The organism is Streptomyces sp. NPDC052910, assembly GCF_055585605.1.
The window spans coordinates 433614-491284 of the sequence record NZ_JBVJJR010000004.1; the positions used below are offsets into that span (position 1 = coordinate 433614).

Consider the following 57671-nt stretch of genomic DNA (forward strand, 5'->3'; position numbering starts at 1 on the left):
TGCGGTTGCTGCCGGTCCTGTCCTTGCCCTCGTCGTAGAGGATGCCGAGGTCGGCCTTGCCGTCGCCGTTGAAGTCACCCGCGACCGGCTTGCTGCGCTCCCAGTTCCAGCTTCCGGTGGTGGTGTCGTTGTTGTCCCAGACCCGCTTGGGCCGGGTGATCGCGTCGGCGGTGCCGTAGCCGATGTGGAAGGCGGTGCGGAAGTTGCCGGTGTCGTCCTGGCCCTCGTCGTAGAGGATGCCGAGGTCGGCCTTGCCGTCGCCGTTGAAGTCACCCGCGACCGGCTTGCTGTGCCCCCAGTTCCAGCTTCCGGTGGTGCGGTCGTTGTTGTCCCAGACCCGCTTCGGGCCGCGGATGCCGCCGTCGTACGAGTAGAGGATGTGGAAGGCGGTGTGGTTCATGTTGTCGTCGCCCTGGCCCTCGTTGTAGAGGATGCCGACGTCCGCCTTGCCGTCGCCGTTGAAGTCCCCCGCGACCGGCTTGCTGCGCTCCCACGTCCAGCTTCCCGTGGTGTGGTCGTTGTTGTCCCAGACCTTGGCCGGCGCCTTGAACGTCTTGCCGTCGCTGAGGAACTCGTACAGCGAGGTGCGGAAGTCGCCGGTCTCGTCCCGGCCGTCGTTGTACAGGACCGCGACGTCCGTCTTGCCGTCGCCGTTGAAGTCCCCGACGGTCATCTTGCTGCGGTCGGCGTTCCAGCTCTGGGCGGAGGCGGCCGCGTTGTCCCACACCTTGACGGGGGCGTCGAAGCCGTGGCCGTTGCCGGTGAACTTGTACAGCGTGGTCATGTTCTTGCCGGCGTCGGTCCGGCCGTTGTTGTAGAGGACGGCGATGTCGGCCTTGCCGTCGCCGTCGAAGTCGCCGGTGGTGGTGCTGGGAACGGCCTTGTTGGCGACGAAGAAGCCGGTGGCGGCGGACATCGGGCCGTCCTTGCCCGCGGCGTTCTTGGCGCGGACGGTCAGCGTGTGCGGGCCGTCGGACAGCTCGGTGGTGTCGAGCGACGCCGAGTACTCGGTACCGCGGCTGGCGACGGAGTCCACCAGCCGGCCGTCGATGTAGAACTCCGCGCCCGTGGGGGTGCCGACGCTCTCGGACACCGTGGCGGTGAGGGGGACCTGCCCGCTCAGGATCGCCTGGTCGGCCGGGCCGGTCGCCTTGGCCACGGCCGGGCTTGCGCTGGTGTCCTCGGCGCCCGGCTCCGGCGTGACCGGCCCGTCGACTATGTTGTCGTAACGGAAGGCGTGGTATCCGTCGGTGGGGTGGCCCGAGAGCCAGGAGTCGTTGAGGTTCCCGACGTAGCGCTGGGTGTCGACTCTGCGGCCGCTCTCGGAGTAGTAGTAGAACGTCCGGGCCGACTTGTTGATCCAGCCGGCGAAGATGATGACGTGGCTCTGCGTGTTGTTGAGGATGTCGCCGGGCTGCAGCTCCGCGGTGCTGATCCGGGTCGTGACATCGCGCAGGGACCAGGTGTTGCGGCTCTGCTTGAGCATCCACGCCATGGAGACGTAGCCCGAGCAGTCCTGGCGGTACCAGCCACCCGTCGCGTCGTCCTTGTACCAGCTATAGGGCGATTCGAGCCCGTTCTTGCTGTACGGGACCCGGTTGGCGGCCCAGTCCCGCGCCCGGTCCAGCACCTGCTGTCGCGTGACGCGGCTGCCGGCCGCGGCGCCGTGGCCGAGGGTGCCCGTCGTGACGACCGGCATGCCGTCGGACTGCCGGGACTCGGCCTGCGCCAGGCCGGTGGCGAGGGCGGCCGAGGCGATGGCGGTCGCGAGGAACAGGGACGCGCCGCGGCGGGCGGGTCTTTTCAGAAGCATGGATGTCTCCGTGTACGTCGAAGTGAGGAACCGCGCAGGAGGGTGGGTAACGGCCCTTGTGCGAAAGGGCGTACGCGGCCGCACCGGCGGTGCGGTGGCGCGTGGTGGGTGCCTGCATCACACTGACGAAGCCCGTGACGACGATGTGACGGCTGAGGCGGAAGAAGTTCGGATCGATGCGGTCCGGAGACGACGGAGCCCCCCGCCGTGCGGCAGCACGACGGGGGGCCGGTCGGTACGGAAGCGTGTCAGGCGAGATCGCTGCGGTACCACCGCCAGGAGCTGAACCCGCGGCTGTCCCAGGCCTCGGCCGGCGGGGCGACCGCTTCGGCGCGGCCGGCGAAGGTGAACAGCCGCACCTCGCCCTTGCCTTCGGCGCTCTCCCCGCCGTTGTAGAGGACGCCCAGATCCGCCTTGCCGTCGCCGTCGAAGTCACCGGCGGTGGGCTTGGCGGCGTCGGCGTTCCAGCTTCCGGTGGTGGTGTCGTTGTTGTCCCAGGCGCGCTTCGGGGCGTTGAGACCGTCGGCGCGGCCGTAGCCGATGTGGAAGGCCGTGCGGTTGCTGCCGGTCCTGTCCTTGCCCTCCTTGTAGAGGATGCCGAGGTCGGCCTTGCCGTCGCCGTTGAAGTCGGCGGCCACCGGCTTGCTGTTCTGCCAGTTCCAGCTTCCCGTGGTGCGGTCGTTGTTGTCCCAGACCCGCTTGGGGCGGGTGATCGCGTCCGCTGTGCCGTACGCGATGTGGAAGGCGGTGCGGAAGTCGCCGGTACCGTCCTTGCCCTCGTTGTAGAGGATGCCGAGGTCGGCCTTGCCGTCGCCGTTGAAGTCACCCGCGACCGGCTTGCTGTTCTGCCAGTTCCAACTGCCCGTGCTGTGGTCGTCGTTGTCCCAGACCCGCTTCGGCTCCCGGAAGCCGCCGGCCGTGGCGTGGGCGATGTGGAAGGCGGTACGGAAGTCTCCCGTGCCGTCCCTGCCCTCGTTGTAGAGGACGCCGAGGTCGGCCCTGCCGTCACCGTCGAAGTCGGCCGCGACGGGCTTGGACCGCTTCCAGTCCCAGGACCGGGTGCTCCGCCACCGCTTCACCGGCTTCTCGAAGCGGGGGCCGTTGCTGGTGAAGGTCCACAGGGCGGTGCGGTTGGTCCCGGTGGCGTCCTGGCCCTCGTCGTAGAGGACGCCGATGTCCGTCCTGCCGTCGCCGTCGAAGTCCCCCGCGGTGACCTTGGAGGCGGCCCAGTCCCAGGAGCCGGCCCCGGCCTCCAGGTTGTCCCACACCTTCACCGGTGCGGCGAACGAACCCCGACCCGTGCTCAGCAGCGTCCACAGCGCGGTGTGGTTGGCCTCGCCCTCCCGGTCGTAGCCGTAGAGGATCGCGATGTCCGCCTTGCCGTCGCCGTTGAAGTCACCGGTGGTCTGTCCGGCCGTGCCCCGGTTGGCGACGAAGAAGGAGACGCCCGACGACGTCGGCCCGGTCTGGCCGGCGTCGTTGACCGTGCGGGCGGTCACGGTGTGCGGCCCCTCCGCCAGGGTCGTGGTGTCCAGGCCGACGCTGTACGAGGGCCCGGACCCGGTGGCCGTACCGGCGGCATGGCCGTCCACGAAGAAGGCGGCCTCGGTCGGCTTCCCCTCCTCCTCGGCCACGGACGCGGAGAGCGTGACCGTACCGCTGAGGACACCGCGGTCCTCCGGGCCCGTGACGCGGGTGACGGGCGGGGTGGCCCGCGGGTACGGGTCGACGCCGTCGTTCACCAGGCCCTTCTCACGGGCGCAGTTGCCCCACTGACTCGCCCCGGAACCCCGCAGGATCCGCTCCGCGACGGTGATCTGCTCCTTCTTGGTCGCCTTGTGCGGGTACTCGGCGAACTCCCGCCCGTTGTAAGCGTCCCAGGTGGGCTTCATGATCTGGAGGCCGCCGTAATAGGGACCGGCGGGGTTGACGACGGTCCAGTCGCCGGTGCTCTCGCAGTCGGCCATCCGCTCCCACATCGCCAGGGAGGCGGCGGAGGCGGGAGAGGCCGAGAGCAGGAACGCGGCGGGGGCGAGGAAGGAGACGAGGGCGGCGGCAAGGGTGCGCCGCACGGTGCCGCGGGATCTGTCGGGCATGAAGACATCCTGGGGACGGGCGCAGGGCGCACCGCCGCGAGGGACACCTCGCGGCGGTTGCGGCTGCGGGACGGGTACGTCAGCCGGGGCCGCCGCCGCGACCGGCCGCACCGGTGGTGCGGGGCCGCGCGATCGGCGCCTCTGCCGTCACTGACGAAACGCGTCGCACGGTTGTGACGGTGAGGGGCCGGCCGTCCCCGCGGCCGGATCCGATCACCACCCCGGCCGGTGCGGCATCTGCGAATGCCTCGAGTCCCCGCGGTGGACGACGCGTTGGCGCCTTGCCCCGTAGCGCCTAGAGCCGCCTGCAGGGGGACGCGACTCGGGAGGTCTTCCACCTGGTCGGACAGCTACAGCCACCACCCCGCCGCTGCTGTTCTGGCTTGCGGGCACGTTGATCGTGCTGTGGCGAAACCACTTCCCCTATCGGGATCGGCCTTGATCACGATGCGGCCCGCAGCGAGTATGTGCCGAACGGCGGCGTAGCGTGGGCATCAGACGGGTGATCGGCTACACAAAGGTGATTAACGCCGCCGCTACCGGCCACAATCGGGCCGGTAGCGGCGGCACGCATACAGGAACTACTCGTTTCGGAAAGGTGGGATCTGACGCATGGCGAGCACCGAGCCGTCCCGGCTGATCGAGACAACGCCGCCCCAGATGTGGTCCCAGGATGTCCCGTATTCCTTGGCCCTTCTCGCGTGGACCCGCTGTCGGTAGGCGGCTAAATCGGCCTGCCGTCGGGGCTCTTTCCTGGTGATGAGAGAATCGAGAACGTCAGCGGCGACGCCGGAGAACGCTTGTACTCGTTTGCCGTTAAGCCGAAAGATGTGATCCGTGCCCTCGAACTTCTCGCCCAACAGGGTGTAGCCCTGGTCTTGGATGCTGCCGGAGGCGGCATGTGCGAAGCCCTGGAAAAAGTCGCTGCCCTGGCGGGTGGTGAGGAGCGCGGCGGTGGATTCGCCGTCTCCGGCGAAGGCCGTAAGGCCGGCGGCTCCGACGCGGGCCAGGACACGCTGGAACCACGCGTAGTCCTTGGGATCATCGGGGCCGACTTGGCATCCGGGCTCGGAGGAGTCGGGGTTTTTACCATGTCCTGGTTTGAGGATGCCGATCCCCGGGTGCTTGTTGCCTAGGTCCCGGCCGATGGCGGCGGGGGATCCCTCGGGGATGTGTAGCCAGCCGCCGGGGCCGTCGGCATGAAGGACGTGGACAGTGAGCGGGCCGGTCAGGGCGATCTCCGTGCTGAACAGCAGGGCCGGGGTTTCGTTCCAGGCTCCGATGTGTACTCCGTCGGCGTGGACGGCTGCGGAGGCGAGCTGTTCGTATGCCTTTTGCCGGTCGCTGTGGTTGCCTTTGCAGGCGATGGGGAAGACGCGCGAGGACTCGCCCGGTTTCCACACCTCGGCGAAGAATTGCGGGCGGTAGGGGTAGCCGACGGTCTTTGTCTTGTCCTTGTCGCGACTGGTCAGCGTCCAACCGGCGCGTAGGGCCGTGTCGGCACGGACGATCGAGATGCTGTGGTCCGGATAGCGGCGGGTGAGTATCTGTTCGCTGACGGCGAGGGCGAAGGCGTGTCCCAGCTCCTCCGACTGTAGTGCCTTGTAGTACATGGCGATTCGCTTGCCCTCGTCGGACAGGCCGAGGAGGTTGCCCTCATGTGACAGGCAGAGCTGGGTCTCGGTATGGGCGCTGAGCGCCTGGCAGTACTTCAGACTGCCCCAGTGTTCAGCCAGCCCGCGTGACGCGCCACGCTGCGACAGGGCCAGCCCGCGGCCCAGGTGATGCAGGACGTCCCAGAACGTCAACGTCACGGACAGGCCGACCTCCGTGCCTGGCAGCGGGCGCAGGCCTGGCTTGCGCCGCAGGGGCTCGTAGCTCTCTCCCGTCTTGGTCTTGCCCTCCTCCTGCCGCTTTTCGAACGTCTCGCGACGCTCCCGTTCCTTGTCGGCGACAGCCTCATCAACCTTGCCCACGAGCTCCCGCGTCGAGTGAACTGCTACGGATACCTGCTGCCTGAGACTGTTCAGGATCTCTTCGGTCTTCGGACTGCTTGCCACGACTGCCCTCCCCACGTCGGATGTCCGGGGCGACCACTACGGGTGGCCGATCGGTCACTCAGTCGAACAGCGGCGCCAGTGCGTTTGGGCCGGCGAGGATGCGCCAGGCGGGAATACGGACCACGCGCGTGACAGGACCGGCCTTCGCGCCTCGACCGCCTGAGGGAAGCCCGACAAGCAGGCCGGCTCGTTCGTGTACCAGCCGAAGGTGTCGTGCCGGATCACGGTCCGGTCCGGGGCCGGTGTCGACGACTACCGCGGTATTGCCACCGGACGCTGTGAACAGCAGGTCGATGCGCTGTCCACCGATCAGCGCATCACGTTCCAGCTCGACGACACCGCCTGCGGCGAGGACCTGCTGCACGGTGTCGGTGAGATCCCTACGGTGACGGTCCTGCCGGAGACGCGGCTCTGGCGCAGGAGTTGGCTGCCTGCTGTTGGTCTGTCCTGGATCCCACAGGAGCGAGCGTGAGGACAGCAGATGAGGGAGCCCTGTCTCTTGCTGCCAGTAGACGTGGTTGCCCACCGTGATCAACTGCGACTTGGCTCGCGTTATCGCGACGTTCCAGAGATTGACCTGGCTCGACACCCAGTGGGCCGTGCGTGGTGGGGTGTTCGTGGTGGCCACCGGGCTGAGGATCATCACGTCGCGCTGGCCGCCCTGGAAGGCGTGCACTGTTCCCACCCGGACCCGGTCGCTGCCGATCACGCTCTCCAGGGAGTCCTTCTGCGCACGGAACGGTGTCACCACGCCCACGGTCGCACTCTCGGGCAGGCGGCGAAGCAGCGCCCGCACGATGTCGGCGACAGCGGCAGCCTCGGACGGGTTGCGCCAGGACTTTCCTCCCGGGCCGCGTGCCGACTCGTCGGAGGGCACATTCGCCCAGGCCAGTACAGGGGCCACTTCCCCGGTGCCCATGAGATCGACCGCGGGTACCTGCCGGCGCACGTCGGTCATGATCTCCAGCGCGCCGGAGTAGCAATGGTCGTTGACGATTTCGGCGATTTCCGGGTGGCAGCGGTAGTGCTCGTCGAGCAGCAGTGCACTCTCGCCGTTCTGCGCGGCGGCGTGGTAGGAGGAGTGGACGTGGTAGGCAAGCCGCCGGTCTTCCAGCCAGGCCGCGCTCAGCCCCACGCTGACGCGTGCCTGACGTTCCTGTTCCGGCGAGATACCGGGGATGTGCGTCAACTGCATCGGATCCCCGATGATCAGCGCCCTGCGGGCGCGGAACAGTAGGGGCAGCACCGCCGCGATGGAGCACTGGCTGGCCTCGTCGATGACGACCAGGTCGAAGAGTTTTGGATCAGGCCGTAGCTGGCGCACCGCATGGGTGGTGATCGCCCACCCCTTCAGGTGGCGCAGCAGGTTCATCTGGCTTCGCTGGGTCCCTTTGCGCTGACGCAACGTTTGAAGCCGCTGGTCCAGCAGCGATCGCCCGCGGTCGAGCACCTCCGCCGACACGGCCTCGCACAGCTCTGCGGACAGTTGGGCCAGCGTCGTGGCGCAGCCTGAGCGGGCCTGGCGGACGGTCTCCTCGTCGTAAGCGGCCTGCGCCGGCGTGAGTTCACGCACCTGGCGCTCCAGGCCGGTCAGACCCGCCAGGTCGTCGAGAAGGTCCGAGGCAACGGGTCGTTCCCCGGCCCATGGGGGCAGTTGGGTCGCTGCATCGGTACCGGCAGCGGTGACGAATGCCTTCATGGCGCGCGTTCGGAGCCAGCGCCCCCACCAGCCGCCCGCCGCTGCTGCCCGGCGGGCCCTCGTTTCCCAGCGGGCCAGCGCCGAGAGGTCGCCGGTTTGCCACAGCCGTGACAGGAGCGGCACCGGCAGCTCGACCTTTCCGGCCAAGTCGGCGCGCTGTGACAACACCTGGGCCAGTCGCACCTCACCCTCGACCTGCCTCGCGGCCTGGTCGCGCAGGGCGGCGGCGCGCGAGCGGAGGTTGCGCAGTTCACCTGCCACGGTGGCGGAGCTGCGCCCGGGCTGGGCAGGCGGTGCGGACAGCAGTTGCTCCAGCTTCTCGGCCTCCTTGACCAGGGCATCGACGTTGCCGGTACGCATCAGCAAGCCGGGAGCGATGTCGTCGCAGCGCTGGGCGACGACGTTCACCGCCTCGTTGTTGGTCGACGCCACCAGTACTGACTCACCTGCCGCGACACAGGTGGCCACCACCGAGGTGACGACCTCACTCTTTCCCGTCCCGGGTGGACCGGTGGCCACGGTCAGCGGCTGCGTCATCGCGGAGACGACCACTTGCTCCTGGCTCTCGTTGGAGGGCCCGGCCGACACGACGAGAACGGGATCCGTTGCGGGCGCGGGGATGCCGCGGTTCAGGAGCGTGTCCAGTGCCGTACCCGGGATCTCGTCCGTGCGGGTGGAGATGGCCAGGAGATTCTCCACAATGCCGTCGCTGGCGAACCGCTCCACGCTCGACGGGGCCAGGATCACGGCGGCGTTGTGCGCGCCGGGACGCAGGGCCTCGTTCACCGAGTCCCCACTCAGAGCGGAGGTATCGAGCGGTTCAAGCTCGGGGAGCCCCAGGACGTCGAGTAACTCCCGTACGGCTTTGATCATCTGCGCATCGTTGCCGTGCTGCCACGTCGGCTGCCAACGGGCCAGCATCTGGGCGGCCTCGTCCTCGGAGAGAAGCTCGGTCACCAGCTTGGTGTGCAGCGATGGAACCCCGCTTGGGCGGAGCACCACGCGACCGCTCTCGTCTGGAGCCAACTCCATTTGCTGAATCAGCAGCGGCGCGATCCGGACATCCGTGCGCCGGCTGCCCTCGCCGTGGGAAGGGAGCGTGATGGCCGGATACCCGTACCAGTATTCGTGCTGATCGGCAGCGTGCCCTGAGCCGTTCTTCGCCGTAGTGCCGCCTGAGCCGTACACACCGGCCAAATTCTTGGGGGCCGGCAGTGCTGGGGACAGACCGGACTGAACGGTCTCGGGCCCCTCATCTATGAGGAAGTACTGCGAGTTCCGTCCCGCCCGCCGGTCAGGCAGCATGCTTGCCGCGGCCTGAGCGCTGAGGCACTGCGCGTAGTAGCGCAGCAGGCGCTGCCAGTCGTTGGCGTTCTCACGGTCAGCCGCGACCTGCTCGCGAGCCTTGAGGTGAGCGGCCGATGGCGGGGGTGGTTCATGGGGCAATGCGGGGAGATGGACCGGGCGGGCCACGGACCGGGCGAAGTACAGCGTGTGGGTGGCGCGGATGGTGGACTTGGTCGGGCGTTGTTCCTCCGGCACCCCCTTGCGTACCATCTGCGCGGTCAGATACTCGAAGAGATCCTCCGGCGAGATCCAGCCGCTACCCTTGATCCGCCCGTTCCGCAGTCCTTCGACGATCTCTCCGGTGAACCGCGAAGTACCGAGCGTCGATCCTTCGGGAGCCATGGCGGAGGCAGCCTGCAACGCGTCCGAGGCGGTGATGAAGTACACGCCAGCGGGGCGCAACAGGGTGCTGCGGTCCACCTCGTCCGATTCCGAACCCTCCCGGCCCTTGGCGCGCCAGCCCTGAACGACGGAACCGCTGGCGCAGCAGTCGAGCAGCACGATCTTGGACGCGGCACGGCACGATTGCAGAGTTCGCTCGAGGAACTCCGCCGACACCGCTGTACGGGGCAGATCGGCGGGGTCGCTGTCGCGGGTGAGGAAGTACAACTGGTCGTCGGTCTTGCAGAACTCGCCGTGCCCGCTGAAGTACAGCAGTGCGCTCTCACTTTGCTGCCGCTCTTCGAGGAACGACTCGATGGCGTGCAGCATTTCCGCACGCGTCGGGTCCGGCACCATGTCGCAGTCGTTGTACTGGCCGATCTCTGTGCTCTGCAGAACGGCTTGCATGTAGTGCAGATCGGCACGGACTGCCGGAAGGTCGTGATAGTGCTCGCTGTCGTACTCGGAGACGCCGATCAAAAGGGCGTATCGGTCGTTGTCGCGCACTCCCGGTCAGTCCGCCGTGGAGGAGTCGTCCTGGCCCGGCGTGCCATGAGCCGTACCACCGTCCGGCGGCAGAGATCCCTCCGCCAGGAACCGTTCGAGGCGTGTGTCGTCCTCACGCGCCTCGCGACCTGTGATGCGCAGGGTGGCCCCGTCCGGGCGGGTCGCGATGATGGCGCGCTGGGGGACCTTGGCAAGCCAGACCTGGACGCAGGCCGCGGCGAACGAACCGGCACTCAGGGCCAGACCGACGACCTCCGAGACGTCGCCGCCCTTGTCGGTGCTCACCGCGGGGCCGGCTGAGGGCAAGCGCAGGGAGGCTTCCGGATCCGTCTCCGACACTTCGGCAAGCAGTTCGCGGGCGTCGCTCCGAGCCCGCAGCGGATCCTCGTCGATCACAGAGATCAACAGGTACGGCAGGCCTTTGCCGTCGTTGCTCACGCGTCCCCCCTGCGCTGTCAGATGTCGCCCTACGATGCTTCGGGAAAGTACCTGATGAGCCGACTATGGGAGCGTGAACTATCCGAAACCTGCCGTTAGTTGACGCGAAAGCTTCCACTCTTGTTGACGTCGTCAACCGGTGCACATGGCGCCTCCGGTCGACCAGGCCCCTACCCGCACCGTGAATCAGTCAGTGCGAGGCTCGGGCCGGAATGGAACTGGCAGAGCGGGAGTCAATCGCTGATGTCGTCACTTGCTTCGGCCGGCTTCAACGCTTCGAGCGTGCGGGAAGGGCGGGTACTGCCAGCGGTTCGAGTGCTGCCTACGGGTATTCAGGCGGGTCGCCGCTCAGGAGCGGGCGACCCGCGGGATGACTTTCCTCCGGCACCATTGGTCGGCAACTGGTCCGTGTGGAACTCCACCGGTGCCAGAGGCTAACGGGAAGAACCCAACACATTACATTGGGTGGCTGTCGCGTCGGGTTGCCTGGAACGCAACGATGCCGCCAGGCACTCAACGCGAAGCCCTAGAAGAGCCCAAGCTTCTTCGGGCTGTATGAAACGAGGAGGTTTTTGGTCTGCTGGTGGTACATCGGACAGGTAGCCTTTGACCTGCGGAGACAGGCGACTCGGTGAGAAAAATGGGTGGACTGGACCGGAACTGGTCCGGATCTTGGTCCATGCATACAGCCTCTCTCGCGTTGGCCGGAGGGCGGTGAACGTCCTAGCGCGGTGAAGCTGTTGTTCGTTGCCGGTCGGAAGATCGGAGGGTGGATGGACGCTCCGAAGCGCTTGGAAATAACCCCGTGTCGTCTGTCGTTGCAGACGCGGAGCGGAGGGGGAGGACGTTCGGGTGAGGTTGTTCCGCACGGAGGGTGGCGTGACGGAGGTCGCGTCGCGTCTTGCCGAGGTCGAGGCGGATGTTCAGGACCTCGTCGAGGCCAACCTCGAGACGATGCTGAGCGTGCGGTTCCTGACGAGCGAGTACAGCACCGGGCCCATGCACGGCGGCCGGATCGACACCCTGGGCATCGACGAGAACGGCGCCCCGGTGGTCATAGAGTTCAAGCGTGCGACAGATGCCGGCGTGATCAACCAGGGGCTCTTCTATGTGTCGTGGCTCGTGGACCACAAGGCGGAGTTCGGGCACTTGGTCCACGACCGGTTCGGGGCAGCGGTCGCGGCCCAGGTCCTGTGGAGTGCACCGAGGCTGATCTGCGTCGCTGGCAACTTCACCCGCTACGACGTCCATGCCATCCGCGAGCACCGGCGCAGCATCGAGTTGGTCCGCTACCGTTTCTTCGGCACCGACCACTTCGGCCTGGAGACCGTCGCCTCCGTCGCCGCCCAGACGGCCGCAACGCGCACCCGCCGGATGAGTGAGACCGCGGCGCCGAGTGCGGGTGCGGGTGTAGCCGAGGGGGCGATGGAGGAGCTGTACGCCGAGCTCGACCGGGTTCTGCTGGGGCTCGGAGATGACATCACTAAGGTCCAGCGAAAGACCTACCGCGCGTACCAGCGCCTGCGGAATTTCGCCTGCGTCTGCCCGCCGCAGAAGAACAAATTGCTCGTCTACCTCAAGGCCAACCCCAAGGAAATCGACCTCGTCCCCGGATTCACCCGGGACGTCACGGGGCTCGGCCACCATGGAACCGGCGACTTGGAAGTGCAGATGCGCACGGACCGGGATCTGGAGCGTGCCCAGGACCTGTTCCGGCTCAGCTACGCGGCGGCGTAGGCGCCAGCGGCTGAGTCGGCGTGTGCCCGAGCAGCGGGGACTGGCGGGTATGGGGTTGTCAGTTTGGTCTCGTTGCGGCCTCTCGACGCGGCGGTCATGGACTGGCGGTGGATTTCTCATGGTGCAGTGGATCCCCGGTTTCACTAACCGGGGATCCACTGCTGTAGGCGCTGGATTGGAGGATGGCTATACCCCAACGACCAGTCGGGCGGTTTGGCGGTGCCCATTGCACGGGTGATGGTGTTCGATGAAACCCCGGTTCGGACTGGTGCGCGGGCACTCATAACGCTGGGTCGCGCTGTGGCAGCCGGTGAGCCCCGCCGGTTCCCTCCAGGTGGTGTGCCGGTCTTCCAACGCTGGCTACCCCGGCCGGTAGAGGGTGCGATGTGGTGTGAGGATGACGGTGGCGGTGGTGTGGCCGTTCCAGGTGTGGCCGTGGCCGTTGTAGCGGGTGGTGAGGTAGGACCATTCCAGGTTGCCGGCGATCATCCACCGCATGCTTTCGATGTACCGGCTGACTGCGGGTTCCTGGCCGGGCGCGGTATCCAGCAGGTCTTCGCTGAGGGCGCAGAATTCGTCTTCGGTTCGTCGCACGGTGTCGGCGATGCGGTCGACGGCGGCTTGGAGGTTGCCGCCGTTGGTGGCCAGGGCGAGGGTGATTTCGTTGATGGTGTCGCCGCTGTAGAGCTCTTTGCGATAGGAGAAGATGTCGTTGACGCTGACCCAGTGTCGCGCCACCAGGTGGCTGAGCCGCCTGAGTTCGGGGGTGGCGGTGAAGTGGTCGGTGAGGTCGATACCCAAGCCGTATTCCAGGAGTGAGAAGCAGCATTCGCCCACGCTCTTGATCCGGGACTTCTCATACGCGGCCAGGTCCACGGCCGTGCCGGCCTCCAGCCAGTCCCGTTCAGTGCGGCAGGCGGCGAAGAACCCTTTCATCTCGTGGGCGAAACGGTTCCACAACCCGGCCGGCATCTCGGCGCGGATGCGCTGCGCCAAGGTCGTCAGCCCGCGCGGTAGGGAGTCCCGGGCGTGGGCCGGTCGTCGTCAAGGACGGTGTCGAGCTGGTGCAGGCCCAGGCGTTCCAGGCGCGGGTGGGGGGCGTGGACGAAGAGGTTGTCGATGCTGAACAGGACGTCGATCCAGTGGCAGATCGTCTTCGTCCGTTCGGTGCCGGTGGTGGGGTAGGCCAGCAGGTTCCACAAGGTGGTGCGCTGGTTGAGGAACTCCTCGAACGCGTGTGGGCTGTCGGCGTGGGCCTCGCGCAGGGTGTCGTCCAGCCAGGCGCGGCAGAAACGTTCGAGGTCGTCGATGCCCGGGCGGCGTAGGGCGGGCTGGAATCGCGAAAGGGACGGCAGCCGGAAGCTGGGGTAGGGGCCTGGTTCGACGGCGTCGCCGGGCTGAAGGCCGGGCGCGGGGAGGCTGGTCACCGCACAGTGCCCTTTGGAGTGCGCCGGTGCAAGGTGAGGGGTTGCTCGGCAGGCACAAGCAGGAAACGCGGCAGCGGGCGGAGGGGGCCGGGCCGGGTGGGGCGCAGGTGCCAGGTGCGGGTGATGGTGGCCAGGGCACGGTGACGCTATGGGGCAAGACTGCGCCGGGGCGCTCGGGGTGTCGGCCGAGCCGGACGCGGGTTTGGAAGGTGATGACGGGCAAGTGGGCTCGATTCGCGGGGACCGGCCGGGTGGGGGGGGTGGGGTTATCGGGTGATGCGCTGCGTGGGGGATGCAGGAGGGCGGGTGACGCGGGGTGGTCCGGCCCTGGCGGTTGTCGGTGCAGGGGGCGTGAGAGGGCGGGGCGGTGGGGGTGTGATGGCGCGTTGCCAGCGGGTCCGGATGGCGGTCAGTTCGGCGAGGGTGCGGCGGCTGCCGGTGATGAGCTGGTGGGGGCTGTTGGCCGGATCGTCGGTGAACGCCTGGATCCGCAGGGCGGCGAGGTGGGTGTGCGCGAGCAGGGCACGTCGAATGATGCGCTCGCCCCAGTGTTCCGGCGAGCCGACCGGGGTCGACACCAGGGCCATGAGGTCGGGCGGCGTGAGGTCGGCGGTGAGCAGCCCGCGGTGCTGGGCCTCCCACAGCACCGTGATCGGATCGACGGGATCACCTCGGTGGGCCAGGGCTGTCAGGCCGCGGAAGAGGGCGCGGTGCAGGGGCAGGGCGAAGTCGTCGGCCTGCAGCCAGCGCATGGTCGCAAGCTTGTCCGGGTGCGCGGTGGCGGCGGCCAGCAGCAGCCGTTCTTCGGACAGCGCCTCCTCACCACCGTCACGTCGTGGTTGCGGGGGCAATGGGGTGCGCGGGAGGGAGCCGGGGTGCGGGGGGAAGCGGCCGGCGAGGTCGTCCAGGAAGCGGGTCAGTGTGTCGGCTTCGGCGAGGACGGTGGCGACTGGGTTGGGCCCGGTGGTGTCGGTGGTTGCCTGGGCCAGGCGCTGTGCGTGCATGCGCAGGGTGCGGCGGGCGTGATCGGCGAGGACCATCCGCGCGTATGCCACCGCGTGCTGAGGCCGGGGGCAGGTATCGACCAATGTGTGCAGGTAGGACGCACACAGCCCGGTGGCTTCAGGGCGTGCTGCCGCCAGGACGGCGTTGAGCCAAGCCGGCTCCCTCCGGTGGATCTCGGCTGCGGGAGCCGGCACGGTGTGCATGGCCGCGAAGAGGGCACTGTGGGCGGGATCGCCGAAGTGCTCGGGCGCGAGAGCGGTGACGGCATGGAGGCGGTGCGGGTCGAGAAGCAGCGCGCCGAGCAGGGCCTGCTCGGCGTAGTGCACGGCTGGCGAGGGCACCGGCCCCTCCAGGCCGGCTCCCTCGTGCGGTGGTTCGGGGCGCGACATCAGGCGGCCAGGGCGAAGTCGTCGCGGCTGAGGGTCTTGCCGACGTGCGGGGCGAGCAAGTGCACGGCGAGCCGGGGCGGGACCGCGTTGCCGATCTGGGAGAACTGCTGACCCTTGTTCCCCTGCCACGGATAGTCGGCGGGGAAGGTCTGCAGCCTCCCCGCCTCGGCCGCGGTGATCCGGATCGACGCTGGAACCGGCGCGGCCTCACCGTCCTGGTCGGGAGCGGGTTCGGCGACCCAGACGCACTCGTTCGCGCGGTGCCCGAAGAACAGCGTCCCGGCCGGCTCGTCCACTCGCCGCACCGTGGCGTTCGCCTGGTTGTTGCTGCGCAAAGCCCATCGCCAGGGGGTGGCCGTGCTGGTGGAAGCGGTAGCCGGGCTGTCGGCCCGTCCGGGGGTTCGGGCGCCGGGCCGTGCGTTCCCACCCGCGGCGCGAGGCCGGGGTTTCCAACTCCCCTGGTCGCGGGCGTCGGCGAGTGCCTTGCGGGAGCCGGAGGGGAAGGGTTCGGGCCCTCCGCCCGGCCCGCCGCCGGCGCACACCGTGGGGACGGGGCGGTCGGTGGCGCCCCAGCCGAGTGCCTGCGCCATGGACACCCACCGGGCCCGGCCGGGCCCGAACAGCGTCTGCGGCTCGGCGACCTTCGCGTGCGTCGGGTCGGGCGGTTCGGCGGTACGAACGCGCGAGGCGAGCAGGATCGCCCGCCGCCTTGTCTGCGGCACGCCGTAGTCAGCCGCGTTGAGGATCCCGGCCCACACGGAAAAGCCCCAGCCCCGCAGGATCGCGGCGTACTGCTTCCACAACGGCAGGACGTCCGGGACCTCCTCCATGGCCACCCATTCCGGCTCGCCGGCGAGGTTGAGCGCGTAGAGGTAGCGCATGGGTTCGGCGGCCAGCAGGGACCGCTCGTCCCGGCACGCGCTCAGCAGTGCGGTGCGGGTGTCGCGACCTTGGGAGAGGTCGGCGACGGCCTGATGCACGAGGGGCTGGTCGACCAGGCCGAGGCGCTTGCCGGCCATCGACCATGCCTGACACGGCGGGCTCGCGATGAATCCCGCCGTCTTCCCGACGAAGGGCGCGACCGGGTAGAGCGCCACATCGGTGCGAAGGGTCAACTGCCCCGCAGCCGCGCGCGTCTTGCACGCCCATGCGTCCCATTCCAGGCCAACGTCCCGTATGCCGAGCAGGGACAGCGCGTGCGACCATCCACCGGGACCGGCGAAGAGATCAACGACGATCACGCGGCCAGCCCGAAGTCGCTCTGCAGGACCTCCGCTTCCGCGCCGCGGCACGCCCACGGGGAGCACCCGTTCTCCACGCCCTGTTCCAGCTCCTCGGCATCCACCTCGGACGCGCCGGGGTGGTGCTGGAGGGTGGCCCATTCGGCGGCGGTGACGTGGTCGATCGGGGCTTGGCCCAGGGGTACTCGGGAGCGGTGAAGGAACGCTTCGCCGAGCAGGTGGTTGCCGGTGGCGTTGGCGCGGGCGTTGCCCTTGCGGATCGCCGCGTCGAACGCGACGACGTCCTCCCATTCCTCGGGGGAGGTGTCGCGGATGTGCCTCCACTGGGCGTTTCCGTGGAAGGGGCATCCCAGGCAGCTTGATTTCGGGGCGTCGGCGAACCCGAGCCTGGTTAGGTAACGGATGCAGTCTGTGCGCGACCAGTCCATGTCGATGAGCGGATGCCGGTTGCGCATGTACTGGACGTCGGCGTCTTTCGCCCGATGGAACTCATCGGTCGAGATGCCCACCCACTGCTCGACGAAGACACCCTTCGGGATGCGAGCCGGATACGGGTAGCCGAGGAGTTCGCGGACCTTCTTCTTGATCGGCTTGATCTTGTATTCACCCGTGCACTGCCTGCGGGTCATGCCGCCCTTGCCGTCCTGATTGAGGATGTACAGAGGCATGGACGCAAAACGGTGGGACGGGTCGAGGGCGTCTTCGCGGATGTTTCCGGCCGACACTCTCAGGATGGGTATGCCGGCCGGCTGCGCTATCTCACGCTCCAGCCGGTCGAGATGGGCATAGACGGCCTTGGGCTCCCAGCCGGTATCCGCGAAGATCGCGTAATCGACCTTCGGGAGGCGGCCTTCGGCGGAAAGGCAGAGAAGGGCCGAGGACTGAATTCCGGCGCCTAGCGAAAGGCAGCGGTAGGTGGGGGTGGCGGGCATGAAAGTCCTTGCGGGCGGGCGCGACGAGGTGACGGCGGGCGTCGGCGGAGGGGGTGCTGCCGGGGCGGGGCGGCGATGCCGAGCGCGGGACCGAGCGGCGGAAGTTGGGGCTGCGCGTCAGGGCGGGGTAGAGCGCGGCCGGGTCAGCGGGTGCGGGCCGTTGAACGGGCCGGCCGGGCAGCCGCCGCCGGCGGGCGAGCGGGGGCCGGGCCAAGGCGGTGGAGGGTGTCTCGGCCGGCCTTGGTGAGGCGTAGACGCTGGCCGGTGAAGAGGCTGGTGGTGCTGTCCTGGCTGATCAGTCCCTTGGACTTGAGAGCCTCGACCGTGCGCATCGTGACGGGGTCCGCCGTGCCGGTCGCCACGTGCTGCCGGTGTCTCCTGCCTTCGTAGACCCGGACCTCGTGCCGGGCGACGATCTCAAGGCCGCGATGCTGGGCGTCCGTCAGCTTCGCCGGCGCCCCGGTGAAAGTGGACTCCGGGTCCGTGACGGGGCTCGGATCGGTGCGGGTGGTCCGGCCGGCGCGGGCGGCGTCTTCGATGAAGCGCGCGGCGGAGATACACAAGGCGGGCGCATCCCCCAGGAGAGAAGCGGCTTCGACGAGTTGCTGGTCGAGGACCGCACGGAACCGGGCCGGCTGAGGTCCGTCGGAGCCTCGCGGGCCGTCGATGCGGTGGAACTCGGCGGCGAGAGCCGCCGCGCCGGTGATGCAGCCGGTAGCGCCGCCGGCGGCCCGGGTGAGGTGTCCGAGGTACTCCACGGCGGACCGCCCGGCGGTCACCTCATGGGCCCACGGCTGCCCCGCCACGCTGAGCAAGAGGGACAGCGACGCGGCCGTCAGGCCCTGGGCGTTGGCGTAGCGGGTGGCCAGGGCCGGGAGCGACTCGGTGCCGGCGGTGAGGTGGTCACGGCGGAGCTGATGGTGGAGCGTGGTGAAGTCGTCCGCGAGCCGGGAGAGCTGCTCGACGGCGCGGGCCGCCGCCGGGCTGGGGGGAGAGGGCATGGGCTGGTCTTTTCGGTGAAGGCTCTGGGCTGGAGCACCGACGGGTCGGGGCTGGAACGGCGATCCCCCGCCTGTCCTGCGCTCGGGAGAGGGCTCGCGTGCCGGCTGCGGCCGCCGGGCGAGCGAGGGGTGCCCGCGGCCGGAAGGGGTGTGCCGGCAAGGGCAGGGCGGGCGGCGGGTGAATGCCCGCCCCCCGCAGCAAGGTCACCGGCGGGGCCCGGTGACGGATGCCGGCGACGGCATGGGGTGGCCCTGAGCGACACACGTCCAGCACGGCGATGCGGGGGAGAAGCCGGTCCGGGACGGGCCGGAGGTCAGCGAGTTCGCGCCTTGGCTGCGCCGGACGTCGGGCGAGGCGCCGCGCCGGAGCGAGGGGCAGGTGGGCCGGCCGCGAAGGCGGCGGACAAGGTCCGGCGGCCGGCGGCGCTCAGGTGGAGGCGTCGCACGCCGGGGCTGCTCGGACGGTCCTCGCGCTTGAGGAGGTCCTTGGTTTCCAGGGCGCGGACGGTCGTGATGCTCAGCGGGATGTCGCCGGTGACGTCGACCTTGTCGGACCGTTCGTCGAGGGTCACGTGGCCTCGGGCGATGATCCGCAGCGCGGCGAGCTGCGGGGACGTGAGCGGTTTCGGCGGGTGAACAGGGGCGGCGTGCTGCCGGTGCAGCTCCAGGGCGAGGAGTTCGGCGGCCTCGACGGCATCCTGCGGGCCGAGCGCCGTGAGATCGCGGGCGATCTCGACCCGCTCGCGGGCCTCCCTGCGAACCCCAACGTGGTCGTCATGAGAGCCGTCGCGCTGAGGTGGGGCTGCGTCGAGGAGGTCCACGGCGTCGATGAGGTGTTCGGCCGCTTCGGTGGTCAGGTGCGCCAGATGTCTGATCCGAAGTACCGCGGTGCGCACGGCGGGTGTGACGTGCAGGGGCTGGTGGTGGATGGCGTCCGCGGTGTCGAACGCCTCGTGGGCCAGGCGTTGGGTGATCGTGATGTGGCGCAGGATCTGGTGGGCGGGCACCGGCGAGGCGAGGTTGACGGCGGCGAGGGCGTCGTTGTGGCGGGTGGCGTCGGAGGCCAGGGCCAGGATGCGCTCGGGGAGAAAGGGATCAGCGGACAATCAGGGGCTCTTGCGGTGCGTGGTGTGCGGAGGCGGGCGGTGGGTCAGCGGGTGTGGCGGCTCTGCCGGGGGACCGGCGGTTTGACCGCCGGCTTGGTGGTGCCGGCGCGATCAGGTGCCGGGGGGATGGCCTGGGGCGTGGGCAGGCCGAGGGCGACCTGCGAGCCGAGCCCGAGGGACCACAGGTGGCTTTCGGCGCGGGCGACGGCGCCGACGCTCTCTCGCTCGCCCAGCCCGGCGGGAAGGGCGTACCCCTGCGGTGTGGGGGTGAAGCCGTGCTGTTCGAGCACCTCGCCGGCCGCCTGGGTGTGCGCGGTGGCGGTGACGCGGCCGTGGGAGAGGTCGAAGCGGACGGCGGCTTCGGGCAGGGGACCGCTCTTCAGGTAGCGGGTGGTCCAGCTCAGATCCACGAAGTCAAAGGTGTGGGACAGCAGTTCGGAGAGAGCTTCGCCGGTGCGGTCGTGCGCCTCCTCGGCCGGGGTGTCGGGCGGAAGAAGGTACACGGTGCGGCCTTGGAGCTCACGGGCGGTGAAGCCGCTGGCGGCGAGCGTGCGTTGGGCTCCGCGGAGGGGGCGGTTGAGGACGATGAAGGTGTGCCCGTCGTCGGTGGAGCCGACGAAGACGTCGTGGTGGTCGGTGAAGGCCATGACACTCCAGAAGGGGGATAGCAGGTGAAGGCCGGTCGGCGCACGGTGCCGGCGCTGGGAGAGGGAACGTCCGTTGCGCGGGAGCGCCGGTCCGCGGCGCTGTCCGGTCAGGCGGCGGTGTCGAAGTCCGTCTGCTTCGGCGCGGCCTTGGCCACCGCGCGGGTGGTGATGGCCTTCGAAGCGCGGGCGGAGGCGGCGGAGAGTTCGTCGGCGTCGGGTTCGAGGTACCAGGGGCGCAGGTCGAGCATGGCGGCGCGCATGCCGGTGGCGAAGCACAGGGCGGTGCCCTTGGGCAGGGCGCGGATGGCGTCGGCGGGCAGGATGCGTTCCTGGCGCATGCTGATGCTGGTGGACTTGCCGGACTCGGAGGTGGAGGTGGATTTGGTCTCGACGTCGTGGTCGCCGATCAGCCGGGAGAGCTTGTCGGCGAAGTCCGGGTCGTCGATGCCGGAGCCGATCACCTTGATCGTGGAGGCGGACCACATCGCGTCCATGCCCGCGTCGCCCCACACCTTCTGGCCCTGGCGGTAGGACTGCAGGATGGTGATCGGGATGATGCCGCGGGAGCCGAGGTGGGAGTACAGGTCCGGTAGATCGCTGATCTTGCAGACGTTGGCGGCCTCGTCCAGGATCGCGAGCATGGGCGGGTCCAGGCGTCCGCCGGCGCGTTCGGCCTGGGCGGTGGCGGCCCGCATCACCGAGTCCGCGCACGCGGCGATCAGTGCGCTGGCGCCGCCGCCCCCGTCCTTCGACAGCAGGTACAGGGTGTCACGGGAGGTGACGAAGTCGGCCGGCCGGAACTCGGCGACGTCCTTCTGCGGGGTGACCCAGGCGGCGATCTCGCTGTTGAGCAGGGCGGCGGCGTACTGACGGGCGGTCTCGTAAATGCCGTCGCGGGTCTCGGGAGGGCCTTCGACGGTGCCCTTGAGCTGGGCGGCCACCGCGCTGAAACCGTGGTCGCGCAGGATGTCCAGCGGGGCGCGGTCGGCAGGGAAGGCCAGCCACTGCATCACGTCGGTGATGGGCCGCTCGTCCAGCGCCGCGGCGAGGAAGAGCTGGGAGAGGATGTTGGACCCAGCCTTGGACCAGAAGTCGCCCTGCTGGGAGGCATCCACACTCGCGGCCAGGAAGTGCCCCGCGAGCCGGCCCGCGCCGTCGAGGGTTCTCGCGTCGGCGAGCGGGTTCCACCACATCTCCCGCTGCGCGTGCGCGATCTGCTGCGGGTCCATCGACCACGTCCGGCCGACCCTCGCCCGCGCGTCGAGGGTGGCGGTGTAGGCGTCACCGGCGGCCTTGTTGGAAGTGAGCAGCACGGGACCGGGCGCGGCGAGAATCGAGGGAATGGCGAGACTGGTGGTCTTGCCCGAGCGCGGCGCCATGATGGCGACCGCGACGTCCTCGTACCCCATGCGGACCTCGTGCCGGGAGCCCTGGAGGTTGCCGAGCAGGATGCCGGTGTCCTTCGCCTCGACGGTCTTGGCGTCTTTCAGGCTCGGGCGCAGGGAGCGGGCCTTGGCGGTGATGGCCTTGGACAGCAGGGGCTCGATGTCCTTCTGCTTCGCCATCCCGGCGACCTTCTTCTTCCGGCCCCCGCCTGTGCCGCGGTGCCGTGACCACAGCACGGCAGCGACGACAGCCAGAGCGAGGAGGGCGGCACCGGGAAGGACGCGCGCGCCGATCAGGAGGGACGTTTCGCCGGCGTCCGGCCATAGGCGTGCGGGATGCAGGAGAGCTTCGACCGGCTGGTAGGCGGCCCAGGCGCCGGAGCCGGTCACGTAGGTGGTGAGGTTGCCGCCGAGCCAGGCGAGGTTGGCCAGAGGCACGGCGATGGCGAAGAGGGCGAGCAGGACGCGGAAGGCTATGTCGTAGCCGTCGGTGCTGCCGCCAGGGGCTGAGGGGGACTGGGGCACGAAGGCGGTTCCAGAGGGGGGTCGTGGCGGGTCGGCGGTCAGCGCGAACGGCGGCGCGCAGGGCTGCCCGGCGGGCTCGCCGGCGGCTGCGTCGGTGTGCCGCGGACGGCAAGGGCGTGGACGCGCTGTTCCAGGACGGAGGCGACGGCGGCTGCCGGGACCTGGTGGGTGGTGGTGCGCTGGTGGCGGCGGCCCAGGAGAGGAACGTGGAGCGGGTCACGCGGCAGCGGGGCCTCGTCGGCGAGCGCGCGGGTGAAGGCGGCGATCAGGTGCGGCGGGGTGTGCCCGCCGAAGTACGCCCGCCACATACGTTCCTGGCGGTCCTCGTCCACGGCGTCGGCAAACCAACTGTTGCTGCGGCCGTCGGTGAAGTGCTCGACGCGCACGAGGCCGTCGGGCGAGGTGAGGCCGTAGCGGTGCGCCTCCTCGTGCCACCCGGCCCGGCGCAGCGGCTCATAGGGGTCGGCCGCGAGCGAGGCGGCGGGGAGCGCCGGGTGGGTGAGGGCGTCGGTGACGACGGCGATGACCTCCACCGGGGTGCGGGCGCCGAAGGACGCCGACCAGGCGGGCGAACTGGCGGTGCGGGCGTGTTGCAGGGTCCACCACTGCTGGTCCGGGGTGGGCTCCAGGCGGAGCATGGCCTGCTGGTCGGGGCTGGTCAGGTGGACCCGTGGCACCAGCGGGTCGTTGCCGTGGCTCCAGCCGCAGGAACGGTGCAGCGCGGCGGTGATCCAGGCCGGATCGCCGCCGCCGGCCAGGTACCGCGGAGCGATCAGGACCTGCTCGATGCGTTCCGGTGAGGGAGTCATCGACGGACCCCCGGCGCCTTCGGCGGCTGCACAGGGGCGGCCGGGGCCTGCGACAGGACGACCGGCGCTGTGCGGGAGGGGGCCTCTTCCTGCGAGGTGGCGTGGATGTCGAGGACGGCCTGACCGTGGAGGGACCACTGGTGGAGGTGGTGCCAGGCGTCGGCGTTGCGCTCGGCCAGCGCGTCGTCGTATGCCTCGGTGCCGGGCACGGCCGACGGCGGCAGCGCATCCCGCGTATCGAGCCACTGCTGCTGGAGGGCGGCGAGCTGGTCGAGCGCGTCGTCCAGGGTGCTGAGCTGCCACGCCCACCGGGACTGGACGTGGGAGGCGGGCAGCTTCTGCAACTGCCCACCGGCGGTGACCAGAAGCGTCTTCGCGCTGTGACGGATGCGGTTGAACGAGCGCCAGGTGTCGGCGTCCCGGCGGCCGGCGCGCAGTCCGTAGGCGGTTTCGTCGTGGGGCCAGCCGTCGGGGTCGGTGTGCTGGTCGGAGTAAGCGTCCCAGCCGGCCAGGATCTGCTCGCTCTCCTTGAGGAAGGTGGCGAGCTGATCAAGGCAGAACTGGTGGGTCGCGGTGGGATCGGTCGTCAAGGGCGGTGGGTCTTTCGAAGTCGGGACGGAGTGGCCGGGAGAGGAGGAGCGGTCGCTGGCCGCCTCCCTCTCCCGGCGGGCGAAGCCGGGGGCGGGTTCGGATCAGCGGCTGCGTGGTGCGGCGGGGGCGGCAGCGGCTGGGCCGGGACGGGGCTGAGCCCGCATCGACGCTGCGCGGCGGGCACGGCGGGCTGCGGCCTGGACGGTCTTGAGGCGCTCCTCGTGGTTGGCGAGGAGCTGTTCGCCCTGCGGACCGAAGACTTCTTGGTTGACCAGGTGAGGGTGCGGGACGTCGCACATGGTGCGCTGGACCGGTTCGGAGCTGGCCAGCGCGCCGGCGAACGCGGCGATCAGATGAGGCGGGCAGTCCTCGCTGAACCAGGCTTCCCAGAGGCGGCGCCGGCCGCCGAGACCCGTGGGCAGCGCGGCTTCCGCGCTCCAGTAGACGAAGGCGGGATCATCCCTGATCTGGTGGCGCAGGCTCAGGATGCCGTCCGGATGGAGCGCCTTCTCGCTGCCGTTCTCGTCGCGTTCGTACCTCCAGCCCGCCCTGGTGAGCGCCGGCCAGATCTCCGGGGCGGCTTTGGGCGCGGGACAAATCAGCGCGTCGGTGTAGGCGGCGAGGATCTCGACCGGGGTGTTGCCGCCGAAGGAGGCGTGCCAGTGCTGTCCGTCGGCCTTGGAGGAGATACGCCACCAGGTCGCGTAGGTGTCCGGGGCGGGCTCGAGCAGAAGGGTGTGCTGGTGGTCGGTGCTGGCCAGGACGACGTGGGGGTAGTCCGGGTCGGAGTGGTTCTTCCACCCTGCTGCTCGCAGGGCCTGGGTGACGTGGCGGGGGTCGCCAGGGCCGGCCAGATGCCGGGGGCTGGTGGCGAACCAGATGCTCTCGCGCGGGTCCTTCGCGCGGGTGGGGGGGGGAGGGGTGGTTCATGGTGCTGTCCACGCTGGTTGCTCAGCCGCCGGTACCCGGAGGTGATGGCCCAGGGTGCCGGTGCGGCGCTGTCGTTGAAGTGGCGCACGCGCGGGAGTTTTCTCGTGCGGAGCACCGGTGGGTGACTGGGGGGGCGGTGGGTCAGCGGCGGGATCGTGCGCCGCCGGCGGTGGCATTCGGGCCGGCGGCGTTGGCGCGGGGGCGGGTGCTGGCCCAGGAGTTACGAGCCCAGGTGGCGGCGCGGGCGGCGGTGACGCGGGCCTGCTGCCAGGCGCTGAGCTGGGAAGGCAGTACCGAGACGGAGGTGGTGCGGATGCGTTGGGTGGGCGGGACGTGTCCGCGCGGTCGCATCACCGGCTGCGGATCGGACAAGGCGGTGGTGAACGCCTGCACCAGGTGCATCGGGGTGGTCGGGGTGAACACCGCGTTCCACGCCGGGCCGTGCTCGGTCTGCGCCGCGGCCCACCAATACGCCTGCCCCGGCCCGTCCTGGTGGAACTGCACGACGGCGTTGCCGTCCGGGCTCATCGCCGAGAAGTGCTGCCCCTGCTCGGTACGCCACCCGTGCTGCTGCAGCGGCTCCCACACGTTGGGGGCGTGGGCGGAGCGGGGTCGGGTGAGGGCGTCGGTGAATCCGGCGACGATCTCGACCGGGACCTGCTTGCCGAGGGTGGCGTGCCAGGCTTCCTGCCGGCCGGTCGCCGCGCCGCGGATGGTCCAGCCGCCGGGCTGGGTGTGCGGGTCGTAGCCGATGCGGACGGTGCGGTCGGGGCTGTCGAAGACGATCGGGACCCCCGCCTTGCGTGAGCGGTCCGTCCAGCCGGAAGCGCGCAGGAATTCGGTGACATGGCGCAGGTCGCCGCCCCCGGCGAGGTGGCGGGGTTCGATGAGGTAGTGCTGCTCGGCCTGCTGGCCGGCCGGTCCCCAGCCGGCCCACTCCTTCTTCATCGGCGCCTCCGGGCGACGAAGGCCGCGGTGACCGGTGCCGGCGGCCGGGCCGCGGCCTCGCCGCGCGTCGGCCGGGCCAGGCGCTGGAATTCCTCCGCGTGGTCGCTGAGATCCGCGCACAGGCCGTTGAGGTCGTTCGCGGCACGGCCCATGGCCAGCCACACCTCGGGCGGGAAGCTGCCCTGCACGGCGTGGGTGCGGGCGGAGCGGGAGCCGGCCTCCACCAGGGCGGTCACTTGGCCGAGGACGCCGTCGTGCGCGTCGAAGACCCGGCTGAGGATCTGGGCCGTCTGCTCGGGCGGGGCCTGGGCCAGATGCTGGGAGAGAAGGCCGAGTTGGCGGGCGATGTCGTCGGCGAGGAGTACGGGGTAGGGCGTCGGGTCGGGCATGGCACTCCGGGCGGTAAGGGGTGAAGGTCAGGGGCGCTGGCCGCGGCGGCGGGTTTCGTCGAGGGGCCCGTAGGGTCCGGTGGCCAGGGGGTGGCCGCGGGTGCTGCTGCCGAGGGCACAGGCGCGCAGGTAGGGGCGGAAGAGGAAGGCGGCCAGGCGGGGCGGGCGGTTGGCGGTGATCGGCGGTAGGACGGTGGTGCGGTCGTGCTCGGGTATTGCTCAGGCTCCAGGTATCGGGGGATGGCGGCCGGCCCCGGCGCTGCGGCGGGGCCGGCCGGTGAATCGGTGCGCCGGGCCGGGTCGGCAGGCGTCCCGGGTCGCCCGCCCGGTTCAGCGAGGGGCGTTGGTGCGCCGGCCTGTCCGGCCGGATGCGGCCCGCGGGGCGGCGGGAGCCGAGGGGGTGGTCGGTGACCCGGGCCCGGTGGCGGCCTGATCGCGGATCGTGGCGAGGACATGGGCGTGGCTGGAGAGTCTGGTGGTGACGTGCATCAACTCTTCGGTGAGCCCGGGTTTTTCCCCGGATTCCTGTAGCCGCTGTGTCCAGGGCGCCCAGGTGGCGATCAGGGCCTGGGCGAGGCGGGGCAGTACACCGTCATGGGGTGCGGCGATCTCGGTCAGGACGGCGGCGACCTCGCGGTCGTCGGCTGCCTGCCGGGCGCGCTCGGCGAGCTGATCGAGGTAGCGCAGGGCTGCTTGCCGGTCGCCGCCCGGGGCGCCGAGGGTGTTCAGCGACGGGTCGAGGTGGACGCTGAACCCGGCCAGCAGCAGGCCGTGGGCGGCGGCGGTGGCACCCTGGCGCTGCTGGTCGACGGGCAGGTTGTGCGGCTGGCGGTGGTAGGGGCCGCGCGGTCCGGGGGCGCGGACGAAGCCGCCGATCGTCTGCAGGATTCCTGCGGCCCTGTCGTCCCCGCCGATGGCCACGACGAGCTGGGTGCGCGGGTCCCGGGTGATGGTGAGGTAGTCCAGGACGGCAAACCGCGGCTCATCCTGCGCAGTGGGGGCGCTCATCGGGTGCGGGCGGCCGGCTTCGTGGGCTGCGCGGACGGGACGACCGTGGCCTCCAGCGCGGGACGGCTGGGCGGGTGGCGCAGGACGACGCCGATACCGTGGGCGGCCAGACGGGCCCCGGCGGCCCGCACGGATTGCGCCTGAAGGGCGGTGTCGTCGCCGGAGAGGACGAACGCCTGCTCGCGCGGGTCGTAGACGAACCCGGACTCGTGCAAGACGGTGGCGGCCTGTGGGCTGTCGGGCCGGGCGGCCAGCATGCCGTCGCCGAACCAGGTCATCACCACCCGCTCCGGCTCCGGGGCCACAGGGGGCGCCGGCGGCCGGGGGTGGGCGGCGTTGTGCCGGACCTGGGCGACGGCCTGGTCATAGCGCGGCAGCAAGTCGGAGGCGATCTCCTGCGCCGCACGGAAGGGGTTGTCGGGGACGGCGATGCCGTCCGGCTCGCGGACGCCCGCGAACGCTTCCGGCTCGAAGCCGGCAGGGGCCATGGCCCCGACGAGGTACTCGTCCGGGTGGCCGGGGCGGCCGGTGACGTACAGGCGGGTGCCGTCGTCGCGGGTGAGGACGGCGTCATGGCCGAGGACGTACTCGGCGACGGCGCCGGAGACCAGGTCCATGTCCCACACGTCCTCGGCGACCGGGAACTGGTCGGCGTACTCGGCGTGACGGTGGTAGGCGCTGGTCCAGCGGCCGGGCAGCTCGCCGGCGAGCACCTGGGCGAAGGACTCAAGGTCGTGCGTGTCTGCGGGGTCGGGCATGTTCTCCTCGGGGCAGTCGGCGGGTGAGGGGTCAGCGGCGGCGTCCGCCGGTCGCAGCGGCGGGTGCGGAGGCGACGGGGGGCGGCGGGGGAGGGCAGGCGCACACCGCGGACGCCTCCCGCTCGGTGTCCGGGACTTCGCCGTCGCAGGCGGTGCGCTGCGGGTGGGGCGCGTGCCGGTCGGCGAGGTCGTTGCGCAGGCCGCGCACGTCGGAGGTGATGGCGCCCAGGCGCTCGTCGGCGAGGAAGCGCAGCCGCTGGGCGTAGTACGGGTCGGGGCCGTGGCCCAGGTCCTGGTAGAAGTCGGCGGTGGCGAGAAGGACTTCGCGCAGCGCGTCGAGGATGCCGTCGTGGGCGGCGGTCAGTTCCGTCAGGGCGTCGGCGGCGTCCTCGGTGTTCTCCGCTGTCCGGATGCGGTCGGCGAGGGCGGCGACCTGGGCGCCGAGGGTGAGGTAGTGCGGCTCGCGCAGTTCGGTGTCGAACGCCGGCTCGCAGTCGACGGGGTAGCCGACGGTCTTCAGCCGGGCCACGGCCCGGGTGGCGAGGCGGGTTTCCTCGGGTTCGTCGAGCCCGGTGGGCAGGCGGTGGTAGCGCTCGTGCAGGCGGACGACGGGTACGAACCCGCTGCGCTGGAGAATGCTGTGCGCTTCCACATCGCCGCCGCGGGCGAGGACTTCGCCGGAGTGCACATCGCGCCGCAGGGTGAGCAAACGGTCGGCAAGGGCCAAGAGCGAGATCTTTCTGGGGAGGGACGGTCATCGAGAACGGCGGACCGGGACGCCGGGGGCTATCGCCGGAGCCGGAGAGACGGCGGGCAGACGCTGAGGGCCGAGGCTCGCGGAGGTCTCCTTCAGCTCCTCCTGCAGGGCGTACAGGCGGCGGGCAACCCACTCCAGGCGCCGGCCCGCGTCGCCGCCCTGGCCGTCGGAAAGACCGGCGACGCGGTAGGCCACCTGTTCAACTTGCCGGCGGACACCGGCGAGGGGGCCGTCGTTCTCCTCGGCGAGCCGGTGCAAGAGCTCTGCCGCCGCCATGGCGGCGACCGTGGACTCCGACGTCATGGGCGGAGGGGGGACGTTCCCGGCGGGACGGAGCTGCAGGTCGGTGGTGATGCGGCGGCACTCGGATACCAGGTGCGTGTGCAGCCTCTGGGGCAGACGGGTGCGGGTGCCGTCCTCCCGGATGAGGTTGGCCAGCAGGTGAAGCCGGTCGGGCCGGGCCTGGAGGGCGATCCAGCGGCACGCCTGCTCGTCCCCTGGCGGCGCGAGCCCGGCGGTGCGGGCGAGCCGGTGCGCGACGTGCGTCCACTCCGCCCTCGTCAACGGGCGCTCGTCCGGGTGAGGGCGTACGGCGAGGTGGAAGACAAACCGTCGCTCCTCGCGCGGGCCGTCACCGCCGCGCCGGGCAGGGGCCGCGAGGTGTTCCACGATGACCCTGCCGCCCCAGCCCGGGCCTTCGCGGCCGAGGGCGGCGAGGCCGGGGGAGTGGGCGAGGACCGCCTCGCCGGTCAACTCTTCCTCCAGGAACCGATCGTGTTCCGTGACCTCGCACAGGGCTTCGGTGAAGGAGTGGAACGAGCGGGTGACGCGCGCGATCACCGCTGGACCGGCGGGTCACAGGGCCGGGCCAGGCGGGCCCAGTCGTCTGCCGCGGTGATCAAGGAGCGTTCACGGACGAAGTCGGCATGCACCGCCACATCCCCGGGTGGCAGCAGGTCCAGCGCCCGGTCGATGGCGTCCAGCGCCTTGCGGTAGTTACCCAGCCCCCGCAGCGCCGCGGCCTCGCGGAACAGCGCGACCGGGTCCGTACGGTCGGCGAACGGCGGCCGGTCCAGCAGACGGAGCATGCGCTCCTCGCGGCCGGGCAGGCGGTGCCCCAGCCACAGCCCGTGCAGCAGCACCTGCAGGGCCTTGGGGTGGTCGCCGGCGTCATCGAGCACCTGGTCCATCAGCTCGAAGCCGTCGGCGCGGGACTGGCCGAGGAGGGCGAAGGCCCACAGGGCACGGCTGTAGGGGTCCAGGCGGTCTCTGAGGGCCGGCGGCATACGGTCGAAGAGCGCCTCGATGCTGGGGCAGCGGAAGTCGTAGCGCAGGCCGGCCAGGTACAGGTGCCGGTGCGCCCGCGCGGTGACCGGATCGGAGACGGGGGTGGTGATCTGCTCGGGGCGCAGCATGAGCAGGGCGCTCGTGCCCGTCGCGCGGGCCTGCCAGGCGATGTCGGCGCACACCTCGGCCGATTCCTGCCAGGTCGCGCCGATGTCGCTGAGGAGCCCCGCGAGGACGTCCGGCCATGTGTCGCCGGATGCGATGGCGGCGGCTGCCACGCCGCGAACATGCTCCAGAACGGCGGTGCGTGCGGGGGCCGTGGTGGTCATCGGCTGCTCCGGGCGTCATCGATGTGGACCAGTTGGTTGAGGGCGGTGACGCCGTACCAGCCGCAGTCGACGGTGCCGGCCGCCGTCGCGTACGCGGGCAGCAGGAGTTTCTTCAGGGCCCGGTGGTGGATCAGGCAGTCGGCGCAGCGGCGGGAGAGGTGGATCATGTAGCGGGGGTGGGCGGTGAGGTAGGTGCGATCGCCGCCGTTGGGGTTACGCAGCCGCCAGCCGTCCTCGTCGGTCGGGGTGTGCCACGAGGGGGTGACGACCGTCATGGCGTCGCCCCACAGCTCGCCGTCGGCGACGCCCTTGACGATGACGACCTGCTCGCCGGGACGGAAGTGCGCGTGGGTGATGTCGCGCTGGGGGGTGAGGCGGTCGGGCACCGGTGCCCAGATGGCGGGGATGTGCGGGGGACGGGGCGCGGGGGCTTCAGGCACTGCGGGCGGGTCCTTCCACGGGCGGCACAGGGGCGGTGGGAGGATCAATGGTCCGGACGATCCCCGGTTTCGCTAACCGGGGATCGTCGGCTATGCGCCCGCGCTCCTACCGGAAGGGGTTCTCCGTGCCGCGGTCGTCGTCGGTCGCCGCTTCCAGAAGTTCCGGCAGGTCCACGGCCTCGGCGTCCCGCTGGTCGATCCACCACCCGGCCGGGGCTTGTAGGAAACCTTGTCGAAAACCCAGTGGCTGGGTGGCCGATCCGGTTGATCAAACCCGCTGGTCGGGCGGCTCGCGTGGCTTGCGCCCGTGGACTGGTCGTGTGCCTGCGAGGGGGTACGGTCCCGACGCATGACAGGGTAGCGGATCCGGCTCGGGAGGTCCGCACCTCATGGGTGGGCCCTGGAAGGCAGGGCTGCTACCTGGTGTTTTGTTGGTGGAGCTCGGGTCTGGTGACCGGCTGAGTTGTGACGCCGATCATGCGAGATCGCCTGATTGTCCGTTCCGTCTTCTTCGTGTGGCGGATGAGGCAGGGGTCGCTCGAGACGCAGTAGGCAACGGCGTGGACGCTCGGATGCCTGGTGCACGAGTCCCGATCTGGCCCCAGCCGCTCTCCCATTCTGTTCACGTCAGCTGAGCATGCGGCCAATGCCATCGGTCAGCTGCCTGAAAGGGTTGACCCCGGACAGCTCGGCTGCGCTTGAGACGACGCCGAGGAACGCACGCCTGACCGCCAGCCCTTCGCGGGGCGGCAGGCTGTATGCCTGCATGAGCATGTGTCCGGCATCGAGGTGAAGACGCTGGTCGATGTCGGCTGGCTCGGCGTCACCCGTGTGTCCAACGAGAACCTGTTGCCAGATGCGGGCGATCAGTGGCCGGACCCAGCGGGCGGCAAACTCGTGCCCGGCGCCACCAGGGGCGATAGAGGCGTCACTGACAGCGTCGAGCAAAAGACACCAGTGCTCAGCCACCATCGCCAACTGCTCCCCACCCGGGGCGGCGTCAGAGGCGGTGATGGCGGCCTTGGCAGCGGACAGGCAACGGCTGAGCGCGGCAGGTGGAAGGGTGTCGATGTCCAGCACGCTTCGGGTGACGGCACGACGGGCCAGGTCGTCAAGCCAGCCAGCCTCCAGCGGGATGCGCCGCCATAGCGGTTCCCAGGACGTCGAGTACAGGGTGCCGCCAGGGTGCAGCACGGTCCGTGCCACGTTGTTCAGGCGCCTCCCGGCCGGTTCCAGCGCGAATGCCTCGCCGATGGCCCCGCCGGCGTCAACGAGGCCGAGCAGTTGCTCACGGATCCGAAACCGGGTATTGAGCAGGAACATGAGGCATACCCCCATACTCAGCTCGGCCGCCTCGACGTGACCGCTGCGCCCGCACGGGCATGCGAGGACGTCATCGACGGCTCGTGCCATGGCATCGGCCAGGCCGGTCGCGGCCCGGCTGCCGCCCATCGCGAGTGCGATGTGGAACTCGTTCTGGCATTCTCGGTACACCCAATCCCAGATAACGTCGAAAACCTCGTTGTAGTGGACGATGAGGTCCACGGCACGGCGAATCGCGCCACACTCCTCATACGACGGCATGGAGCCCAGATGGGTGTATGCCTGCTGGTAACCTGCCGTCGCCTGCGGCAGCCTCAATGTCACCTGCGCCGCCCCGTCCCACCAACGTGCCCACATGGACTCGGTGGGGGTGACCGGACCTCCGCACTCCGCGATGAACGCCTCAAGGTCGGCAATGCGAGCCGTGGCCTCGATGAGGGGCTTTTGGGCTTTCATGCAAGCTCCGTGTACGGCGCAATCGCGCAGCCCCACGGTGACTGCGTCGCCTTGGAGATAGGCGACGCCTTCGCTGGCAGCCGTTGTGTAGTCCGCCAAATCTGCGGCACCGCTGTTGTCGGCTTCCCCGACAAAATCAGGGGCGAAAACCAGAGCGTAGATTCCGGTGAACAAGTTCAGTTCGTCCGGTTCCGCGCGTGGTGCGACCAGGCACGCGTAGACCAAGCCGTAGTTGTCGCGGGAAGCCATGACCAAAGCCTCCCGCGGTGTGGCTGCCTGACGGCTGAATAGAAGCGGGGCCAACCGGTCTGCTTCACCGCCTTTTGGTGGGATCACTTTCGCCAGGGCGTCCAGTACATCTCCGTGCCGTGCCCACAACCGGGCCCGGACGATGGCTGCCTTGACTAGAGTGACGGCGGCGAACGGGCTGTCCATGACGCTCTGGCGCACTTCCGGTGCGAACATGGCCTGCAGAACTTGACGGGCCATCTCCTCACCGTCCTCCACACGCGGCATCCGCGTCGATTCATAGGGCCTGTAGTTCGGACGCTGCGTCACCCGGGTGCGCATCCCGGGTTCGGCTCGGCCGCTGGGTACCATACGAAGTCCGCTTAGCGCCTCCTCGCAGCCGGGGCCGTTGGTGAACCCAGATGCTGAGGCGTCCCACAGGCTATGCAGCAGCTCCTCGTCGCTCATCCGGAGGCGGCGCACATCGCCGGGGCGAAGGCCGATCTTCTCTGAGGCCATCATTTTTCTCCTCTGCTCTTCGCGATGTTGTTTTATGCGGTTGAAACTCCGAACCAGAGCGGGATGCACAGTCAGAGAGTTGATGGCTGTGCCGGCACCTTTCCACACCGGGATCTCGTCCAGCAATGGTTAAAGACTGATTTCTCTTCAACGTGGCCCTTCACCGGATCGTCAGCCTGGTGTGACCGTCAACGAATTAAACAGTTTCCTCGCCGTCTTGGAGGGCTCAGGCGCTGATGGCGGGGAGGTGTGCATGAGTAGGAAGTCTGAAGTTGTCGGGTGACCTTTCCTTCCTCCTCACCCCGAAGAGTTGTGAGGGAAAATTGAGGATTTCGGTCGCGCACGGTGGCTATTTCCGATTGCGGAAATCGGTCCGTGGCGCTGCCTTGGCCCGCAGGTCGCGGCGGAGTTCCTTGGGCAGCGAGAAGGTGATGGACTCCTTGGCGGCGGTGATGGTCTCGACGCCGTCGTAGCCGCGGGCGGCGAGCCACTCCAGGACGCCTTCGATGAGGATCTCCGGCACCGAGGCGCCCGAGGTCACCCCGACCGTGGCGACCCCGTCGAGCCACGCCTCGTCGATCTCTTCGGCGTAGTCGACCAGGTGGGCGGCGCGGGCGCCGGCACCGAGGGCGACCTCGACCAGGCGGACGGAGTTGGAGGAGTTCTTGGAGCCGACGACGATGACGAGGTCGGCCTCGGCGCCCATCTGCTTCACCGCGGTCTGCCTGTTCTGCGTGGCATAGCAGATGTCGTCGGACGGCGGGGAGAGCAGGTTCGGGAACTTGTTCTGCAGGGCGCCGACGGTCTCCATCGTCTCGTCGACGGAGAGGGTGGTCTGGGAGAGCCAGACGACCTTGTCCGGGTCGCGGACCTCGACGTTCGCGACGTCGTCGGGGCCGTCGACGAGCTGGATGTGGTCGGGGGCCTCGCCGCTGGCGCCGATGACCTCCTCGTGGCCTTCGTGGCCGATGAGGAGGATGTCGTAGTCCTCGCGCGCGTAGCGGACGGCTTCCTTGTGGACCTTGATGACCAGCGGGCAGGTCGCGTCGATGGTGGCCAGCTTGCCGCGCTTGGCCTCGTCGTGGACGACCGGGGCGACGCCGTGGGCGGAGAAGATGACGATGTTGCCCTCGGGCACCTCGAACGTCTCGTCGACGAAGATCGCGCCCTTCTTCTCCAGGGTCTTCACCACGTATTTGTTGTGGACGATCTCGTGGCGCACGTAGACCGGCGCGCCGTACTGCTCCAGGGCCTTCTCGACCGTGATCACCGCACGGTCCACACCCGCACACCAACTCCGTGGGGCCGCCGGCAGGGCCTTGCGGCGGTGGGGAGGTCGGGTGCCGGCAGGGATGGTGTTCATGCGGTCCTCGCGGTGGCGGCGTCGGCGAGGGTGCACAGGGCCTGGGCAGCAGGTACGGGGAGGGATGCATGGTCCAGCGCGTTGCGGGCTTGGGTGTGGCGGGTGCGGATGAGGTGTTCAACGTGTACCGGGGCGCCGGTGGCGGTGAGGATGGCGCGGGCGGTCGCGGCGTCGGCTTCCTCGAGGTGGGGGTTGCCGATGAGCCGGTGCAGGGTTTCGCGCTGGGCGCGAGTGGCGTGCTGGAGGGCGTAGGCGAGGAGAAGGGTGTGTTTGCCTTCGCGGAGGTCGTCGAGTGCGGGTTTTCCGGTCTGGTAGGGGTGGCCGTAGACGCCGAGGAGGTCGTCGCGCAGTTGGAACGCTTCTCCCAGGGGGAGGGCGTAGGCGCTCAGGGCCTCCAGCAGGGTGCGGTTGGCGCCGGCGAGGGTGGCGCCGATGTGCAGGGGGCGTTCGACGGTGTATTTGGCGGTCTTGTAGCGGATGACCCGCAAGGGGACGTCGGTGTTGCTGTCCGGCGCTCCGGTGGCGAGCAGGTCGAGGTATTGGCCGTAGAGGACTTCGGTGCGCATGGTGTCGATCAGGGGCAGGAGTGCGGTCAGGCGGCCGGGAGGCATGGCGGCGGTATGGATGAGTTCGTCGGACCAGGCCAGGGCGAGGTCGCCGATGAGGATGGCGGCGCTGGTGCCCAGGTGTTCGGCCGCGCTGCGGCCTCGGGAGTGGCGGTGGTGATGGGCCAGGGCGCGGTGGACGGTGGGGTGGCCGCGGCGGGTGGCGGAGTTGTCCATGATGTCGTCGTGGATGAGGGCGAAGGCGTGGCACATCTCCAGGGCCGCGGCGGTGTGAACCATGGCTGTGGGATGGGTGGTGTCGGGTCCTGCCCACCAGCCGCAGGCACACAGCAAAGGGCGCAGCCGTTTGCCGCCGGCGAGGAGGAAGTCCTTAAGGGCCTGGACGACCTCGGTGGGCATGCGCTGTCGGCAGGCGGTGCGCGCCTTGCCTTCCAGGAAGCCTTCCAGGCAGTCGTCGACGGCCCGGCGTGTGCCGTCGAGGTCCAGAGGGCTGGGCAGAGCGGTGGAGATGCTCATGGTGTACCGGCTTCATCGGATGAAGGGGCGTCGTCCTCGGTAAGGCGGAGTGCTTGTTCGAGGAGGGTGTCTACGATCTTGTTTTCGGGGACGGTGGCGATGACCTGGCCGCGGACGAAGATCTGGCCTTTGCCGTTGCCGCTGGAGACGCCGATGTCGGCTTCGCGGGATTCGCCGGGGCCGTTGACGACGCAGCCCATGACGGCGACGCGCAGGGGATGGGGGAAGCCGTCGAAGGCGGCTTCGACCCGGGCGGCGAGGCGGTGGATGTCGACTTGGAGGCGTCCGCAGCCGGGGCAGGAGACGATCTCCAGCTTCCGCGGCCGGAGCCCCAGGGACTGCAGGATGTGGTTGCCCGCCTTGACCTGTTCGACCGGTGGGGCGGAGAGCGAGACGCGGATGGTGTCGCCGATGCCCTCGGCGAGGAGGATGCCGAAGGCGACGGCGGACTTGATGCTGCCCTGGAAAGAGGGTCCGGCTTCGGTGACACCGAGGTGAAGGGGATAGTCGCATTGCCGGGCGAGGACGCGGTTGGCGGCGACCATGACCATGGGGTCGTGGTGCTTGACCGCGATCTTGATGTCGCGGAAGCCGTGTTCCTCGAACAGCGAGCACTCCCACAACGCCGACTCCGCCAGAGCCTGCGGGGTGGCCGCGCCGTGCTTGGCCAGCAGCCGAGGATCGAGGGAACCGGCGTTGACGCCGATCCGGATCGGCACGCCGGCCGCGGCCGCGGCCTTCGCGATCTGCCCGACCTTGTCGTCGAACTTCTCGATGTTGCCCGGGTTGACCCGCACCGCCGCACAGCCGGCGTCGATGGCGGCGAAGACGTAGCGAGGCTGGAAGTGGATGTCGGCGATCACGGGGATGGGGGACTTGGCCGCGATTTGCGGGAGGGCCTCGGCGTCGTCCTGGGAGGGGACGGCGACCCGGACGATGTCGCACCCTGCGGCGGTGACTTCGGCGATCTGCTGCAACGTGGCGTCGACGTCGGTGGTGAGGGTGGTGGTCATGGTCTGGACGGAGACCGGTGCGCCGCCGCCGACTGGGACATCGCCGACATGGATTTGTCGGGTCCGCCGGCGCACCGGCGTTTTGGGGGGTGGGGCGGGCATGCCGAGGTCGGTGGTCATGACGGCCTCCTCGTGCCGTTGAGCGGGCCGGCGAGGGAGGTGAGGCCGTAGGTGGTCAGGGCCGCCCGGGCGCGGAGAACCGCTTCGGTGATGCCGTCGGGGCCGAGGCCGGCCTGGTTGAGGAGGCCGGCCCGGGTGCCGTGGGGGATGAAGTCGCGGGGCAGGCCGAGGGTGTGGACGGGGGTGGTGACGGCGGCGTCCGTGCATGCCTGGGCCATCAGGGTGCCGAAGCCGCCGGTACGCGTGCTGTCCTCCACCGTGACCACCAGCCGGTGACGGGCCGTCAGGTGGAGCAGAGCCGGGCTGACGGGGATGATCCAGCGGGGATCGACCACCGTGGAGCCGATGCCTTCCTCCTCAAGCCTGCGGGCAGCTTCCACCGCCGCGGAGGCGGTCGGGCCCGCGGCGACGAGCAGGACATCCAAGGGGCGGCGGGTGCTGCGGTGGAGGATGTCCAGGCCGTCCATCCGGGCCAACGCGTCGATGTCGCTGGTGGCCGTGGCTTTGGGCAATCGCAGGGCGGTGGGCCCGTCAGCGACGGCAACGGCCTCGCGCAGCAGCTCCCGCAGCCTGGCCGCGTCCCGGGGCGCGGCCAGGCGCATACCCGGCACGACGGACAGGAGACTGACGTCCCACATGCCGTGGTGGGACGGCCCGTCCGGGCCGGTGATGCCGGCGCGGTCCAGGACGAAGGTCACCGGCAGCCGGTGCAGGGCCACATCCATCAGCACCTGGTCGAAGGCACGATTGAGGAAGGTGGCGTAGATGGCGACGACCGGGTGGAGGCCGCCCATGGCCAGGCCGGCGGCGCTGGTGACGGCGTGCTGCTCGGCGATCCCCACATCGAAGACCCGGCCGGGAAAACGGACGGCCATGGGGTGCAGGCCGGTCGGCCGGAGCATGGATGCGGTCACCGCGACCAGGTCCTCGCGTTCTCCGGCCAGGGCGAGCAGTTCCTCAGCGAAGACACTCGTCCATGACCGCGCTGGCTGCTGGGGGACAGGGGCCGGCAGGCTGGTGGCCGGGTCGATGACACCGACCGCGTGGAAGCAGTCCGCCTCGTCCGCCTCCGCCGGCGGGTAGCCCTTGCCCTTGACCGTCACCACGTGCACCAGAACCGGCCGGCCCAGAAAGCGCGCCTGGGCGAGGGCATGTTCGACGGCGCGGATGTCGTGACCGTCGACGGGCCCGATGTAGGCCAGGCCCAGGTCGGTGAAAAGGTTGCCCTGTGTCCGTCCGCTGCCCGGGCCGGTGCGCAGGGCCGCCAGATGGCCGGCCAGGGCCCCGGTGGTGGGGGCGTAGGAGCGGCCGTTGTCGTTCAGGACGATGACCACCGGACGGTCGGCGCCGGCGATGTTGTCCAGTCCCTCCCAGGCCATTCCGCCGGTGAAGGAACCGTCGCCGATGACCGCCACCACGGCATGGTCCTCTTCCCCCGCGAGAGCGCGCGCTTTGGCCAAGCCGTCGGCGTAGGCGAGGGCCGTGGAGGCATGCGAGTTCTCCACGACGTCGTGCTCGGACTCCTCACAGGAGAGGTAGCCCGACAGGCCTCCGGCCTGGCGAAGCGTCCACAACCGGTGGCGTCGTCCCGTCAGAAGCTTGTGTACGTAGGCTTGGTGGCCGATATCGAAAACGATCGTGTCGCGGGGGGAAGTGAACACCCGGTGCAGGGCGATCGTCAGCTCCACCACCCCCAGGCTGGGACCCAGGTGACCCCCCGTGGCGCATACCGTCTCCACCAGGAAACCGCGGATCTCCTCCGCCAGCTCGGGCAGCAGCGGGGCGGGCAGCGCGCGCAGCGCGTCCGGGCCGTCGACCGCAGCCAGGAGCGGAGGAACGAGGGTTGTGTCGGTGATTGCGGAAGGGTTCATCGACCCCCCTTTGGGGATGGCAGAGCCCACAGGAACGGGAACGGGGATGAGTAGGGTCTGCCCGGGCGCCGCTCGAGTGCAGCGGCTGGATTGAGGCAGACATACGGCCCTGGCTGCCGACGCAAGGATGCCGACGCTCGGGCCCGATAGCTGTGCGGCGCCGCCTCAGCGCAGCGGCAGGGATGCGGCTCGGAGTGGATCGGAAGGCGCCCGCCGGCGGGCGAGCGCCTAATTCAACCTTTACCTTCCCTCATGCCTTCAACCCGGCGCATGTCACCGGGAGTGAAGCACGATCCGGGCCACCCGGAGCGTCGGCACACACCTGTCCGTCGTGGCCGCCCCTCGAGCAAGCCACCTGGCGCCTGCCTGCGCGTTCCCGCCCCAGTGGGTACACCCGGGCATCCTGGCCCGTGCCGCGCGGAACGCGCTGCACGATGCCGTCCGGGCGCCGCCTGCTGGAACACGCGCGCTTTCGTGCTCGTCCGACACGGCCCGCACGCCTCGGGAAACCGGTCCGCGCCTCTGGCGGGACCGCACCGAAGCATGGGGTGATATCCCTGCATGGATGGGCCGTCGACCGCACTGCGGCCGAAACTGGATGGCCCCTGTGTGCGGACACCTGGCAGCACTGAAACCGCCGACAGCGCCCAGCCGGCACGTGCCGTCACGGCATGGCACGGCATCGCCGCTTCCTGTACGCCTCCGTCCGTACCACGAGAGAGGTCTTCGCCGATGGCCACGCGCACCCGCAGCCGCCGCACCGGGCTCTTCCGGTTGATCGGTGACGTGATGGACGACGTGAAGGACTTCACCGACGACTGCCTGGACCGCGCGGGGGATTTGGAGCACGACCTGCGCAAGGCGGTGAGCGACGCCGTGCGGCCGGAGAAGGACACCGACGGCAGGGCCGCCACCACCGTCCGTGCCGGCCGGGCGGCCACGGGGCGCCCGGGCGCCGGGAAGCCCGGACGAGCCGTCGGGTGACGGCCAGGGACCGAGCCGTCCACTCGGACGGCGTCGCCTCCCCGCCCGCCGGAACGACCGGGTCCGAGCCCCCGTCCTCCCGCGCGTCGGCGGTACGCCGCCTGGCGCGGCACCACGACGGCTCCCTCCACGACACCGTTCTCCACCGCCCCGTCGCCCTGGGCGAGCTGGCGGACGACGTGCGCGCCGGCGGTACCTTCCGGGCGCATGACACGGCCACCGGTCAGGACTGCACCTACCGGGTGCTCGCCGCCGTCCTGGCATGCCAAGTCCCGTGGACGGGGCCCACGGCGGGGCGGGGCGGTCCGGTCCTGCTGCCGGCGGTGGCCTCCGCGGCGCCTGGGCCGGAGTGGGGACCCGCGGGCGGTCACCAGTCGCCCGTGCGCTGACGTGGCATTCCGCTTGTCGACCGGTTGCCGTCCGGTTGTCGCCTGGTTGTCGTCCGGCGCGAACAGCAGCGGGCGGTCCTTCTCCGCGCTCCCGCGGGCTCAGGCCGCAGCCGCCCCTCGGTCGATGAAATTCCCCTGGTCGGCGTCTGGACGATGGCGGATGGACGACGGGCCCACCGCGCACCGGGGCACCGGCTTCACCGGGCTTCCGGCCCGTCCGGCGGATCGGCCTCCGTGCCCGGCAGCACGTCGTCGAGGGCGGGGGCGGGGCACCACGTGGTTTCGGGGGAGGAGCCGCCGGGAGCGGGGGTCCCACAGGACGGAGCGCCAAGGCGCCGCTCGGTGGGCGAGGGACCGCTCTGCGGTGGCACGCCGTCGGAGGCCTCCGGGCAGGCGCATCGCCCCGGGCTGGTCGGTTCCGGTGACGTCCCGCTACGCGGGCCGGCCGGCAGCGGGGTTCCGCGTGTTTCCGCGGCCGGGTGATCCTGGGGAGTCGTGGGCAGGGCCGGAGCCGTACCCACGGAGGTCTCCCGGGCGTGGCCGGACGGACTGCGTGTTGCCGTGGGCGGAGCCGGCTCCACCGCGGCGCTGGCCGGAGAGCGGGAGGACCGGAGCGACGCGTACGGGCCGGGGGCGAAACGGGGCGACGACGCGAAGGGGCGCGGTGGTGGAGTGGAGGCCGTGCGGGCGGTGGGGGCGGGTACGTAGGTCGCGCTGAAGGAGGCGCACCCGCTGACCGCGGCCGCCAGGACGAGGGTCAGCAGAGCAGAAGCTGCCGTGCGGGGTGTGGGACCACTTCGCAAGCCATGACTCCTTAGCTGAGGGCTCTTGCACCACGGCTTGCGGGCCCGGGGGCGCACCCTGCCGTCCGCCCCCGCCCCCACCTGTGGGGTCGCGGATCACCGCGTCTCACTGCCGGGCGCTGAGGACCGTGACGAAGATCTTCAGGCCGGTGAACAGGGTCACGATCGCTCGCCAGACAGTCAGGATCGTGCGGGCGGTGGCGACGGGAGCGGTGGCGATGAGGAACAGGAAGATGATCACGACCAGCCAGAAGAAGAGACCGCGCGGGCGCGACAGCAAAAACGATCCCCTTCGGTGACGGCGGAGCCGGACGGATGCGGTGCACGGTCACTCCCTTCTGCGGGTCCCGGCCAGGTACGCGGCGAGAACGAGGGCCGCCCACAGGGTGCGGGGGCCGCCCTCCTTGACCTTGCCGCGCCGGCTGGACTCGCCCGCGACCTTGGCGTGGAAGGTGAGGTCCTGGTCGGCGAGGGTGCGCAGGATCCCGCGGGACTGCTGGAGCGCACCAGGTGCGGCGATCATGATGTCCAGGGCGGTGCGGGCGGCCTGCTCTTCGGAGAGGGTCTCGCGGGCGAGGCCGAAGACGATGGCGCGCAGGTTGTCGGCGAAGACGTCGGTGACGGACAGCTCCGGGCACAGGTAGCGGATGGATCCCTCGAGATTGGCGAAGGACTTGCCGAGCAGAGAAACGGAGGGGCTGCTGCGGATGCCCCGGTGCGTGGCGTGGGTCAGGACGGCGGTCAGGGTGACGCCGAAGTTCAGCTCCTCCAGGGAGGCGGAGGCGATCTTCGGCACGAGCCGGCTGATGTCCGAGCGGAAGCCGGCCAGGTCCGCCCAGGCGGTGGGGTGCCCCATCTCGACCCAGGTCCTGGCCAGTCCCGCGCCGTCGTTGGCCGCGATGCTGAGCAGGGCCAGGACCAGGCTCCGGCTGGTGCCGCTGTCCAGCCGGCCGACCATGCCCCAGTCGATCAGGTGCGCGGGCTCGCCGGGATGGACGAAGAGGTTGCCGGGGTGCGGGTCGGCGTGAAAGTACCGGTCGAGGAAGTAACCGCGGTACATGAACGCCATCAGATCGCGGCCGATGCCCGTGCGCTGGGCGAGGGTGAAGTCGTGGGGGTCGGCGTCGCGGATCGACGTGCCCGGGGCCAGGGACTGCACCAGCACGCGCCGGGTCGGCGGCATCAGCACGCGCGGTACGGCCAGGTGCTCGTAGGGTTCGGCCAACTGCCGGCCGCGGCGCATGTTCGCGGCCTCGACGCGGAAGTCGGTCTCCGTCTCCATGGCGTCGAAGAGCACCTCCAGCATGGCGGGAACGTCCACAACGGCGGTGAACTTCGGCGTCGCGCGCGCCAGGAGCCGGGCCGCACCGCGCAGCAGCCGCATGTCCTCGGCCATCACCTCCTCCACGCCGGGCCGCTGGAGTTTGACGGCCACCGCGGTGCCGTCGGCCAGCCACGCGCGGTACACCTGGGCCAGAGACGCCGCCCCCAGCGGCGAGGAGGTGTCGAACTCACCGAACAGCTTCGGCCACTTGGGACCTCGGCTGCCAGCACCGGCTCGAACACGGCGAACGGCGCGGGCGGGACCCGGTCGTGCAGCATCCCCAACTCCCGCAGCAGCGCCGGCGGTACGAAGTCCGGCCGGGTCGACAGCACCTGCCCGATCTTGATGTAGAAGGGTCCGAGCTCCTGGAGCGCCTCGCGCACGGCCCGCGCTCGCTCCTGCGCATCGTCCCCGGCCTTCCGGCGGGAGCGTACCTGTTCGGCCAGCAGCCCGCCCAGCACACGGGCGACGTACCGGGCGCGGTCACCGGACACATTCCCCTCCACCCCCGTGCAAGCCGTGCCCGTCGGCCACCGGAGCCCGCCCGCCACAGCATTACCGGCCGCCCGGACCCCCCGCCCGCCCGCGACTCCCCGCGCCTCCAGTGCACGACACACCACCGCCGGCCGACAACCGCGCACCCAGCGGCGCGTGAGGCCACAAGGGCGCGCGAGGTGCCCGGCCGCGCCGAGTAGACATTCGGCCCCGCGATGCCGGCCACACCCGCGAAAGGTGATTCCGGCTGTGACGACAGGCCGTCTCCTGCGTCCTGGCCGGCACCCGCACCGTCACCGCCCCCTTGCCCGCCCTCGCCTGGGGCGGGACTGGGATATGGACGTCGTCTTCCTGTACGCCTTCGCGGCTCTCAGACATGCCGTCAACGAACGGTCGGACGCGAATACCCGGGGGCCGAGCGCTCCCGAACGGAGGTTCGCGCCGCGACCAGCGACGGTGCATCTCCGCGTCCGTGCCGGTGATCACCATGCAATGCGGAAAGCGACGGCGTCACGCCCGACTACTTGAGGATGGAGAAGGGCCCTTGGGCTCCACCGCCCACACGGTCGCGGCCGCGCGTGCTCGGCTCCAATGACACTGTGAGTTTCAGGCGTCCACACTCATGAACAGCGCTTACGTTCCGGTCGTCGGTCGCGGTACTGTCGTAGGACGATCAGGTTGCAGACCTCCGCTCCTTGGCAGTGATTCATGTGTGTGATCAGCCTTGGGGGTGCGGGTGGGACCAGGGCAGCTCTGCTCGCGCGACACCGCCGGTCCGCAACGGAACGAGAACCGCTTGTTCGCAAGGGCTTGTCCCTGGACCGGAGCCGGGCAGCACCCGCCTTCGAAGTTCAAGTGCTGGCGTAGCGTGCACCCTGGGTCGGGCGCCGGTGCCGGGCGCCGAACCCCGGAAATCTGCAACAGCGCACACGAACACCCTCTCTCGGCCTGCTGTGCGCCTAGCTAGCGGACATGCTTTGTGCCGTAATGGTGAAAGGACGTGGGGCGCCTTCTCAGCAGGGGAGCCGAGTTCTGGGGACCACAGCCCCACAAGATGTTGAAGCGACGGCGAACGAGAGTCGGCAGCGCCCTGCGCGCGGTATTCCTGTTCGATTCCCTTCCGCTGGTAGCACGCCTTCGAAGCGGAACATGCTGTGATGCTGACTATCGTCGAGAAGCGCATGACCTGCGAGGCGCGCGGTGGTGACGCAAGCTGACTCTGGAACGTCCGCAGATCCCGGCCCATTTTCCTGTGACCGTGTCGGCCATCTGCTGGGCGGTGGTGCCGGGTCACATCGGCGTGGCGAGGAAGCCTGAAAAGAGCGAGGGGGGAATGCAGTGACAGACAGCGCGCCAGATGGTCGATGGCCCCGGATCGGCATCCCGTTTCCTCTGCGGCGAAACCCACATGAGGACGTTGTCCGGGCCCAGACTCGAAAATGGGTCACCGATATGGGCATGCTGCCCACTGCGAGCGCGAAACAGTGGTGGGAGCATGTCAACCTCACCGCTCTTGAGGCATGGTGTTTCCCAGATGCGCCGCCCGACCGACTGCTGCTCATCGACAAATGGCTCTCTATGGGCATCATGCTTGATGATCAATTCGACAGCACACTCCTGGGTCGTCGACTCGACGCCGCGTGCAGCGTGCTTGACCATCTCATGCGGGTCATTGAGTACCCTGCGTACAGGGAGACCGCTCAACTGCACCCGTTTTCCCGCGCAGTGGTGGACCTCCTCGCGGAATTCGCGCAGATCATGAGCCCCTCCTGGTTGGGTCGCCACCGTTACCACCTGACCCTGTGGTGGGGAGGTGTGGTCCAGGCGGTGGCGCATCGGGTATCCGGCCGGGAAGCGCTTCCATTCGCCGAGCGGATGGCCGTACGGCGCCTTACGGTAGGCATGCACGCCTATGGTGATCTGTTCGAGTTGGCATGTGAATGGGAAATGCCTCCTGTCTGTAATGCATTGCGGGAGACTCAACGCCTTCGAGAGATCGTTACAGACGTGACAGTCTTTCTCAATGATCTGTACTCCGTTGAACGCGAGCGAACCGACGGAAACGATGACAATGTGCTCTTGGCCTGGGAGTCGGAAGGGCTTCTTCCGAAAGAGGCGCGCAGTGCTGCCGCAACGCATGTAATGGGACTGGTACGGGAGTTCACGCAAGTCAGCGAATCCCTGATCGATCTGGCAGCAAACATCGGGCTGGGAGCGGATGGAGAAGACGCGCTACGACGCTGGGTTGCGACCTGCGCCCTCTATCTCAGCGGCGCTAATCACAGTCAGTCAATCATCCCCCGGTACACAGACACCACCAGTACTCTTGCCCACGATCACCGTCTCGACTGCGCCTCGATCCCCTTGCGCCAACCCACCTCCGAGCTCCCTGAGACTGATCACCTGTTAGGCGCCAGCCGAAACTGTCGGCGGCTCAGCGAAAGCTCCTCACTGCCGCGCGACGGCGGACTGGTACGTGGAGGGGTGTCCGATGAATAGTCACTCGCCTGTTCCCACGGCCCCAGGGTCCCTGCCCTTCATCGGCCATACGCTTCCTTTACTGCTCAACCCCCTGAAATTTCTGGAAGCTCTGCCCGACTTCGGAGACCTCGTCCGTGTGAGGCTGGCAGGCCGGGAGGCCTACATGGTCTGCACCCCAGAACTCACCCAGCAGGTCATGGTTGACGACCGAACCTTCGATCGCGGAGGCCAATTGGTTGACCGCGCGCGAGAGGCCTTGGGGAGGGGCCTCGCCACCTGCAGCCACGAAAGCCACCGTAGGCAGCGCCGTCTGGTTCAACCGGCCTTCCATCGCGATCACCTGCCCCACTATGCCCAGATGATGAGCGAGCACATTGAATCGGTTGTCGCATCCTGGGACCATGGCCGGCCTGTCAATGTCTTGGGCGAAGCCAAGCGCATCTCCATGAGGTCTCTGCTTGCAACAGTGTTCGCCGGAGTCGAAGTGGATGCCGCAACGTCCGTCATGCTCGCCGAGGACTTCGATACGGTACTCACGGGCTTCTACCGCAGGATGCTGACACCTGCATGGCTGGGGTCGCTCCCCTTGCCCGGTGACCACCGCTACAACCGCGCTCGTGCTCGGTTGCGAAAGACCATCGCCATGATCATCGATGGCTGCCGTTCCGTTCAATCCGGCCAGGTGGGCTTGCTTTTCGCGCTTCTCACCTCTCGGGACCCCGACTCTGTTCGCAACCAGACCCTGGATGACGACGAAATCGTCGACCAATGCATCTCCTTCTTCCTTGCGGGAACCGAGACCACCGCAAGCCTGGCGGCGTGGACGCTGCATCTACTGAGCACCTCACCTGAGATCGAAAACCGTCTGTACTCCGAACTCGATCGCGTCATCGCGCCGGGGCACCGCCCACTGGTAGTGCATACGCATCTTCCGCAACTGGAACTGACCCGCCACATCGTCACAGAGGCACTACGGCTGTATCCGCCAGGCTGGCTGTTCACTCGGATAACAACATCCCCTGCCGCACTGAATGGGCATCGCTTGCCGGCGGGAACGACTGTTCTTTATAGTCCGTACCTCATCCACCGCATGGCACGCCTGTACCCAAACCCTCACAGGTTCGACCCCGACCGCTGGGGGGTAACGTCCAAGCGCCCCGCGCCCGGCACATTCATCCCGTTTGGAAGCGGTGCGCGGAAATGCCCCGGTGACGCTTTCGGAATGACCGAGACATTGCTCATCGTGGCATCCATCGCTGCGCGCTGGCGACTTCGACCCCTGCCGCATACTCGAGTTCAGGCAGCCGTTGGCGCATCCCTGAGCCCCAGAGGGCTGCACATGACTCCATTTCGGCGGAACTGATCGTAGGATGAATGTGCCGACAATGCTCCCCCGTTCAAGCCTTGAAACAGCCATGGCCGAGGTCTTTCATCGCGAGAGGTGAGAAATCATGACACATCCCCGGTTTTCCTCTCAGGCCGCAGACGTGAGCGTCATGTATGACCAGCTCAACGACCTGCTTGTTGCCTCACTCGGCGGCAATATCCATCTCGGATTCTGGGAGGACAACCACGACACCACACCGATCAGTCAGGCCACGGACCGCCTGACGGAACACGTTGCCAGGCAACTGAAACTGATTCCGCATGACCAAGTTCTGGACGTAGGCTGCGGGACCGGAAAGCCGGCCGTCCAGATCGCCTCGACCACAGGCGCGCAGATCACTGGCATCACGATCAGTGAACGTCAGTTGCAGCACGCCCGCAGTCGGACCTATCCCACGGGGAAGCCCGGCCGTGTCCGATTCCAGTTGGCCGACGCCATGGCCCTCCCCTTCGAGGACTCCTCTTTTGACGCCGCCTACGCGATAGAGTCGATCCTGCACATGCACGACAAGGCTTCCGCGCTCAGGCAAATCGCCGGGGTGCTCCGCCCCGGGGGGAAGTTGGTGGTGGCAGACGTATTCCTCAGGGCCACACTGAACCCTCAGGAACGTCGCATCGTGGAACGGGTCTCAGACACCTTTCGGTTCTCCGTGAGCTCCGCCGATATGTGGCACGCACACTTCACGGCGGCGTCCCTGAATGTTGTAGTGTTCAAGGACATTAGTGATAACGTCCGTCGCGCCTACCGGTTCTACGCGGACGCTCTGCGAGAAGCCGCCCAGGTGGCTCCGGCGGCGATCCAACAGCTCACTGGAGCTGCTGACCTCATCGAGCGCTTCGGAGATCTACAGCAGGTTGGCTATGCGATACAGACTGCGCAACGAGGGGTGTAGGTGAGCGTTTGGCCCGGTGATTCGTGTGCGGCCTTGTACTCAGGTGCCATGCCAGTCGCTGATGAAGCCTCGTGAGACGACGGGGCATGAGTGACCGTGAGCTGAATCGTGGCTTCGGATCGGTGCGGATCGGCCGCCTTTGTAGGCACGGGCGAGGCGGTGGTGCATGGTCCGGCTGGTATTCCGTTCGATGGTCTATCGCCAAGGAATGCCCGTGAAGCCCTTGAGTCTTTCCCAACCTGCGGGCTGGGCTGGTCAGTTCGGCTGACAGGCGGGTGAAGCCCCTGATAATGGGTTTTTCGACCAAGAAGAACCCGTGCCCTCGGCAACCTGCGTCGCCCACGCCACTACTGCCGACGCCTCCTGCGCATATTTTACCTCGCAACCCAGGCCGCGGCCTACTGCTGCCCCATTCTCCAAGGCGTTCTACCAGCGCAAACGAGCTGAGGGCGAGAATCACAAGCAGGCTGTCCTCGTCTTGGCCCGACGCCGCCTGAATGTGCTCTGGGCACTCATGTGAGACAACCGAACGTCCGATGCGACACCACCCTCGGCGACCGCCACAGATGCCTGACCCCGTCACCGCCGGTCACCTCACGACTTGCCACCACCATTGGAAATCAGCGTGCCCTCGCCCACCGACAACGCCGGCGACGCTCGTTGACACCAGGTGAGCGCCGCCGGCGATCAGCATTACGGGACAGCTTGGTGGGGATTGGGCAGAGACAATGCTCTGATGACACAGACGCGTGTGTGGAGCTACGAGGGCACGGAGCTGGCGTGGATCCACAGTCACCTCGACAAGTTCCATGATGGGCTCAAAGGCATCGGCTGCACGCCCGAGACGCAATGGCAACGGCATACTCGAGCACAAGACCATGAACGCACCCGCATCACCGTTGCCACCACAGCCGGGGACACGACCCGACGCCCGGCACGCAGCCGGGTGCCCCACGGCAGCCCGTCCTGTGCTGGCACGGATGTCGTCGCGCCGAGTACCTGCGTGCCGCGAGCCGGGCCCGCTCCCGCCGCGCGGCTGAGAGAGCGGCAGGGCGTCGTGCGCATGTCGACTCCGCGTCTGCGCGCACGCGGCTCGCCTCCGAGAAGCGGGGATGTCCGTCGTCGACATTGCGGCATGTTCCGGCGTATCCCACACGCTCGTGCGCAGGCTGCTGCAGCCGCAGGCAGAGCGACGCCCGCCCAGGATCCTTCGGCCGACCGAGGAGGCCCCGCTCGGCGTCACCCTCCCCGCCTCACGGACAGACCCCCGCGGCCTCGCGCGGGTCGCGCCGCAGGTCGTCGGTGGAGAGCTTCTACAAGGCGAGGAGTATCTGCAGGCGGAGCAGATCGAACCCGGCGCCGCCGTACCCGTCCCTCTTGATCCGTCTCGCCCTGTCGACGTTGCCTTCGAACTTGCCCGAGCTCCATTCCAGGGTGAGGTCGGCGGTGACGGCGTCGGCGTCCTGGCGGAGGCCGCGGGCAAGACTCTGCAGCGGCTTCATCTCGGTGGCCTCGGCGCTGGTAATCCAGCTTTCGAAGTTGCTGCCACGGCGCTCGGCCATCATGGCGGCGAAGGAGCGGACGCACGAGGCGACGACGTCCAGTTCGGGACACCGGGACAAGAGCTTCTTGAGCTTCAGCGTGCCGCTCTCGTCCAAGTTGTCCGAGGTGATCAGCCAGGTGGCCGTGCAGACTGCCAGCCTCTTGGGCTTGGCAGGGGCGGGATTGCCGCTGGCCGGGATCTCCTGGAGGTGCCGACGCACGGTTCTTTTTCTGCCGGTGAAGCCGAGCTCGGCGATCTCGGCGTGGAGCCGTGCCGAGTCCGTGCAGCCTTCGTTCCAGTGCCGGTGGAGGTAGGGCGAGTAGGCGTGAACCTGGCCGTAGCGGTGAGACCCATTGCCCAGCCACGCCCCCTCGGGGATGGCCGCGTGCGCGTAGCGGCGTACCGTCTTGCGGTCCAGCCCGACCGCCTCGGAGATCGCCCGGATCGTGCCCACCCCACGGTCCCGCGGTGCGGCGTACACACCAGTCCGAGTGCTGAGCTCTGGCCCAGGTTCCGGGTCTGCCCCCAGCGATGTGGGATGGCCCCCCGGCAGGACAGTCCCGTGCTATCGGGAGTTGACGCCGTGCGCTATTACCGCTTCTCGCGCTGTGCGGCCCGGTGATGTTCGTGGTGGAGGTGGAAGCTGGTGGCATTGTGGGCGAGGGCGAAGCCAAGGATGAAGACTTTCTGCCGGTCGATGCCGTAGGAGATCATGCGGCGATTCCACAGGCTCGCGTCGAGCTGGGCGTGGAGGGACTCAGTGTCGCTGCGGTAGGGGTAGGCCAGTTGGTGGGCGCGGGTGTGCTGGGGGATCTGCTGGAGATGTTCGGCACGGTGGAAGTCGCGCTCGGTGTCGCTGGGGCGGCGTTTGCCGGTTGAGGGGTCGGGGGTGGTGCGGTCGCTGGGGGTGGTGGTGATGCCGACGGGGATGCGGTGTTGGTGGACGGTGTTGCGGCATGCGATGGCCAGCAGGTGGTACCAGCGGCTCTTGCCCCGCCCGCGGCGATGTTCGAGACGGGTGACGGGTACGGGGACGAGGTGGGTGGTGCCGTCGTCGAGGAGGAGGCGCTCGGCGATGCGCCCCTGGTCGCACCACAGCTCGTGCCGGCAGCGCCCGTAGCGCAGGAGCTCGTAGGCGCGGGGGCGTGCGGATCCGTGTTGTTTGTTGATGACGAGCAGGCCCTGGCGGGCGAGGGCGTCGCGGTGGGTGCCGCGGAAGGCGCCGTCGTAGACGACGCCCATGCAGCCCGGCAGCCGGCGCGCAAGCGCTGAGAAGGAGCGCACGGCGATGGCGGCTTCGTCTTCGTAGGCGCCGCCGGGCACGTGGCGGAAGGTGAGGATGACGCGGCGTCCGTAGCCGGTGTCGCGTCCGGAGGCGAAGAACCACTTGCTGCCCCGGGCCACGGTCTTCGCCTCTTCGCCGTTCTCGTAATACAGCCGGGCCGCCGGATCCACACGGCGGGTGCGCACTTCCCCGGTGGTGGTGTCGACGGTGTGGGCTTGTTCGGCTTTGGAGGGGGCTTTGGTGACGGTGGCGTCACCGGCCAGCAGCTGGAAGCGCTCGGGGCGTGACCAGATGCGCGGGGCGTCGGGTGGGAAGAGGCCCTGGGCGAGGGCCTGGCGGTGGGCGTGGGTCTCGAAGGCGTCCTGCAGGGCGTCGACGGCGGGGGCGAGGATGTGCTCCTCGGCGTAGAGGTACTGGGTGCGGGTGGGTGGTTCGGGGCGGAGCAGGGCGGCGGTTCTGCGGCCGGCGTGGCGGCGGACGGCGGCGCGCAGGCTGCTCCACTGGGCGGGGGTCAGGGCGCCGACGGCGGAGCGCTTGGAGCCGGTGACCGGCAGCAGCGTGGCGAGCAGGAGGTAGACCAGGGCGGGGTAGCGGCGGGGGCAGCCGACCGTGCTCGGCGGGACCAGATGCTCGGCGAGCTCGTAGATGATGGGGTAGTTGAGGCAGTCGGTGATGCGCTGCTCGCGCGAGCGCTGTTCGGCGTCGGTCATCTGGCGCTTGCGCCGCGGGCGTACCTCGTCAGGCAGGGGGTCGCCGAAAATGTCGTCAGGCATCGGATGCTTCCTCGCCGGGCTGGTCGGTGGTGCGCCAGGTGTGGCCGATGACGGCGGCGGCGCGGTCGAGGGAGCGCAGGCCCAGCCGCCGGGCCACCTCCTCGATCCGGCCGGTCGCGTCGAAGACCTCGCTGCCGGCCCAGGCGGTGATCGAAGCCGGTTTCACATCCTCCTCACCCCCCAGGCCGATGCGGACCAGCAGGTCGCGCAGGGCGACGCAGGCGCGGGCCTGGAGCTGGGCGTCGCCGGCACGGCGGTCGGAGACCGCCAGCCGGGCTTCCGGCACCCGAGTGGCGCGCACCTGTCGTGCGGCGACGAACTGGGCCCGGCGGGCCATGGTGTTCAGGGCCCAGTCGTCCAGGGGGCACCAGCGGGCGTCGACCTTGGTTGAGCCGTGCATCCACACCCGGCGCCCGTCCAGGTCGAGGTCGCGTACGCGGATATGGCCGATCTCGCCGCTGTGCCCGCCGGCCAGCGCCAGCGCGGCCGCCGCGCCGTGCCGGCTGGGCCTCTCCACGTGCGAGGCGTGGTGGCGTAGGTCGATGACCTCGTCCTCGGACAGGGGCCTCACCTGGCCGGGGCAGCGGGCGGGCAGGACGATGTCGCGGGTGGGATCGGCGTCGCTGAGCTTCAGCTCGCGCAGGGTGCGGTAGCAGGTGCGCAGCACCGAGCGGCGCAGCCGCATCGTGGCCACGGCCGCCTCGGTGACCTTTCCGTGGCGGCTGCGGCCCGGGGCGACGACGAAGTCCCACACCATCTCCTCACCCACGTCGCCTAGGACGGCTGCGCCGCGCAGTTGGGCGTAGCGGATGAAGCGGTGCAGCAGAAGGCTGAATTTCTCCAGGGTCTGCTCGGTGAACTCGCCGCGGGCGGCCATGGACTGCCAGACGTCCACAACACGGTCGCGGGCATGGGGGAGGGAGAGGTCGCGGCCTACCACGATGATCCTTCGCCCAGGCGGCACCAGGACTCGAGCCTCACGCTCCCCCGGCATGCGGTCGGAGCCGGGTGCGACAGGGTGGGACGGCATGATGGTGTACCAAACATGCGACACAAATGACACGGAGGAACTCCCCGGAAACACAGGCCCCCGGCGCAGGAGTGACACACGTCAGCTAGGCGGGGGAAGACTCAAGGAAGCAAGGGTCTGTTACTGCTCAACTCGAGTGCACAGCCCCACAACCGGGCGCGGGGCGCCCCCGACGGCACCCTGGGTGCGGGGGGCGCAGGAGGGGGGCGCGCGGCCCGAGAGAGCCTGTGGCGCCGGGCCGGCGAAGACGCCGCCCGGCATCACTCGGGAGCGGGTCGGACGGTGGGGATGTCAGGGAGCGGCTGAGTCCGGCCGGGGCGGGGTGAGGGAGGCGAAGATCTGCCGGTAGGCGCCCATGACGGCCAGGAATCGGTCGGTGGGCAGAGCCGAGATCGCCTCGACCGGCAGGCCCATCAGCGGATCCACCATGCCCGCCAACCCCGCGGCGACCGACGATGGCGGGCCGCCTTCCGCTCCCGGCCCCCAGGAGGGCAGGGCGATCCTCTTGTCGTCCGTCTGCTCGACGATCAGGGCGTAGCACAGCCACTCGATGAGGAAGAGCCGGCGCTCCACGCGCCGGGCCAGGCCCCGGCACAGCCGGGCGGCAAGCTCCTTGGGCTCCAGCGGGCCGCCCTGCAGGACCTGGACCGCTTTCTGCTGGAACCACTGGCCCTGCCAGTGTTGGTTCAGGAACAGCCGCGCCCGCGCCGAGTCCACCGTGCGTAGCCTCGCCAGCCGCAGCCCTGCCTCGGTCACTCTCCAGTGGCCTTGCCCGTACTCGGCCAGACCTGCCTGGGCGTAGAACGCCGGCGCGCCATTGATCGTCGCCACCGCCAACCCCATCTGCTCCGCGATCTTTGACGCCGGCACCGGCGCGCGCCCGTCACCGCCGAGCGCCGCGATCGTGTCGACCAGCTCGAGCTGACGCCGCGGAGGGAACCGCTCCGTCGGCACCGCCCGGTCTTCGGCCCGCAGGGGCCGCGCCGCGCTCACCGCGGGTCTCCGGCAGCCGGCCGGACACGAGGTGAGACGTCCACAGGCCGCGGGGGCAAAAGAGGATGAAAAGGGTGACTCGTCATCGTGGGGTCCTCAGTCATTCGTCACTACGGGGTACGTAGCGGCCGAGGACCCGACATCAAGGCCGCGCAGTGTCTACGCTGGCCTCGATACGTGGGTCCTCAACTACGTGTCACAGAGGCGCCGGAGAAGACCGTCCAAGTATTCTCCGGCGCTCTCACCTTCCATGTGCGAGGCGTTCAGGGGCTGCTCAGGCGTTCTTCCGCTCGCCCTCCCCCGCATGCGCGAGCCGGTACAGCCCTTCCCGGTCCTTCCCCGCGCTCACCACACGCCCTTCGTTCTTCAGCTTCACCAGCGCGCTGCGCACCCGCCGGTTGTCCGTTCCGGGCCGGCTGTGCTTGAGGCTGTCGTACATCGCGGACAAGTGCGTGACCTCACCCGAGGACAACGCCTGGAGGACGGCGTCCTCGACGGTGGGACGCCCGTGACCGGCCGCCGCGTCTTGGGCATGGGTGGGAGGCGGCTTGCGGGCCGCCGTGTCTTCTTCCGGCGGTTCTTCCGGCTCCGCCCGGGAATCCTGAGCCGGCGGCTCTGCTGCGAGATGCCCCAGGAGTTGTCGAAGCTCCTCAAGCGTCTGCAGAGCGAGCTCGGTCCGCGCCCGCGCGACGCGCGCATCCTGGCGCCTGGCATGCAGGACGCGCGCCGCTTCGGCCTCGGCTCGGTCGGCGGCCTCCTGCTTGGCGGCTTCGCCGTCCGCGATCTGCTGCAGACGGCACACCAGCGGATGGCTTGCTCCATCCACCGTCACCGCCATGGCATGCCTCCTCGACTGCACGTCCGACCACTTCGACGGCACCCTAGCGACCCGTACCACCGCTACGGCGCTCAAAGGCCAGAACTCCATGAAGGCGAGTGATCCTGACGATGCATCAGATTGACGCCGCGATGCTTCGGCGAGAATCGCCATCGCCTGGGCAACAACAACCGCGTGCAGCAATCGTCCATGAAGTGAGACCAGGTAGGTGCTTGGCCATGTACATCGGGCGACGCTCCCGGCCCCGGCCGCGCGTGCGGTGAGGCACTGGGTACGTCATGTGTGAGAGGCGGCAAGCATCAGCGCAGGGCCGAGCACCGCCACCCTTCTGTCAGCCTCCGTCCGCTACAGCATCGCCCGGGCTCACACTCATCTCAGGCCGGCAGCTCCTCGGAGGCTTGGCAGGACAACGCACGACGCGGCCGCTCGCCCGCGTGGCACCATCGGCCCATGCCCAGGAGCAACAACGACAAAAGCCCCCGCCGCTACCTCCTCAGCGGGCACTGGCCCCAGGCCGTCCTCGTCCCCGACGCCCCGCTCAGCGCCCACTGCGGCCTGCTCCTGGCACGCGACCTGCAACAGCTCATGCAGGCCCGCGGCCTGAGCCTGCGCACCCTCTCCGCGGCCGCCGGCATCGCCCACTCCACCATCGCCCGCGTCCTGACCGGCGAAGTCCTTCCTGACATCGGCACCCTTACCCGCCTCGAAGACGCCCTCCACCATCAACTGTGGCCCGGCCCCGACGCCGTCCGCGCCGCAGCCCGCACCGCCGAACAAGACCCCGCCTGAAGGCCGGGTTCGGTGCGCTTACGCGTCCAAGGTGATCACACCGTCCGGAATCCACCCCTCGACGTAGCCCTCCATCAGCAGGCCAAGCTCGGCGGGATACGTCCGCACGCGCCCCGAACCCAAGCCGGCCACCGGCCACCAGCGCGCCGAACCGCCGAAGATGTCCGCTGCCACCGGCCCGGCCAGCTTCACGATGAACACCTCCGCCTCGCCCACGCCGCCGGCCGACCAAGGACCCGCTGCACGGATGCGACCCTTCACCGGCCCCCATCGCGCGTCGGGCACTCCCGACTCCTCCTGCCAGCGCCGCACAAGACCATCGAGAGAGTCCTCCGACCGAGCCGGCAGCCGCACAGGCCACCACGCCTCGTCGCCCTGCGGGCGGTGCAACACCACACTCCTGCTGTCCCAGGACAACGGGACGGCCAAGGCCATGCGCTGAAAGCTGGAGAAGACCAGAGCCATGTGCGATAGCTCCCCCGCAAGCCAACCTCAGGTAGCCGCTGCCACGCCCATCACGGCGAACCGTTGAGAAGCCGCGCACACATTCAAGGGCGCCCGCAGAAGCCATCGGCCGTGCACTCTGATCTGCGGAAAGACGCTCAACGTTCCCGAAACCCGGGCCCCGCGTTCCGAACGCTCGGAGCAACCACGCCCCGACCTGCGGCGAAGGAGTTCTCTACAAGCCCCCACCCGGCCCGCGTGACGGCGCGGACCTTCTCCTCCAGCTCCGCCCAGTCCGCCTCGTCCCACGTCCCTTCGGTGACCAGGGCGGTGTAGGCGGCGGTCACCAGGTGGTGGCGGGAGCGCTCACCCCAGTCCAGGGCTCGCTCCGGGCCTTCGAGCGGCGGCATCTGGAACTGCTGCGCCCACGCGGTGGCGGCCTGCTGTTCCTCGGCGCGCTTGGTGGCGAGCCATTCCTCCTTGCCGGCACCACTGCCGTCGCGGGCGGCCTTCCAGCAGTCGGTGCAGTCCTTGCCGGCCAACCAGCGGGCGAAGCCGGCGCGCTTGTCCGCCGGACGGTTCGACAGGTCGTGCTCCACGCTGTGACCGCAACTGTGGGCAATGGTCCAGGTCGTACGGACAGCCATCGGTAATTCTCCTTGAACGGAACGAGGGGTTAGGGGTGGGCGGCATGGGCCGGAACCCGGCGGTGCCGGCCTCGTTGTCGGATCGCGCTGGCAGGGGCGATCCGACGGTGCGCGGCGACGAGCACGCTGAGGCACGCGAGGGCGCCTGCCGCCGGGAGCGCCGAGCCGGTGAATGGGTCGGCGGCCGTGACGCCGGCCAGGGCGGTCCCGGCGGCCTGCCCGACGCCGACCGAGGCGATCAGCCACGCGTACGCCTCGGTCGTGGTGCCGGCCGGGGCGAGCCGGTCCACGGTCAGGAAGGCGCTGGTGATCAACGCGGTGAGGAACAGGCCCGGCAGTGCGGTCAGAACGGTCGCCGTGACCGGCCCCGGCCCGGTCACCAGGGGCAGCCACCCGGCCGTGAACGCTGCGGCAGCGATGGTGAGTTGTGCGGTGACCGTCCCCGGCCAGTTCCGCCGCCCGTAGAGAAGTCCGCCGACCAGACTCCCGGTGGACAGGGCCGCGGGGATCAGCCCGGACAGCAGGCTCATCTCGTACCGGTCGGCCATCGCCACGGCCCACACGTTCATGGCGCCCAGCGCGAAGCCGACGCCGGTCAGCGCGATGAAGAGCAGGAGCAGACCGCGGTGCCGCAACGGCCCGAACCCGCCCGCCCCGGTAGCGGGCGCCGGTGTCGGCGTCCAGGCCCGGGACGGCGGAGCGGTCACCACGGCGACCGCACCGACCAGCCCGAGGACGGCGCTCGCGGCCATCGCGGTTCCCGGGCCGGTGGCAGCGACGAGGACGACCATGAGCGGGGGCCCGGCGACGAAGATCAGCCCTTGCGTGCCGGTGTCCAAGGCCAGGGCGGCACGCCGGCGTTCCGGATCGGGCAGCACCTGCGGCCACAGCGCCCGCAGACCGGCCTCCAACGGCGGGGTACTCAATCCGGCGACCGCGACAAGAGCCGCTGCGACGCCCGGCAGCGCCGCCGCGTCGACCATCGGCAGCAGCATGAGGCACGCGGTGGTGACGATCGCTGCTGTCGACGTGACCGGGGTCTGGCCGCGCCGGTCGACCATCCGGCCCAGAAGCGGCTGGCCGACGGCGGAGGCCAGACCGTACAGGGCGCACAGTGCGCCGCCCAGCGACAGGGCACCGCCCTGGTCGGTGACCAGCAGGAGGATGGCGACCGGAGCCATGCTGGTGGGCAGCCGCCCGATCAGGGTGCCCAGCAGGAGGCGGGCGACGTGCGGGTGGGCCAGCACCGGGCGAGAGCCGGATGATGCCGTCGGGAGGTCGGTCACGAGGTGCTTTCCGTGGTTGCGGGTGGCCCGGGAATCGTGCGTGGTGGAGGTCGAGGCGTGGTCTCGACGGACGGCCCCGGAAGAGCCGTCGGGTGGGTCGGCGGCGGGGGCGCCTGTGGTGGCCGGGGACGACGGCTGGGCCTTTACCGCCGTCTGGGTCGGGCGCACGGCTCGTGTCAGCGCGTCGCCGGCGGCCGGGCGCAGGCCGGGGTCGAGGTCGAGGATGTACCGGGCGGCGGTGAGCATGTCCGCCGCCCAGGGCTCGAACCTGGCCGCGTCAGGACGGCGGAGGTGAACCCATCCACGACGCCGTTGATTCCCATCGCGCCGCCAGGTCCCCGGGAGATGCGCATCCGACCGCGGTTCGTGCTCACCTGCTCCGCCCGGGGTGGGCTGACTGCGGTGCGTCGGCGGTCGTAGGCCGGGGCGGGGCTGGCCGGACACCGGGTGAGGTGCCAAGGGCCACAGACTGCTGGGGCGAACGCGTGGCGGCGGCCTGCGCGATCCGGTTGCGGCGTTCCGCCAGACCATGGTGTCCGGGGCTTTGCTGCGGGCCAGGGGTCAAGGCCGGGTCGAGGAGGTAGTCGGCTTGGACGCTGTAGCCGTGCCGGCGCAGGTCGCGGACGGCCTGGCGGGTTCGCCGGCGCCCGTCGCGGTCCGGATCAGTCAGCCGGTACAGGCCGGCGTTGCCGGAGACGGGTTCGAACTGCTCCCGGGTCAGGAACCAATCGGCCAGGTGAACAGGCAGGTTGGCGGTGGCAGCGGCGACGAAGCCGTGGTCGGGGTGAGTGCCGAAATGGAAGTGCTCGGACAGAGGGAACCTTCCTGCGCGAGGTCAACGCCGAGCGGGCGTCGAGCTGGGCGGTGCCGGCAGAGCAGGCGGGAGCGCGGTGCCACCAGGGCCCGGGCCGGACAGCGCGCTGGAAGAGGCGGGCATGGCGGCCCGCGCGCGACGCAGGAAGGCGTCGCCGTCGGCGAGCCATGTATCGATCACCGGCCGCATCCGGGCGTCCCGTTCGGCCTTGGCCTGGAGGAAGGAGTCGACGGGCAGCACTCCGGGCGAGGCCCGTAGCCCCCCGTGCGTGCTCCAGTCAGCGAGGACCTCCTGGCCGCGGACCAGGGCGCCCGCGAGACGGTCGAGCGCGGCAGCGTCCTGCGGCTCGACGGGATCAGCAGGACGGCAACGCTCCAGCACGGTCAGGGCATGATGCAGAACGTCGCGGATCGCATACCAGGAAAGGTTGGCGAACTCCTCTTCGGCACCGGGCGGTACGCCGGCTATCAGACGGCTTCCGTCGCTGTAGCGGCCCGACTCCTTCATCGTCTCCCAT

General features: G+C 69.6%; 49 protein-coding genes (1 of these 49 only partly in view). 7 read left to right on the top strand and 42 right to left on the bottom strand.

The window, feature by feature from the left end:
• From ACZ6X9_RS18260 to ACZ6X9_RS18280, 5 genes are all read right to left on the bottom strand, one after another.
• Positions 1-1813: FG-GAP-like repeat-containing protein (locus tag ACZ6X9_RS18260; RefSeq protein ID WP_469778991.1), on the bottom strand; the 1813-nt coding region annotated here is incomplete at its 3' end.
• A gap of 248 nt (positions 1814-2061) precedes the next feature.
• Entirely contained in the window at positions 2062-3909 is a 1848-nt protein-coding gene (locus tag ACZ6X9_RS18265) for an FG-GAP-like repeat-containing protein (protein ID WP_469778992.1), read from the bottom strand.
• 581 nt (positions 3910-4490) lie between these two features.
• Entirely contained in the window at positions 4491-5969 is a 1479-nt protein-coding gene (locus ACZ6X9_RS18270) for a hypothetical protein (protein WP_469778993.1), read from the bottom strand.
• A 58-nt stretch (positions 5970-6027) separates the two neighbouring features.
• A complete protein-coding gene (locus tag ACZ6X9_RS18275; protein ID WP_469778994.1) occupies positions 6028-9903 on the bottom strand; it encodes a caspase, EACC1-associated type in 3876 nt (1291 codons plus the stop codon).
• A gap of 6 nt (positions 9904-9909) precedes the next feature.
• Complete coding sequence (locus ACZ6X9_RS18280) at positions 9910-10341, bottom strand: effector-associated constant component EACC1 (RefSeq protein ID WP_469778995.1); 432 nt, start codon at positions 10339-10341, stop codon at positions 9910-9912.
• A gap of 879 nt (positions 10342-11220) precedes the next feature.
• On the opposite strand from ACZ6X9_RS18280, the gene ACZ6X9_RS18285 reads away from it, so the two are divergent.
• On the top strand, positions 11221-12078 hold the full coding sequence (locus ACZ6X9_RS18285; protein WP_469778996.1) for a DUF5655 domain-containing protein: 858 nt from the start codon (positions 11221-11223) through the stop codon (positions 12076-12078).
• Between the two features lie 360 nt (positions 12079-12438).
• On the opposite strand, the gene ACZ6X9_RS18290 is transcribed toward ACZ6X9_RS18285, so the two are convergent.
• The 25 genes from ACZ6X9_RS18290 to ACZ6X9_RS18410 all read right to left on the bottom strand — a co-directional run bounded on the left by ACZ6X9_RS18290 (position 12439) and on the right by ACZ6X9_RS18410 (position 37957).
• Positions 12439-13074 carry a terpene synthase family protein gene (locus tag ACZ6X9_RS18290; protein ID WP_469778997.1) on the bottom strand — a complete coding sequence of 212 codons (636 nt, stop codon included), beginning with the start codon at positions 13072-13074 and terminating at the stop codon, positions 12439-12441.
• Positions 13075-13079: 5 nt separating this feature from the next.
• On the bottom strand, positions 13080-13505 hold the full coding sequence (locus ACZ6X9_RS18295; RefSeq protein WP_469778998.1) for a hypothetical protein: 426 nt from the start codon (positions 13503-13505) through the stop codon (positions 13080-13082).
• Positions 13506-13771: 266 nt separating this feature from the next.
• Positions 13772-14851: a DnaB-like helicase N-terminal domain-containing protein gene (locus tag ACZ6X9_RS18300; protein WP_469778999.1), complete on the bottom strand. Its 1080-nt coding sequence runs from the start codon at positions 14849-14851 to the stop codon at positions 13772-13774.
• Positions 14852-14898: 47 nt separating this feature from the next.
• Positions 14899-16137 (bottom strand): DNA cytosine methyltransferase, encoded by a 1239-nt coding sequence (locus ACZ6X9_RS18305; RefSeq protein WP_469779189.1) that lies wholly within the window; start codon positions 16135-16137, stop codon positions 14899-14901.
• On the bottom strand, positions 16137-17072 hold the full coding sequence (locus tag ACZ6X9_RS18310) for an adenine nucleotide alpha hydrolase family protein (RefSeq protein ID WP_469779000.1): 936 nt from the start codon (positions 17070-17072) through the stop codon (positions 16137-16139). The genes ACZ6X9_RS18305 and ACZ6X9_RS18310 overlap by 1 nt, the downstream gene beginning before the upstream one ends.
• Before the next feature lie 143 nt (positions 17073-17215).
• Entirely contained in the window at positions 17216-18073 is an 858-nt protein-coding gene (locus ACZ6X9_RS18315; protein WP_469779001.1) for a hypothetical protein, read from the bottom strand.
• Between the two features lie 314 nt (positions 18074-18387).
• Positions 18388-19179, bottom strand: coding sequence for a hypothetical protein (locus ACZ6X9_RS18320; RefSeq protein ID WP_469779002.1), 792 nt, complete (start codon positions 19177-19179; stop codon positions 18388-18390).
• Positions 19180-19223: 44 nt separating this feature from the next.
• Positions 19224-19826 carry a hypothetical protein gene (locus tag ACZ6X9_RS18325; RefSeq protein ID WP_469779003.1) on the bottom strand — a complete coding sequence of 201 codons (603 nt, stop codon included), beginning with the start codon at positions 19824-19826 and terminating at the stop codon, positions 19224-19226.
• A gap of 107 nt (positions 19827-19933) precedes the next feature.
• Positions 19934-21736, bottom strand: coding sequence for a type IV secretory system conjugative DNA transfer family protein (locus ACZ6X9_RS18330; RefSeq protein ID WP_469779004.1), 1803 nt, complete (start codon positions 21734-21736; stop codon positions 19934-19936).
• 38 nt (positions 21737-21774) lie between these two features.
• Positions 21775-22545 carry an SPDY domain-containing protein gene (locus tag ACZ6X9_RS18335; RefSeq protein WP_469779005.1) on the bottom strand — a complete coding sequence of 257 codons (771 nt, stop codon included), beginning with the start codon at positions 22543-22545 and terminating at the stop codon, positions 21775-21777.
• Positions 22542-23135 carry a hypothetical protein gene (locus ACZ6X9_RS18340; protein ID WP_469779006.1) on the bottom strand — a complete coding sequence of 198 codons (594 nt, stop codon included), beginning with the start codon at positions 23133-23135 and terminating at the stop codon, positions 22542-22544. The genes ACZ6X9_RS18335 and ACZ6X9_RS18340 overlap by 4 nt, the downstream gene beginning before the upstream one ends.
• A gap of 102 nt (positions 23136-23237) precedes the next feature.
• Entirely contained in the window at positions 23238-24017 is a 780-nt protein-coding gene (locus ACZ6X9_RS18345) for an SPDY domain-containing protein (protein WP_469779190.1), read from the bottom strand.
• 190 nt (positions 24018-24207) lie between these two features.
• Positions 24208-25014 (bottom strand): SPDY domain-containing protein, encoded by an 807-nt coding sequence (locus tag ACZ6X9_RS18350; protein WP_469779007.1) that lies wholly within the window; start codon positions 25012-25014, stop codon positions 24208-24210.
• Positions 25011-25403 (bottom strand): hypothetical protein, encoded by a 393-nt coding sequence (locus ACZ6X9_RS18355; protein WP_469779008.1) that lies wholly within the window; start codon positions 25401-25403, stop codon positions 25011-25013. Before ACZ6X9_RS18355 ends, ACZ6X9_RS18350 begins: the two co-directional genes overlap by 4 nt.
• 330 nt (positions 25404-25733) lie before the next feature.
• The gene (locus ACZ6X9_RS18360; protein WP_469779009.1) at positions 25734-26411 is read right to left on the bottom strand and encodes a hypothetical protein; all 678 of its coding nucleotides are present in this window, start codon (positions 26409-26411) and stop codon (positions 25734-25736) included.
• Positions 26408-27169 carry a hypothetical protein gene (locus tag ACZ6X9_RS18365; RefSeq protein ID WP_469779010.1) on the bottom strand — a complete coding sequence of 254 codons (762 nt, stop codon included), beginning with the start codon at positions 27167-27169 and terminating at the stop codon, positions 26408-26410. The genes ACZ6X9_RS18360 and ACZ6X9_RS18365 overlap by 4 nt, the downstream gene beginning before the upstream one ends.
• 31 nt (positions 27170-27200) lie before the next feature.
• A complete protein-coding gene (locus ACZ6X9_RS18370) occupies positions 27201-27896 on the bottom strand; it encodes a hypothetical protein (RefSeq protein ID WP_469779011.1) in 696 nt (231 codons plus the stop codon).
• A 27-nt stretch (positions 27897-27923) separates the two neighbouring features.
• Positions 27924-28766: a relaxase/mobilization nuclease gene (locus ACZ6X9_RS18375; RefSeq protein ID WP_469779012.1), complete on the bottom strand. Its 843-nt coding sequence runs from the start codon at positions 28764-28766 to the stop codon at positions 27924-27926.
• On the bottom strand, positions 28763-29542 hold the full coding sequence (locus ACZ6X9_RS18380) for a tetratricopeptide repeat protein (protein WP_469779013.1): 780 nt from the start codon (positions 29540-29542) through the stop codon (positions 28763-28765). The genes ACZ6X9_RS18375 and ACZ6X9_RS18380 overlap by 4 nt, the downstream gene beginning before the upstream one ends.
• Positions 29539-29982: a hypothetical protein gene (locus ACZ6X9_RS18385; protein WP_469779014.1), complete on the bottom strand. Its 444-nt coding sequence runs from the start codon at positions 29980-29982 to the stop codon at positions 29539-29541. The genes ACZ6X9_RS18380 and ACZ6X9_RS18385 overlap by 4 nt, the downstream gene beginning before the upstream one ends.
• 627 nt (positions 29983-30609) lie before the next feature.
• Positions 30610-32634, bottom strand: a complete 2025-nt coding sequence (locus tag ACZ6X9_RS18390) for a hypothetical protein (RefSeq protein WP_469779015.1) — start codon at positions 32632-32634, stop codon at positions 30610-30612.
• Positions 32635-32857: 223 nt separating this feature from the next.
• The gene (locus ACZ6X9_RS18395; RefSeq protein WP_469779016.1) at positions 32858-33871 is read right to left on the bottom strand and encodes a 4-hydroxy-3-methylbut-2-enyl diphosphate reductase; all 1014 of its coding nucleotides are present in this window, start codon (positions 33869-33871) and stop codon (positions 32858-32860) included.
• A complete protein-coding gene (locus ACZ6X9_RS18400) occupies positions 33868-34953 on the bottom strand; it encodes a polyprenyl synthetase family protein (RefSeq protein WP_469779017.1) in 1086 nt (361 codons plus the stop codon). The genes ACZ6X9_RS18395 and ACZ6X9_RS18400 overlap by 4 nt, the downstream gene beginning before the upstream one ends.
• A complete protein-coding gene (ispG, locus tag ACZ6X9_RS18405; RefSeq protein WP_469779018.1) occupies positions 34950-36086 on the bottom strand; it encodes a flavodoxin-dependent (E)-4-hydroxy-3-methylbut-2-enyl-diphosphate synthase in 1137 nt (378 codons plus the stop codon). Before ispG ends, ACZ6X9_RS18400 begins: the two co-directional genes overlap by 4 nt.
• Positions 36083-37957 (bottom strand): 1-deoxy-D-xylulose-5-phosphate synthase, encoded by a 1875-nt coding sequence (locus tag ACZ6X9_RS18410; RefSeq protein WP_469779019.1) that lies wholly within the window; start codon positions 37955-37957, stop codon positions 36083-36085. Before ACZ6X9_RS18410 ends, ispG begins: the two co-directional genes overlap by 4 nt.
• Positions 37958-38689: 732 nt before the next feature.
• On the opposite strand from ACZ6X9_RS18410, the gene ACZ6X9_RS18415 reads away from it, so the two are divergent.
• Entirely contained in the window at positions 38690-38941 is a 252-nt protein-coding gene (locus ACZ6X9_RS18415; protein WP_469779020.1) for a hypothetical protein, read from the top strand.
• Positions 38938-39330: a hypothetical protein gene (locus tag ACZ6X9_RS18420; protein ID WP_469779021.1), complete on the top strand. Its 393-nt coding sequence runs from the start codon at positions 38938-38940 to the stop codon at positions 39328-39330. The genes ACZ6X9_RS18415 and ACZ6X9_RS18420 overlap by 4 nt, the downstream gene beginning before the upstream one ends.
• A 909-nt stretch (positions 39331-40239) precedes the next feature.
• On the opposite strand, the gene ACZ6X9_RS18425 is transcribed toward ACZ6X9_RS18420, so the two are convergent.
• Both ACZ6X9_RS18425 and ACZ6X9_RS18430 read right to left on the bottom strand, forming a co-directional pair.
• Complete coding sequence (locus ACZ6X9_RS18425; RefSeq protein ID WP_469779022.1) at positions 40240-40413, bottom strand: hypothetical protein; 174 nt, start codon at positions 40411-40413, stop codon at positions 40240-40242.
• 48 nt (positions 40414-40461) lie between these two features.
• Positions 40462-41655: an ABC1 kinase family protein gene (locus ACZ6X9_RS18430; RefSeq protein ID WP_469779191.1), complete on the bottom strand. Its 1194-nt coding sequence runs from the start codon at positions 41653-41655 to the stop codon at positions 40462-40464.
• Between the two features lie 1749 nt (positions 41656-43404).
• On the opposite strand from ACZ6X9_RS18430, the gene ACZ6X9_RS18435 reads away from it, so the two are divergent.
• The 3 genes from ACZ6X9_RS18435 (at position 43405) to ACZ6X9_RS18445 (ending at position 46712) form a co-directional block, all read left to right on the top strand.
• The gene (locus ACZ6X9_RS18435; RefSeq protein ID WP_469779023.1) at positions 43405-44451 is read left to right on the top strand and encodes a terpene synthase family protein; all 1047 of its coding nucleotides are present in this window, start codon (positions 43405-43407) and stop codon (positions 44449-44451) included.
• Positions 44444-45796, top strand: a complete 1353-nt coding sequence (locus ACZ6X9_RS18440) for a cytochrome P450 (protein WP_469779024.1) — start codon at positions 44444-44446, stop codon at positions 45794-45796. Before ACZ6X9_RS18435 ends, ACZ6X9_RS18440 begins: the two co-directional genes overlap by 8 nt.
• 88 nt (positions 45797-45884) lie before the next feature.
• Entirely contained in the window at positions 45885-46712 is an 828-nt protein-coding gene (locus tag ACZ6X9_RS18445; RefSeq protein WP_469779025.1) for an SAM-dependent methyltransferase, read from the top strand.
• A 1313-nt stretch (positions 46713-48025) separates the two neighbouring features.
• Here ACZ6X9_RS18445 and ACZ6X9_RS18450 read toward each other — a convergent pair.
• From ACZ6X9_RS18450 to ACZ6X9_RS18470, 5 genes are all read right to left on the bottom strand, one after another.
• Positions 48026-48709, bottom strand: a complete 684-nt coding sequence (locus ACZ6X9_RS18450) for a transposase (RefSeq protein WP_469779026.1) — start codon at positions 48707-48709, stop codon at positions 48026-48028.
• A gap of 137 nt (positions 48710-48846) precedes the next feature.
• A complete protein-coding gene (locus ACZ6X9_RS18455; RefSeq protein WP_469779027.1) occupies positions 48847-50313 on the bottom strand; it encodes a hypothetical protein in 1467 nt (488 codons plus the stop codon).
• The gene (locus tag ACZ6X9_RS18460; RefSeq protein ID WP_469779028.1) at positions 50306-51253 is read right to left on the bottom strand and encodes a hypothetical protein; all 948 of its coding nucleotides are present in this window, start codon (positions 51251-51253) and stop codon (positions 50306-50308) included. The genes ACZ6X9_RS18455 and ACZ6X9_RS18460 overlap by 8 nt, the downstream gene beginning before the upstream one ends.
• A gap of 381 nt (positions 51254-51634) precedes the next feature.
• Positions 51635-52174, bottom strand: coding sequence for a hypothetical protein (locus ACZ6X9_RS18465; RefSeq protein ID WP_469779029.1), 540 nt, complete (start codon positions 52172-52174; stop codon positions 51635-51637).
• A 436-nt stretch (positions 52175-52610) separates the two neighbouring features.
• Entirely contained in the window at positions 52611-53174 is a 564-nt protein-coding gene (locus ACZ6X9_RS18470) for a hypothetical protein (RefSeq protein ID WP_469779030.1), read from the bottom strand.
• Positions 53175-53624: 450 nt separating this feature from the next.
• On the opposite strand from ACZ6X9_RS18470, the gene ACZ6X9_RS18475 reads away from it, so the two are divergent.
• Positions 53625-53963, top strand: coding sequence for a helix-turn-helix domain-containing protein (locus ACZ6X9_RS18475; RefSeq protein ID WP_469779031.1), 339 nt, complete (start codon positions 53625-53627; stop codon positions 53961-53963).
• Between the two features lie 18 nt (positions 53964-53981).
• Here ACZ6X9_RS18475 and ACZ6X9_RS18480 read toward each other — a convergent pair whose 3' ends face one another.
• The 5 genes from ACZ6X9_RS18480 to ACZ6X9_RS18500 all read right to left on the bottom strand — a co-directional run.
• A complete protein-coding gene (locus ACZ6X9_RS18480) occupies positions 53982-54428 on the bottom strand; it encodes a hypothetical protein (protein ID WP_469779032.1) in 447 nt (148 codons plus the stop codon).
• A gap of 137 nt (positions 54429-54565) precedes the next feature.
• Positions 54566-55054, bottom strand: coding sequence for a hypothetical protein (locus ACZ6X9_RS18485; RefSeq protein WP_469779033.1), 489 nt, complete (start codon positions 55052-55054; stop codon positions 54566-54568).
• A gap of 29 nt (positions 55055-55083) precedes the next feature.
• Entirely contained in the window at positions 55084-56586 is a 1503-nt protein-coding gene (locus ACZ6X9_RS18490) for an MFS transporter (protein WP_469779034.1), read from the bottom strand.
• A 589-nt stretch (positions 56587-57175) separates the two neighbouring features.
• Positions 57176-57661 carry a dimerization/docking domain-containing protein gene (locus ACZ6X9_RS18495; RefSeq protein ID WP_469779035.1) on the bottom strand — a complete coding sequence of 162 codons (486 nt, stop codon included), beginning with the start codon at positions 57659-57661 and terminating at the stop codon, positions 57176-57178.
• A protein-coding gene (locus ACZ6X9_RS18500; protein ID WP_469779036.1) for a hypothetical protein crosses the window boundary here: on the bottom strand, positions 57658-57671 show its 3' end. 688 nt of this gene lie beyond the right edge of the window; only the last 14 of its 702 coding nucleotides appear in the window; its start codon lies beyond the right edge, outside the window; the stop codon is at positions 57658-57660. Before ACZ6X9_RS18500 ends, ACZ6X9_RS18495 begins: the two co-directional genes overlap by 4 nt.

What these genes read in the sequence shown, in the direction of transcription:
- ACZ6X9_RS18360 (WP_469779009.1), bottom strand. Translation starts at nt 26,411, where the DNA reads ATGAGCGCCCCCACTGCGCAGGATGAGCCGCGGTTTGCCGTCCTGGAC.
- ACZ6X9_RS18485 (WP_469779033.1), bottom strand. Translation starts at nt 55,054, where the DNA reads ATGGCTGTCCGTACGACCTGGACCATTGCCCACAGTTGCGGTCACAGC.
- ispG (WP_469779018.1), bottom strand. Translation starts at nt 36,086, where the DNA reads ATGACCACCGACCTCGGCATGCCCGCCCCACCCCCCAAAACGCCGGTG.
- ACZ6X9_RS18410 (WP_469779019.1), bottom strand. Translation starts at nt 37,957, where the DNA reads ATGAACCCTTCCGCAATCACCGACACAACCCTCGTTCCTCCGCTCCTG.
- ACZ6X9_RS18325 (WP_469779003.1), bottom strand. Translation starts at nt 19,826, where the DNA reads ATGGCCTTCACCGACCACCACGACGTCTTCGTCGGCTCCACCGACGAC.
- ACZ6X9_RS18400 (WP_469779017.1), bottom strand. Translation starts at nt 34,953, where the DNA reads ATGAGCATCTCCACCGCTCTGCCCAGCCCTCTGGACCTCGACGGCACA.
- ACZ6X9_RS18445 (WP_469779025.1), top strand. Translation starts at nt 45,885, where the DNA reads ATGACACATCCCCGGTTTTCCTCTCAGGCCGCAGACGTGAGCGTCATG.
- ACZ6X9_RS18365 (WP_469779010.1), bottom strand. Translation starts at nt 27,169, where the DNA reads ATGCCCGACCCCGCAGACACGCACGACCTTGAGTCCTTCGCCCAGGTG.
- ACZ6X9_RS18355 (WP_469779008.1), bottom strand. Translation starts at nt 25,403, where the DNA reads ATGCCCGACCCGACGCCCTACCCCGTACTCCTCGCCGACGACATCGCC.
- ACZ6X9_RS18495 (WP_469779035.1), bottom strand. Translation starts at nt 57,661, where the DNA reads ATGAAGGAGTCGGGCCGCTACAGCGACGGAAGCCGTCTGATAGCCGGC.
- ACZ6X9_RS18315 (WP_469779001.1), bottom strand. Translation starts at nt 18,073, where the DNA reads ATGCCCTCTCCCCCCAGCCCGGCGGCGGCCCGCGCCGTCGAGCAGCTC.
- ACZ6X9_RS18470 (WP_469779030.1), bottom strand. Translation starts at nt 53,174, where the DNA reads ATGGCGGTGACGGTGGATGGAGCAAGCCATCCGCTGGTGTGCCGTCTG.
- ACZ6X9_RS18415 (WP_469779020.1), top strand. Translation starts at nt 38,690, where the DNA reads ATGGCCACGCGCACCCGCAGCCGCCGCACCGGGCTCTTCCGGTTGATC.
- ACZ6X9_RS18440 (WP_469779024.1), top strand. Translation starts at nt 44,444, where the DNA reads ATGAATAGTCACTCGCCTGTTCCCACGGCCCCAGGGTCCCTGCCCTTC.
- ACZ6X9_RS18475 (WP_469779031.1), top strand. Translation starts at nt 53,625, where the DNA reads ATGCCCAGGAGCAACAACGACAAAAGCCCCCGCCGCTACCTCCTCAGC.
- ACZ6X9_RS18435 (WP_469779023.1), top strand. Translation starts at nt 43,405, where the DNA reads ATGGGCATGCTGCCCACTGCGAGCGCGAAACAGTGGTGGGAGCATGTC.
- ACZ6X9_RS18490 (WP_469779034.1), bottom strand. Translation starts at nt 56,586, where the DNA reads ATGCTCACCGCCGCCCGGTACATCCTCGACCTCGACCCCGGCCTGCGC.
- ACZ6X9_RS18310 (WP_469779000.1), bottom strand. Translation starts at nt 17,072, where the DNA reads ATGCCCGCCACCCCCACCTACCGCTGCCTTTCGCTAGGCGCCGGAATT.
- ACZ6X9_RS18380 (WP_469779013.1), bottom strand. Translation starts at nt 29,542, where the DNA reads ATGACCACCACGGCCCCCGCACGCACCGCCGTTCTGGAGCATGTTCGC.
- ACZ6X9_RS18350 (WP_469779007.1), bottom strand. Translation starts at nt 25,014, where the DNA reads ATGAAGAAGGAGTGGGCCGGCTGGGGACCGGCCGGCCAGCAGGCCGAG.
- ACZ6X9_RS18395 (WP_469779016.1), bottom strand. Translation starts at nt 33,871, where the DNA reads ATGAACACCATCCCTGCCGGCACCCGACCTCCCCACCGCCGCAAGGCC.
- ACZ6X9_RS18455 (WP_469779027.1), bottom strand. Translation starts at nt 50,313, where the DNA reads ATGCCTGACGACATTTTCGGCGACCCCCTGCCTGACGAGGTACGCCCG.
- ACZ6X9_RS18265 (WP_469778992.1), bottom strand. Translation starts at nt 3,909, where the DNA reads ATGCCCGACAGATCCCGCGGCACCGTGCGGCGCACCCTTGCCGCCGCC.
- ACZ6X9_RS18335 (WP_469779005.1), bottom strand. Translation starts at nt 22,545, where the DNA reads ATGACTCCCTCACCGGAACGCATCGAGCAGGTCCTGATCGCTCCGCGG.
- ACZ6X9_RS18480 (WP_469779032.1), bottom strand. Translation starts at nt 54,428, where the DNA reads ATGGCTCTGGTCTTCTCCAGCTTTCAGCGCATGGCCTTGGCCGTCCCG.